This window comes from Candidatus Hydrogenedentota bacterium, from assembly GCA_035416745.1.
Classification (GTDB): domain Bacteria; phylum Hydrogenedentota; class Hydrogenedentia; order Hydrogenedentales; family SLHB01; genus UBA2224.
This window is the reverse complement of the sequence record DAOLNV010000004.1, coordinates 1-57,671: the sequence shown is the minus strand read 5'-3', so window position 1 is coordinate 57,671 and position 57,671 is coordinate 1. Positions and strand designations below refer to the sequence as shown.

The 57,671-nt window shown below is 60.2% G+C and carries 45 protein-coding genes and 1 pseudogene; 25 read left to right on the top strand and 21 right to left on the bottom strand.

Going from position 1 to position 57,671, the window contains the following annotated elements; genetic code table 11:
- Positions 1 to 205: 205 nt before the first annotated feature.
- Both PLJ71_02875 and PLJ71_02870 read right to left on the bottom strand, forming a co-directional pair.
- Complete coding sequence (locus PLJ71_02875; GenBank protein ID HQM47599.1) at positions 206 to 1,717, bottom strand: tripartite tricarboxylate transporter permease; 1,512 nt, start codon at positions 1,715 to 1,717, stop codon at positions 206 to 208.
- Position 1,718: 1 nt separating this feature from the next.
- Complete coding sequence (locus tag PLJ71_02870) at positions 1,719 to 3,041, bottom strand: tripartite tricarboxylate transporter substrate-binding protein (GenBank protein HQM47598.1); 1,323 nt, start codon at positions 3,039 to 3,041, stop codon at positions 1,719 to 1,721.
- Positions 3,042 to 3,720: 679 nt separating this feature from the next.
- Here PLJ71_02870 and PLJ71_02865 point away from each other — a divergent pair.
- A complete protein-coding gene (locus tag PLJ71_02865; GenBank protein HQM47597.1) occupies positions 3,721 to 5,310 on the top strand; it encodes an alginate export family protein in 1,590 nt (529 codons plus the stop codon).
- Between the two features lie 184 nt (positions 5,311 to 5,494).
- On the opposite strand, the gene PLJ71_02860 is transcribed toward PLJ71_02865, so the two are convergent.
- Both PLJ71_02860 and PLJ71_02855 read right to left on the bottom strand, forming a co-directional pair.
- On the bottom strand, positions 5,495 to 7,969 hold the full coding sequence (locus PLJ71_02860) for a DUF4838 domain-containing protein (GenBank protein HQM47596.1): 2,475 nt from the start codon (positions 7,967 to 7,969) through the stop codon (positions 5,495 to 5,497).
- Positions 7,970 to 8,159: 190 nt separating this feature from the next.
- Complete coding sequence (locus tag PLJ71_02855) at positions 8,160 to 10,616, bottom strand: bifunctional YncE family protein/alkaline phosphatase family protein (GenBank protein HQM47595.1); 2,457 nt, start codon at positions 10,614 to 10,616, stop codon at positions 8,160 to 8,162.
- 207 nt (positions 10,617 to 10,823) lie between these two features.
- Here PLJ71_02855 and PLJ71_02850 point away from each other — a divergent pair, with 207 nt between their 5' ends.
- The 3 genes and pseudogenes from PLJ71_02850 to PLJ71_02840 all read left to right on the top strand — a co-directional run bounded on the left by PLJ71_02850 (position 10,824) and on the right by PLJ71_02840 (position 11,660).
- Positions 10,824 to 11,069, top strand: coding sequence for a hypothetical protein (locus PLJ71_02850; GenBank protein ID HQM47594.1), 246 nt, complete (start codon positions 10,824 to 10,826; stop codon positions 11,067 to 11,069).
- Positions 11,070 to 11,149: 80 nt separating this feature from the next.
- A pseudogene (locus PLJ71_02845) lies at positions 11,150 to 11,445 on the top strand (DUF4258 domain-containing protein).
- On the top strand, positions 11,442 to 11,660 hold the full coding sequence (locus PLJ71_02840; protein ID HQM47593.1) for a hypothetical protein: 219 nt from the start codon (positions 11,442 to 11,444) through the stop codon (positions 11,658 to 11,660). Before PLJ71_02845 ends, PLJ71_02840 begins: the two are co-directional and overlap by 4 nt.
- A 46-nt stretch (positions 11,661 to 11,706) precedes the next feature.
- Here the strand turns inward: PLJ71_02840 and PLJ71_02835 are convergent, their stop codons facing one another.
- Positions 11,707 to 12,642: an exo-alpha-sialidase gene (locus PLJ71_02835; protein ID HQM47592.1), complete on the bottom strand. Its 936-nt coding sequence runs from the start codon at positions 12,640 to 12,642 to the stop codon at positions 11,707 to 11,709.
- Positions 12,643 to 13,076: 434 nt separating this feature from the next.
- Here PLJ71_02835 and PLJ71_02830 point away from each other — a divergent pair, with 434 nt between their 5' ends.
- Positions 13,077 to 14,663: an arylsulfatase gene (locus PLJ71_02830; GenBank protein ID HQM47591.1), complete on the top strand. Its 1,587-nt coding sequence runs from the start codon at positions 13,077 to 13,079 to the stop codon at positions 14,661 to 14,663.
- 77 nt (positions 14,664 to 14,740) lie between these two features.
- Positions 14,741 to 15,133, top strand: a complete 393-nt coding sequence (locus PLJ71_02825; GenBank protein HQM47590.1) for a VanZ family protein — start codon at positions 14,741 to 14,743, stop codon at positions 15,131 to 15,133.
- 148 nt (positions 15,134 to 15,281) lie between these two features.
- On the opposite strand, the gene PLJ71_02820 is transcribed toward PLJ71_02825, so the two are convergent.
- From PLJ71_02820 to PLJ71_02800, 5 genes are all read right to left on the bottom strand, one after another.
- Complete coding sequence (locus tag PLJ71_02820; GenBank protein ID HQM47589.1) at positions 15,282 to 16,229, bottom strand: DUF1559 domain-containing protein; 948 nt, start codon at positions 16,227 to 16,229, stop codon at positions 15,282 to 15,284.
- A 349-nt stretch (positions 16,230 to 16,578) separates the two neighbouring features.
- Positions 16,579 to 17,538 carry a DUF1559 domain-containing protein gene (locus tag PLJ71_02815; GenBank protein HQM47588.1) on the bottom strand — a complete coding sequence of 320 codons (960 nt, stop codon included), beginning with the start codon at positions 17,536 to 17,538 and terminating at the stop codon, positions 16,579 to 16,581.
- Positions 17,539 to 17,885: 347 nt separating this feature from the next.
- Positions 17,886 to 18,839, bottom strand: a complete 954-nt coding sequence (locus PLJ71_02810; protein ID HQM47587.1) for a DUF1559 domain-containing protein — start codon at positions 18,837 to 18,839, stop codon at positions 17,886 to 17,888.
- 448 nt (positions 18,840 to 19,287) lie between these two features.
- Positions 19,288 to 20,259 (bottom strand): DUF1559 domain-containing protein, encoded by a 972-nt coding sequence (locus tag PLJ71_02805; GenBank protein ID HQM47586.1) that lies wholly within the window; start codon positions 20,257 to 20,259, stop codon positions 19,288 to 19,290.
- A 384-nt stretch (positions 20,260 to 20,643) separates the two neighbouring features.
- Positions 20,644 to 21,591 (bottom strand): DUF1559 domain-containing protein, encoded by a 948-nt coding sequence (locus PLJ71_02800; GenBank protein HQM47585.1) that lies wholly within the window; start codon positions 21,589 to 21,591, stop codon positions 20,644 to 20,646.
- Between the two features lie 339 nt (positions 21,592 to 21,930).
- Here PLJ71_02800 and PLJ71_02795 point away from each other — a divergent pair, with 339 nt between their 5' ends.
- The gene (locus PLJ71_02795) at positions 21,931 to 22,692 is read left to right on the top strand and encodes a metallophosphoesterase (protein HQM47584.1); all 762 of its coding nucleotides are present in this window, start codon (positions 21,931 to 21,933) and stop codon (positions 22,690 to 22,692) included.
- A gap of 61 nt (positions 22,693 to 22,753) precedes the next feature.
- On the opposite strand, the gene PLJ71_02790 is transcribed toward PLJ71_02795, so the two are convergent.
- A complete protein-coding gene (locus PLJ71_02790; protein ID HQM47583.1) occupies positions 22,754 to 23,176 on the bottom strand; it encodes a hypothetical protein in 423 nt (140 codons plus the stop codon).
- A gap of 207 nt (positions 23,177 to 23,383) precedes the next feature.
- Between PLJ71_02790 and PLJ71_02785 the strand changes: the two genes are divergently transcribed.
- The 7 genes from PLJ71_02785 (at position 23,384) to PLJ71_02755 (ending at position 29,809) form a co-directional block, all read left to right on the top strand.
- The gene (locus tag PLJ71_02785; protein HQM47582.1) at positions 23,384 to 24,631 is read left to right on the top strand and encodes a DUF481 domain-containing protein; all 1,248 of its coding nucleotides are present in this window, start codon (positions 23,384 to 23,386) and stop codon (positions 24,629 to 24,631) included.
- A 159-nt stretch (positions 24,632 to 24,790) separates the two neighbouring features.
- Complete coding sequence (locus PLJ71_02780; protein ID HQM47581.1) at positions 24,791 to 25,273, top strand: metal-dependent transcriptional regulator; 483 nt, start codon at positions 24,791 to 24,793, stop codon at positions 25,271 to 25,273.
- A 60-nt stretch (positions 25,274 to 25,333) separates the two neighbouring features.
- Positions 25,334 to 25,579, top strand: a complete 246-nt coding sequence (locus tag PLJ71_02775; protein HQM47580.1) for a FeoA family protein — start codon at positions 25,334 to 25,336, stop codon at positions 25,577 to 25,579.
- A 105-nt stretch (positions 25,580 to 25,684) separates the two neighbouring features.
- Positions 25,685 to 25,924 (top strand): FeoA family protein, encoded by a 240-nt coding sequence (locus PLJ71_02770; GenBank protein HQM47579.1) that lies wholly within the window; start codon positions 25,685 to 25,687, stop codon positions 25,922 to 25,924.
- Between the two features lies 1 nt (position 25,925).
- Positions 25,926 to 28,088, top strand: coding sequence for a ferrous iron transport protein B (feoB, locus tag PLJ71_02765; protein HQM47578.1), 2,163 nt, complete (start codon positions 25,926 to 25,928; stop codon positions 28,086 to 28,088).
- 234 nt (positions 28,089 to 28,322) lie between these two features.
- Positions 28,323 to 28,610 (top strand): DUF4491 family protein, encoded by a 288-nt coding sequence (locus PLJ71_02760; GenBank protein HQM47577.1) that lies wholly within the window; start codon positions 28,323 to 28,325, stop codon positions 28,608 to 28,610.
- 242 nt (positions 28,611 to 28,852) lie between these two features.
- A complete protein-coding gene (locus PLJ71_02755) occupies positions 28,853 to 29,809 on the top strand; it encodes a CehA/McbA family metallohydrolase (GenBank protein ID HQM47576.1) in 957 nt (318 codons plus the stop codon).
- A 51-nt stretch (positions 29,810 to 29,860) separates the two neighbouring features.
- Here the strand turns inward: PLJ71_02755 and PLJ71_02750 are convergent, their stop codons facing one another.
- Both PLJ71_02750 and PLJ71_02745 read right to left on the bottom strand, forming a co-directional pair.
- Complete coding sequence (locus PLJ71_02750) at positions 29,861 to 30,361, bottom strand: PaaI family thioesterase (GenBank protein ID HQM47575.1); 501 nt, start codon at positions 30,359 to 30,361, stop codon at positions 29,861 to 29,863.
- Positions 30,354 to 30,776 (bottom strand): DUF393 domain-containing protein, encoded by a 423-nt coding sequence (locus tag PLJ71_02745; GenBank protein ID HQM47574.1) that lies wholly within the window; start codon positions 30,774 to 30,776, stop codon positions 30,354 to 30,356. The genes PLJ71_02750 and PLJ71_02745 overlap by 8 nt, the downstream gene beginning before the upstream one ends.
- 628 nt (positions 30,777 to 31,404) lie before the next feature.
- On the opposite strand from PLJ71_02745, the gene PLJ71_02740 reads away from it, so the two are divergent.
- From PLJ71_02740 to PLJ71_02730, 3 genes are all read left to right on the top strand, one after another.
- Positions 31,405 to 32,349, top strand: a complete 945-nt coding sequence (locus PLJ71_02740; protein HQM47573.1) for a DUF1559 domain-containing protein — start codon at positions 31,405 to 31,407, stop codon at positions 32,347 to 32,349.
- Positions 32,350 to 32,668: 319 nt separating this feature from the next.
- Positions 32,669 to 33,625, top strand: coding sequence for a DUF1559 domain-containing protein (locus tag PLJ71_02735; protein ID HQM47572.1), 957 nt, complete (start codon positions 32,669 to 32,671; stop codon positions 33,623 to 33,625).
- A gap of 254 nt (positions 33,626 to 33,879) precedes the next feature.
- Positions 33,880 to 35,220, top strand: a complete 1,341-nt coding sequence (locus PLJ71_02730; protein ID HQM47571.1) for a Gfo/Idh/MocA family oxidoreductase — start codon at positions 33,880 to 33,882, stop codon at positions 35,218 to 35,220.
- A 161-nt stretch (positions 35,221 to 35,381) separates the two neighbouring features.
- Here PLJ71_02730 and PLJ71_02725 read toward each other — a convergent pair whose 3' ends face one another.
- Together PLJ71_02725 and PLJ71_02720 are read right to left on the bottom strand one after the other, a co-directional pair.
- A complete protein-coding gene (locus PLJ71_02725; protein HQM47570.1) occupies positions 35,382 to 35,990 on the bottom strand; it encodes a hypothetical protein in 609 nt (202 codons plus the stop codon).
- 20 nt (positions 35,991 to 36,010) lie between these two features.
- Positions 36,011 to 36,895 carry a sugar phosphate isomerase/epimerase family protein gene (locus tag PLJ71_02720; protein ID HQM47569.1) on the bottom strand — a complete coding sequence of 295 codons (885 nt, stop codon included), beginning with the start codon at positions 36,893 to 36,895 and terminating at the stop codon, positions 36,011 to 36,013.
- Between the two features lie 390 nt (positions 36,896 to 37,285).
- On the opposite strand from PLJ71_02720, the gene PLJ71_02715 reads away from it, so the two are divergent.
- Positions 37,286 to 40,357, top strand: coding sequence for a LamG domain-containing protein (locus PLJ71_02715; protein HQM47568.1), 3,072 nt, complete (start codon positions 37,286 to 37,288; stop codon positions 40,355 to 40,357).
- A gap of 19 nt (positions 40,358 to 40,376) precedes the next feature.
- On the opposite strand, the gene PLJ71_02710 is transcribed toward PLJ71_02715, so the two are convergent.
- From PLJ71_02710 to PLJ71_02685, 6 genes are all read right to left on the bottom strand, one after another.
- On the bottom strand, positions 40,377 to 41,567 hold the full coding sequence (locus tag PLJ71_02710; protein ID HQM47567.1) for an AGE family epimerase/isomerase: 1,191 nt from the start codon (positions 41,565 to 41,567) through the stop codon (positions 40,377 to 40,379).
- 10 nt (positions 41,568 to 41,577) lie between these two features.
- Positions 41,578 to 42,450 (bottom strand): sugar phosphate isomerase/epimerase family protein, encoded by an 873-nt coding sequence (locus tag PLJ71_02705; GenBank protein ID HQM47566.1) that lies wholly within the window; start codon positions 42,448 to 42,450, stop codon positions 41,578 to 41,580.
- Positions 42,451 to 42,491: 41 nt separating this feature from the next.
- Positions 42,492 to 43,508, bottom strand: a complete 1,017-nt coding sequence (locus PLJ71_02700; GenBank protein HQM47565.1) for a DUF1080 domain-containing protein — start codon at positions 43,506 to 43,508, stop codon at positions 42,492 to 42,494.
- 262 nt (positions 43,509 to 43,770) lie between these two features.
- Positions 43,771 to 44,700 carry an alpha/beta fold hydrolase gene (locus PLJ71_02695; GenBank protein HQM47564.1) on the bottom strand — a complete coding sequence of 310 codons (930 nt, stop codon included), beginning with the start codon at positions 44,698 to 44,700 and terminating at the stop codon, positions 43,771 to 43,773.
- A 34-nt stretch (positions 44,701 to 44,734) separates the two neighbouring features.
- On the bottom strand, positions 44,735 to 48,196 hold the full coding sequence (locus PLJ71_02690) for an acyl-[ACP]--phospholipid O-acyltransferase (GenBank protein HQM47563.1): 3,462 nt from the start codon (positions 48,194 to 48,196) through the stop codon (positions 44,735 to 44,737).
- Between the two features lie 86 nt (positions 48,197 to 48,282).
- The gene (locus PLJ71_02685; protein HQM47562.1) at positions 48,283 to 48,789 is read right to left on the bottom strand and encodes a MarR family transcriptional regulator; all 507 of its coding nucleotides are present in this window, start codon (positions 48,787 to 48,789) and stop codon (positions 48,283 to 48,285) included.
- Positions 48,790 to 49,128: 339 nt separating this feature from the next.
- Here PLJ71_02685 and PLJ71_02680 point away from each other — a divergent pair, with 339 nt between their 5' ends.
- The 7 genes from PLJ71_02680 to fliS all read left to right on the top strand — a co-directional run bounded on the left by PLJ71_02680 (position 49,129) and on the right by fliS (position 57,593).
- Positions 49,129 to 50,031, top strand: a complete 903-nt coding sequence (locus PLJ71_02680) for a TIGR01777 family oxidoreductase (GenBank protein ID HQM47561.1) — start codon at positions 49,129 to 49,131, stop codon at positions 50,029 to 50,031.
- Between the two features lie 96 nt (positions 50,032 to 50,127).
- A complete protein-coding gene (locus PLJ71_02675; protein HQM47560.1) occupies positions 50,128 to 50,697 on the top strand; it encodes a methyltransferase domain-containing protein in 570 nt (189 codons plus the stop codon).
- Between the two features lie 140 nt (positions 50,698 to 50,837).
- Entirely contained in the window at positions 50,838 to 52,385 is a 1,548-nt protein-coding gene (locus PLJ71_02670; protein HQM47559.1) for a sulfatase, read from the top strand.
- Positions 52,386 to 52,421: 36 nt separating this feature from the next.
- Entirely contained in the window at positions 52,422 to 53,411 is a 990-nt protein-coding gene (locus PLJ71_02665; GenBank protein HQM47558.1) for a hypothetical protein, read from the top strand.
- A 465-nt stretch (positions 53,412 to 53,876) separates the two neighbouring features.
- Positions 53,877 to 55,085, top strand: a complete 1,209-nt coding sequence (locus PLJ71_02660; GenBank protein ID HQM47557.1) for a type II secretion system F family protein — start codon at positions 53,877 to 53,879, stop codon at positions 55,083 to 55,085.
- 295 nt (positions 55,086 to 55,380) lie between these two features.
- Complete coding sequence (gene fliD, locus PLJ71_02655) at positions 55,381 to 57,102, top strand: flagellar filament capping protein FliD (protein ID HQM47556.1); 1,722 nt, start codon at positions 55,381 to 55,383, stop codon at positions 57,100 to 57,102.
- Between the two features lie 38 nt (positions 57,103 to 57,140).
- Positions 57,141 to 57,593, top strand: coding sequence for a flagellar export chaperone FliS (gene fliS, locus PLJ71_02650; GenBank protein ID HQM47555.1), 453 nt, complete (start codon positions 57,141 to 57,143; stop codon positions 57,591 to 57,593).
- Positions 57,594 to 57,671: the final 78 nt, after the last annotated feature.

Genomic DNA, 57,671 nt, shown 5'->3' with positions numbered 1-57,671 from the left:
GGCCCACCCTCTGAGTCTCGCGGCGTGCATTACACACTACGACGCGCGGGGGCAGGAGTCAATGTCAGACGGGGATTTCCGGAGGCAGATTGTTCCTTGCCGGGCAAAGATGGTGTTCGGTTTTGCCTGAGAGATACGGCTCATGGGGCGTATGCGACTTTTCGTTGCGTCGCTTCACCCCTTGGCCAAAAGTCCTGGGCGTGGGCTACTCGGCGCTCTCATGCCGCCTGAGATTGACCGCCAGGAGCGCTCCCCAGATTGCCAGGCACAGGATGCCGAGTCCCGCCGCCAAAGGGCGGCCGAAGAGGGCGCTGACCACGCCATCGGAACCGCTGAGGGCCTGGACGAAACGTTCTTCGAGAGGGCCGCCCAGGATAATCCCAAGGACGACGGGCCCGATGGGCACTTCCCGGCGTTCGAGCAAGAAGCCCAGGATGCCCATGGCCAGCATGACGGCTATGTCGAAGTAGCTTCCGTTCACGGCATAAGCGCCGACAACACAGAACAGCAAAATGAGCGGCAGCAGAATGCGCCGGGGCACGCGCACCACGCAGCTGCCCGCTTTGATCGCCAACAGGCCCACCGGGATGAGCACCAGATTCGCCAGGATAAACATAAGATAGATGCTGTACACGAGGACGGCCTGTTTCTCGAAAATTTCGGGTCCTGGCCGCACATTCTTCATCAGCAACACGCCGATGACGATGGCAGTGATCGAGTCGCCGGGGATGCCGAAAACAAGCGCGGGGATCCAGGTGCCCCCTAAGGCCGCCGAGTTTGCCGTGCTGCCATCGCCAACGCCCGCGAGTGCACGCTCGCTATCATTGCCGGGTTGCCGGCCGGTGCGTTTCGATGCGGCAAACGAGACCCATGCGGCGATATCGGCCCCTGCGCCGGGCAACATGCCGACGAGCGCGCCGATGCATCCCGAGCGCGCGAACGGGAGCTTGCGGCGCCACAACAGGCGGAGCGCGGGAACGATGAGCGCCCCGGAACCCGCGGCTGGTTTGGCATGAGCGGCGCCGCCGTCCTCCGCATTGCCCAGGGTGAGCATGTTGCGCAGGATTTCGGAGAATCCGAAAAGGCCGATCATCGCGGGGATGAATGTGATGCCCTGGAACAGTTCGGGCCGCCCGAAAGTGAAGCGCGCCTGGGCGTGGGCAGCGCTTAGCCCCACCGTGGACAGCATCAGGCCCAGGAGCAGGGCGAAGGTGGCTTTTGCGATGGAACCCCGCGAGACCAGCACCGCGCAACTCAGCCCAAGAAGGTACAGCCAGAAATACTCGGTCACGCTGAACATCGTGGCGACCCGGGCGAGCTGGCGGCCCGACAAGATCAGCACCAGCGCTCCGAACAGGCCTCCCGCGACGCTGAACACCAGGCAGACGCCCAGCGGCCGCCCGGGCTGTCCGCGCTTCATGAACGAGTAAGCGTCATCCGCGTAGGCGGCTGACGCGGGCGTGCCCGGGATGCGAAGGAGGGTGTTGGGAATATCGCCCGCAAATATGGCGCAGGCTTCCATGGTCACGATAGCCGCCAGCGCGGGGACCGGATCGAGCCAATAAGCAATCGGGACGAACAGCGCCACGGCCATGGTCGCCGTCAAGCCCGGTACCGCCCCGACGAACACGCCGTAGCCGGCGGCGCAGAGCACCACGAACCACACGCGCGGGTTCGCGACGGTCTGCTCCAATGCCTGGATCATCGCTTCGGCCACGTCACCCTCCCCAGAATCCGCGCGGCAGCGGCACCCCGAGGTATCCGGCGAAGATTTGATACACGGCCAGCACCACAAGGGCGGAGACCAGTGCCGCGAGGGGCCAGCGCATGCGGAAACGCCACAGCAGCACAAACACAACGAGCGCCATGGCGAGCACGAAACCCAGCCGTTCGGCGAGCAGTATGTATGTCAGCACCGCGGCAACCACCAGGACGATGCGCGCGGCCCCGGCCTTTGTGACAGGCTCCTGGCCCGGGGGTCTGCGGAACTTCCCCGTTAAGGCCAACGCCAGGAAGTTGGCCAGCAGCAAGACGCCCGCCAGCCAGGGAAACGCCATCGGGCCTACGGGCGGCGATTCCACGCCTTTGAATGCCTCACTGGAGAGGATCGCCCCCATCTGGGCATCGTTTTGCGCCAGAAACTCCGTGAACGGCTCGGGACCAAGCGCTGCCGGGTTGAAGCCCGCCTGTCTCATGAACTGATGGTACTCGTCGCTCTCGACAACGGCGCGGATCGCAGCCAGCAGGGTTTCCCGCCGAGCCTCCGGCACGCCTCTCGGCAGGGCAAGTCCCCGCCACGTCCCCATGGTCCAATTAACGCCCATCTCCGGGAATGTGGGCACGCCGGGGAACGCGGGCAGGCGTTGATCGGACATCAGGCCCAGGCACCGGACCTCTCCGGCGTCGAGCAGGGCCTGGGCTTCCGGCAGGCTGCAGCAGACCGCATCGATGCCGCCTGCCATGAGCTCCTGCAGGGAAGGGGCCGAACCGTTGATCGAGATCCACGTGACCGCGCCCGGGGACAGGCCGATGGTCGTCAACCATCCCGCGAGCGCCACGTGCCAGATGCCACCGTACGCCGTCCCCGAGGCTTTCAGGGTTTCCGGCGCATCGCGAACGGCCGTCTCCAAAGCCTGCAAGGAATTCCAGGGGGCGTCTTTGCGCACGAACAGGGCCGCATCGTCGCGGTTGATGAGCATCAGGGGCGCGTAGTCCCTGCACGAGATGTTGGTGAGACCGCGCCAGTGCAGCATGTTCAACTCGGCCGTCACGAGCGTAAACGTGTACCCGTTGGGGCGGGCCAGCGCGCCGCGTGTATGACCGGTTACGCCCCCGCCGCCCGTAGCATTGACCACGTTGACCGGCACGCCCAGCCCGGTTTCCAGTTGCGCGGCCACTTGACGCGCCACCCGGTCCGTGCCGCCCCCCGCTGACCACGGACAAATCAGCACCAGCGGCTGGTTGGGATATTGCGCCGTGCGCGCGCACCCTGTAATGACTGCCAGCACTAGAGCGGCAATAATATGACCAGTATTCTTCACGAATCCCCCAGGACCGGATTTGTTGCCTGGGCATCAAGGCACCTCGCCGGCAACGGATACCCTTTGAAAGTCCAGGCCTCGGACACCAAGCATAACGGACGTTTCCCCCGGGGGTCCAGCGCCGGACACCTGATACGGAAGCCGCCAAACTGGGGGTGTGCGTTATGTTCAGCGGAATCCGGTGAGAGACCTTCCCTTTCTCCTCGTAAACCTGAACTTGAGTTCATGAACGCTGTCCATGGCATAACGCCTCCTCAGTGTCGCAAGGGGAATTCCATTAAAGCGCATAATGCACATTTTTAGCAGAAAAGGAACGTGACATTTCCGCGAATAAATCAAACGTAAAAAATGTCAATATGGTTAGTTGACGTAGCCTGACAAGTGTGATAAACTGAGACCCGGTAACTGGGGAGTTTTGCTCGTATTGGGTTGACAAACCATGTCGCCCGAGCGAGCTGTTTCCTCGAAATACGTTTAGATGATGGAAAAAACCATCATTGACGACCTCACTTGGGAGCCGAAAGGAGGGATGGACAAGTCTAGAGAAAGACTGCTCCGAGGCCGTCAAGCATCGATGTGCGTAATAGATATAGGGAGAAACGTCAGAACCCGGGCGAAGAGCATAGTGTAATCTTCGCGATGGTCTGGATATGTATAAATCTAAGGGAGAAAACGCACGATGCGTAAATCCATGTTTATTTTGCTTGCAGCCGTAGTGGTGTTGGCGGCAACGCCGGCCCTCGCCGAGCTGCAGAATGTTATCGTTGGCGGGCAAATTCGTATCCGCGGTAACTACTATACGAACTTGCAGACGGGGATCAACCGTCCGGATTTGCAGTGGCCGGCTGCTTACTTGTCTAGCCGCTCCATTGGTACGGGCGAAAACTTCAACTTCCCCGGCGTTGTCGGGCTGTTCGGTTGGGACGACAAAGAAAACTCGCTGGACTTTGTCGAGCAGCGGACCCGCTTGAACGTGAAGGCGGACTTCTCGAATGAAGTCGGCGCGTTCATCGAGTTCGACTCCTACGGCTGGTGGGGTGAATACGGCTGGTGGGGTGAAGATTTCCGCTCCAACTACATCACCGGCGGTGACTTTATCACCCCGACCGATGACGACGTCGAAGTCTACCAGTCCTACATCGAGGCGAACGAGATGTTCGGACTGCCCCTTCGGCTTCGTGTTGGCCGCCAGGAAATTGCCCTTGGCAGCGAATGGCTGGTTGGTGTGAACGACACCTCCTCGTTCTTCACGGGTCTGTCCTTTGACGCAGCCCGCCTGACGTACGCCACCGACATGTTCTCGGTGGATTTGTTCGCGGCGGAATTGGCCGAAGGCGGTCCGTTTGAAGAAGACGAAGACGTTTGGCTGTATGGCTTGTACGGCAGCTACCTGGGCCTGGAAGACATCGTGATCGATGCCTACTGGCTGTGGGTGCGCGATGCCAGGAGACTGAGCGACACGAACCTTGGGTGGTTCGGCGAGTGGATCGAAGACGTCTTCAGTCTTGACGACTACGATCCGACCAATCTGCACACCGTTGGCCTCCGCGGAGCTGGCACCATCGGCGCCTTTGATTTCGAAGCTGAATTCGCTTACCAGTTTGGCGATGCCGACCAGGTCGGCTTCCTGTTCCGCCCGTTCTTCTACGGCGATGACGACGCCGATTTCCAGGCATGGGCTGGAAACCTCGAAGTTGGGTACACCTTTGACATGGCGTGGCAACCCCGCGTCTGGCTTGGTGCCGCTTACTTCGATGGCGAAGACAACCGCGACATCTCCTTCTGGGAATGGCTCAGCCCCTTCGACAGTCCCGAAGCCAGCGTGAGCTTCAACCGCCTGTTCTCGAACTGGGAATACAGTCAGTTCCTGGACGACACCACCCTGTCGAATTCGTGGCTGGTGCGCGGCGGCGTGGAGGCAATGCCGACCGAGAGTCTCGAGCTCCGGCTTGTCGTGAGCTATTTCGACTCCCTCGAGGCGTTCGATGCCCCGGCCCATATCAACCTGTTCGGCTACCGGATTCCGATTGCTGGACCGTTCAGCTTCTGGACGATGGAGAACGACACCCCGCTCGGGATCGAGGCTGCGCTGTATGCGACCTACCACTACAGTGAAGACCTGGTTTTCGAGGCCGGTTGGGCTCACTTGTTCACCGACGACGGCGCCACGGAAGGCCAGTACGTTCTCCTTAACGGCCTGGGCTTCTCCGGCGGTACCGGCGACGAAGATGCCGATTATCTGTATGTTGAGACCCGCATCCAGTTCTAATGCGTGTCACATGACCGGATAACCGGTAAGACTAGCTTACGGCCCCCGCGGATCACGTTTCGCGGGGGCCGTTCTTGTTCGCGGGGAAAGCGAGAAGACGGATGGGTTCTCGGGAAGCGGGCGGGCATCCCCCCGGGCTGGCGGAGCAAGGGCGGTGAAGAAGTGGCGTTCCCCCGGCCGTGCGCTACTCGGATAGCTTCACGACGGCCGCATCGTCGTAGACCACGGCTTCTTCTCCGGCTTGACCTTCGGCCCCGAGCATGAGGAGCAGCCGGGCAGCCCCGTCGGGCACGGTTGCGATCAGGCTCAAACGCTCCCACCGCCCGCTCGGGATGGTCACCTCGGTCTTGGGCTCGCGCTCGCGTTCGGGATGCCAGGCGCCGTCCGCGGTTTGCCACCGGACGCTTAGCGCGGCGGCCGTGGCCGCATCCTGCATGCCGCACGAAGCCCAGACAGCACAGAGGTATTTCTCGCCGGGGTGGACCGTCACCTGCTGCATATAGCACGCGCCATCGGCATGGGCGATGACAGCGGCACTCGAACCGTTACGGCCTTTTTCAACGCCTTTGGCAAACCGGGCCGATTCGGTTCTGCTCCACGTCGACCAATGCCGAGGAGACTCGGCCCATTCCTCGAAACCGCCGTTCTTGAGGAGATTCGGCGCCTCGCCGCGAAGCTCGATGAGCCACCCGGCGGCCTGTTCCGCCAAAGGACCGGGCCCGTTCGCCGTGAGCCGTTCCACCGCAGCCGCCGCGGCTTCGGGAGAGTCTTCGTAAAGAGTGGAGATTGCCTTTCCGAGCGAGACCCTGGCGGGGGCTTCCACCTGGTCTATCTGGTTAATGACGAAATAGCCACGCTGTTTCAGGCCGCGGAGGCTTTCCCCGAGTATGTCGTCGCGTTGGAGGGCGGCGGCCCCAAACGCCTCGCGTTCACGGCTGAGTGCCATGAGACGGTCGAGCCGGTCCAACACGGCCTGCGCTTGCACGGCATTCCCGACTTCCGTGCCGGCCATCTCTCTGGCCCATGCGCCGGCGCGGACGATGTAGCCGGCGTATTGAAGGGACGCGCCCACAATGTCGATCCTCGAACGTGCCGAGGGGTCGCTGGTTTCGGCGACAGCTTGTTGAATGAGCGATTCGGCCTGCCCTAGGGCGTCTTCGGAAATGGCCAGCGAATGCGTAACAAGGTGGCGGTGTCCCCACCGGGCGAGCTCGAGACGTTCGGGCCGCGCTTCCATGTACGACTGTTCGAGGGCGCCGTAGCAGGTTTTCATGGTGGCGGCGGCGTCCCCGAACATGCGGTTGTAGAACTCGTCGAGCAGGGCGTCGGGGTCCTGCTCGGTATCCCACTGGAGCTTGGCCATCATCCACATCATGGGCGCCACGTTGGGCAGGATCGTGTAGCACTCGTTATAGACGGCTTCGAACCCGAGGCTATGGTCGAGCTTCATTCCCTCGGCCATCGCATGGGGAAAGACGCGCGGGGTCAGGAATCCCAAGCCGATGTAGCCATAGCGGCTCATGTGCTGGCACCGTTCGCGCCATGCCCGCGTGAGGGCCATGTCGTCCTCGCGCTGACCGGGCCGCCACCATTCGCCCACGCGCTGGGTCATGCTGATAAAGACGTTGGGTTCGAGCTGTTCGACGGTTTCCGGAAGCTCGCGCGCGATGTGGTAACAAAGCGTGCCGATATACTTGTCTGGATGCGTCTTGGCAAGTTCCCGGGCAACGGCATTGACGAACTTGTAGTGACGGTCAGAGAAGCGCTGGTTTTCGTAGTCATCGGGACGCGCGTCCATGGCCCGGCAGTTCTCGCATCCGCACAGCCGGTAGATGTCGTCCATGGCGAGCGAGAACGCGTTGTGCTCGGGATGGGCATCGAGGAATTCCCGGGCGGCCTCGACGGTGAGCCGGACCACCTCGGGATTGCTCTCGCACGGACGCCAGTTCCGGTAATCTTCGGGCGGAATCCAGCGCTTTCCGTCAATCAGAGGGTAGTATTCGGGGTGCGTTTCGGCGTATTTCCTGGGGTCAAAAACGGTGTGAAGGTAGTTCTGCATGTTGCGGAACGGCACGGGGGGCGCACAAATAGTCTTGTTGCGCCGGTTCCAGAGGCTCCAAGATGCGGCGCAGTCGTGGCCGGACCACACGCGGCACGACCAATCGGGTACGACAACACGGCTCTCAACCTCGATGGTCAGTTCCCCCTCGCGGCCCTCCGGCACATATTCCCAGAGAGGGCCGGGGGCATACCACCGGACCCCGAGGTTGTCCTCGATGAATGACGATACGGCAAAGCTCGTGGCGGGAGGGTAATTACCGGTCAGAAAGAGATTCCCGTCACGCGCGAATATGGCGTACGTCTCGGGATTCGCGTCTTTCGGCGGATACGCTTCGGGAGGCGTCGCCGCGCATGCGCCGATATAGACCGCCTTACCCTCAACGGCCGCGCCGCTGGCCGTGAGCGGCACTTCTACCCCGCAGATGGCCTTCACGTAGTATTGCAGGTCGTTTGCCGCGCCGGAAACGAGCTCGCCGGCGTCGGGCTCGACAACGATAGTGACGGCGGATTCCTGCCCCTCGGCGAACCGGACCGGCTCGGCGAACGACGGCAACACGAACACTAGTGTGAAAAGAGGCAGACAGGCGGAGATGCGCATGGATGGCTCCCTTCCGATTTGAACCGGCCCGTATTCATCGTAGCACTCAGACGCCGGTCCCGTCGACCGGGAGGGAACCGTGAGAGGACGCGGGGTGAAGGAAATCCTGGACTGCACGAATGCACAGCGACGTACAGGAAGAGCCCTTCAACGTCCGTGTCAGCCGGTTCTGCCGCCGATTGCCGCGGCCTCATTCCCGAATGCTTGCCGTGTTGAACCGGTGCACGGGCACAGGCATCTCCGAGTCGGGCCCCTTCACGCTTTTCCACACGATCTCGTTAAGCGCAAACATCGGCGTGCGGTCGTAATCGGAGAAATCCATCTTCATGGAATCCTCCGCGCCCCACGCGGTCTGCGTGTTACGCTCCTGGATGTCGATCCTGGGTTCGATGTGGTCGAACGGCGTCAGTTCGGGCGTGTCGGCGAAACACGCGAACATGGCGTTCGTCGCGGCATCGTACTGGCTCATGGGTTGCAGTCCGAGGATCAGTTCCATGGTGCGCAACATGGAACAGGTGGTATAGAAGGTGCTGTCGACACTGCCGCGCCGCACGTAGGGGCTGATAACGTATCCGGTGGTGCGCCGCGCGTCGACGTGGTCGGCGCCGTCCTGCGCGTCGTCCTCGATCACGAAGAAAGCGATTTCCGGCCAGTACTTGCTATGGCTGACGCGCTCGACGACAAGGCCGAGGCCGTAATCGTTGCTCGCGACGGCCGCGCGCGGCGTCGGTTCGCCCGGCCGCGTACCCTTGGTGTGATCTTCCGGAAGGCCCATCACGATGTAGTTGGGCAGACGCTTTTCGGGGTCGGCGCTATCGTAGTTCTTCTCGTATTCGTCGAACTCGCGGATGAATTCGGCCGCGTTCTCGTAGTCGCGTGCGCCCCAGTTAAGGTAGTTGGGGGCGACGTGGCCGCGGAGCGCGGTGAGTTGCGGATCGTTGGGTTCCATGGGGCCGCCATCGCTGACGCGGCGGGCGAACTCGCCGTAACTCCGGTAGGTCAACCCTTTGCGGGCGCATTGGTCCCATAGGTAACCGGCGCCGGGGATGAACGCGGCCGAACGCGGGGAATCGCTCTTGCCGCCGTAGCTCGCGGGCCAGGATTTCTCGGTGTAATCGGTGGCATAGGCCGCATTGGACCACTGGTGCCCGTCTACGCTGACCTCGGCCTCGCAGTAAATGTTGTCGAGCAAGACGAACGTCTCGGCGATGGCGTGCAGGTTGGGCGTGACCTCGCGGCCGAAGATGGCGAGGCGCGGATCGCCGTTGCCTTGGGGCAGGTCGCCCAGGACCTGGTCGTAGGTCCGGTTCTCTTTGATGATGTAGATCACGTGCTTGATTTGCTTTGAGCCCTTGCCGACCTCGCGGGGAATAACGGTTTGCTCGCTCTCGGGCCGCGCCGTGGCCAGCAGCTCGTCGTTATAGGGGCAATTGGCGTAGGCCTTCTGGGTGAGCTCTCGCAGGTTCCCGCGGTGTTCTGGTACGTTGATGATGCTGATCGCGCCGCGCATGAGGGTTTTGGTGGTGCCTTGAGCGCCTTCGCCATCCGGAAGAGGGCTGTGGGGACCGCGTGGATTCGCCGACGAATGCCCCACGCCCTTGCCATTGCCGACATAGAGGGTCTCGCCGTTCGCGCTGACCCCCACGCTGGACGGATACCATCCGACGGGAAGAAACCCGAGCACGGTGGATTCGCCGGGTTCTTCCACACTTACGACGCAGACGTTGTTGTTGTCGGCGTTGGCGATGTACAGGATGTTCCGGCTGTTGTCGATGGCCAGCGCGTTGGGGGTCGAGCCTTCAGGCGCCTGAGGATACAGCGACGTAACGATGGTCTCGGTCGGGCGGCCCTTCCCGGGATCGATGACGAGCACCGCGTTGTCGTTCGCGCAACAGACGAACAGACGGCCGTCCTTGGCCAGGGCGAGATCGTTGGGATTGTCGCCTACGGCGATGGTTCTCCGGACCGCATACGTTTCCGTATCAATGACCGAGACGCTGTCGCTGCCCCAGTTGGAGACGTAGAGAGTAGCCCCGTCCGGCGTGATGGCCAGCTCATAGGGGGTCTGTTCGGTCGGAATGCGCGTGACGATGCCGCCCGTGGCGGTGTCGAACACGACGATGTAGTTGTTGGTGCGGTTCGCAGCGAAGAGGATGCCTTTGGCGGGGTGGTGGGCCAGACCTGACCAGAAGACGCGTTTCGGCTCGATTTCCTCGACGAGCGTCGCCACGGGCTCCCCTGTAAGCCGCCCATTCTCGTAGCCGAACACGTAAACCGGCGCGCGTACGCCTTCCGAGGACTTGTTGTTGCCGCCGGACACATACAGGTTCGCGCCGTTGGGGCTCCAGGCGAGGCCCAGCCATGCCGTGGGCAGGGCGATGTTCTGGACTGCCTCGCCCGTGGCCGTGTCGATCACTACGAGGCCGTGGGCGTTGTAACCGCCGTGAACCGCGACCGCCGCCTTGCCGTCGGGCGCCATCTCGATGTTCAGCAGAAGGTCATTGGTCCAGATGGTTTTGCCCACCGGAGTGATGCGCCAGCGGTTGGGCAGGATGTAGCCCTCCTCGGCCGGTCCCGGCAACTCGCCGGCGGCCGCCAGACAGGCTAGCGCAAGCAGCACAGTCAGGATAGTGACAACATTCTTCATGGGTGCACCTCGATTGTATTCGCCCGGAGTTCTATTTGTGTTTATCATAATCGCTGAGATAGTGTGTGACGTCAAGTTTTGGCAGAGAGATAAGGCTGCTTTGAAGGCCATATGGGAGCTATGATACCCGGCGTGAAACGGCATAAGTGAGAGCAATCAGTGTACTGCAAATGCGGATATGCCTTCTCCAAAGAAGCGTTGCGCGCCATGCAAGCTGGCGAGAAGAGCCCTTATCAATCGTATCTTGTCGTGCGCGATGAAGAATACCGATCCTTTCTTCGCTCGGAAGTGGAGGCGCAAAAGGTGAAGGACAAAGAATCGGAGGAATGGCTGGCGGCCATCTGGCGCTCCTCGCAAATGGCCGGAAGCCTGATGAGTTGCCCGAAGTGCGCCAGACTTTTGTTCCTTCTCCCCGGCGGCAGCGGAGTCGAGTCTTACGTACCCGAGGAATAGGCCGCCAGCCAAAGCGCGTATGGCACACTTCCTGCACGGAACGAAGTAGTGTGCCAAGTTTGCTTGAACGGATACGCCGCATGGTCATCAGTGGCGCAGTTCGCGTTTCGGAACACGGCTACGACGAGTTGGTGGAAGACAAACTCACGTCCGAGAGCTACTCGACGGTATTGAACATGCAGTGATGGTAGAGGAATACCCGGAATTCCCGAAGGGCCTTTGTGTATTGGTTCTTCAGAGTGACCATTCAGGTGAGCCCGTTCACGTTGTTTGGGGTATTCCAAAGGGTCATGATGGGCCTGCGGTCTTGGTTACGGCATATAGACCCGACCCACACCGCTGGGATGATGAGTTTCTTAGGAGGTCCTCACTATGAAACGGCGCAAGAAAACGAAGTTCGTCCATGAGGCGGGTTATGTGGCTGAAGTCGAGGTCGAAGTGGTGGAAGACGAGACCGGTTGGTCACCCTGCCTCAGTGTGAATGACGCGTCCAGACTCGATGATGTGAGGGATGCCCTCCGCCGCGGCGACCTCAAGTCGGCGCTGGGATACGGGCGGATCTACAAATCTCACCCTGTCTCGCATCCATGAACGAGGCGTCGGATACCACGTCAGTTCTCCAAGAGCGTTCTGCCCGCTACTTCACGATCCGGAGCTTCGCCAGGTAGATGCTCGTTTTGCCTTCGTGGGAGGAGTAATAGCTCATCCATAGCAGGCCGTCGTGCCACACAAAGCCGGGATACGAGTTGTCGCCCCCGCTCGGAAGCGTGAGTACCGGTTCGTAGGTCTGGGGACCGAATTTCGCCAACACAGTCTTGGCGCCGCCGGGGTGATAGCGTCCGCCAGCCCACATCGAACCGTCGGGCAGAATGATGAAATTGGGTCCTCCGATGCGGTAGCCGGTTTCGTGCCACGACCAGCCGGTGTACGGGGGTTTGGCGGTGCCGATCCAGCAGAAGGTGTTGCCGCCTTCCCGGCGGACGAGGGCGATCATGGTGTCGTCTTCCATGAACCGGACCGTGGCTTCATTAGGTTTGCCGGGCACGCTGGGATTGCACACGGGCGTATAGTGGATGCCGTCATCCGCGGTGTACAGGGTGAACTTCCATTCCTCGCTGGTGGCTTCCGCGCCCTCTTGGGGAATCGGCGCGCGCGAGAAACCGTAAGCCTTGCCCTTGTGCCAGGTGACGCGCCAGAGCCAGTCGCCGTCTTCGCAGACCGGAATAAGGGAACCCCAGTTGGCGCCGTCTTCGGAAAAGGCCACGCGCGGCCGCCGCGTGATGAATTCCTTGCCTTTGTAGACGGAGCCCCCGGCGAGCACCATGAGACGTCCATCCGGCGTGACGGACAGCTTGGGATCGCGCAGATCAATGCCTTCCTCGGCCATCAACGCCGCGGACTCCCATTTCTCCCCGTCGTTCGAGGCAATGATGCGGATCTTGCCGTCTTCTCCGTAGACATGGGCCTCGCCTTCGCGAAACGACACGAACCATTTGTCGTGGAACCGGATGATGTCCGTGAACGCGTTGTGCTGGCCCTGGTCCCATATTTTCGTGACTGACACGAGTTCCACGGGTGATGCCTCCTCGGCTGCCAAGGCCGTAGAGGCGCACAGCACAACAGAACACACGGCTGTGAGAGCGATAAGACCGGTGTGAACGCATTCTTGCATAACCATTCCCCCTGCGATGACGCGGCTTGCTCTTCCCTCTGCATAATAGCGAAAAACCGGGACCGGCCCAAGGTTCTACACAGCCAAACCCCGTGCTCTGTTCCGACTGCGTTTGAACGGTCCCAGCCCAAGGAGGGACAGACCCGTACTGGCCGTTCGATGCTCGCCCGCGTCAGTCCCTCCAATCACGGGGCCGCCTGTGATAAGATGAGCCCGAGGGGAACGGTGAAACCAATGAAGAAACCAGGAAATATCGCGACGGACCTAACGTCTTGTGCGGCAAGACGGCGTGGCCTGTCCCGAACGTTCTTCCCCAGTATTGATGGAGAATGACCATGCACCGACGGGATTTCATGCGGGTAATGGGGAGCGGGTTGGCTGCCGCGGCGATGAGCGCGAACGCTGCCGGGGCGGCCCCCAAGCGCCCCGAGCGCCCGAATTTCCTGATCATTCTGGCCGACGACATGGGGTTCAGCGACCTCGGATGCTATGGCTCTGAGATTGCTACGCCCAACCTGGACGGTCTCGCCCGCGACGGCGTACGGTTCACTCATTTCTATTCCGCGGCGCGGTGTTGCCCCTCCCGGGCTTCGTTGTTGACCGGGCTTTATCCGCACCAGGCGGGCATGGGCGGCATGGTGACCCGAAGCGATAACGACCAGCGGCAGGGACCCTACCAGGGATACCTGAACCAGTCCTGCGTGACCATTGCGGAGGTTCTCAAAACGGCCGGGTACCGGACCTACATGTCCGGCAAGTGGCACGTGGGCGAGCGGCCCGAACACTGGCCCCGGAAACGCGGCTTCGATCGGTATTACGGGCTCATCAGCGGCGCGAGCAGCTATTGGGGTATCTTGGAGGAGGAGCGCGACCGGCGGGCGTTTGCGCGCGACGACGAACGCATCTTCCCCGAAGGCGAGAATTTCTACATGACCGACGCGTTCTCCGACTACGCCGTGAAATGGCTCGAGGAGCAGAAGGGACGCGAAGAGCCGTTCTTGCTGTACCTCGCCTACACCGCTCCGCACTGGCCCTTGCATGCGTGGCCCGAGGACATCGCCAAATACCAGGGCAAGTACACCAAGGGATGGGACCAGCTTCGCCAGGAACGTTACGAGCGTCTTGTGAACATGGGGATCATCGAGGCCAAATGGAAACTCTCGCCGCGCGACCCCGACGTGCCCGCATGGGAAGACGCCAAGGATAAGGAAGACTGGGATCTGCGCATGGCGGTGTACGCGGCCATGGTGGACCGCATGGACCAGGGCATCGGGCGCGTGCTCGACGCGCTGCGGCGCATCGGCGAGCACGAGAATACCGTGGTGATGTTTCTATCGGATAATGGCGGCTGTCACGAAGGCCTCGAAGACCGGAAACTCGACAAGCCCGGCGCCAAACCCGGCGAGCGGGGCTCGTTCGTGGCGTACCGGCGTCCTTGGGCCAATGCGAGCAACACGCCCTTCCGCCTGTTCAAGCACTGGGTGCACGAGGGGGGCATCGCGACGCCGTTCATCGTGCGCTGGCCCGCGGGCATGACGCGCAAAGGCGAACTCGAGCGCCAGGTCGGACACATCAACGACATCATGGCCACCTGCGTGGACCTCGCGGGCGCCAAGTACCCCGAAACGTTCAACGGGCAGGCTATTACGCCATGCGAAGGGAAGTCGCTGGCGCCCGTTCTTGGCGGCGGGCGGCGCGAACCCCACGAGCGGCTGTACTGGGAGCACATGGGCAACCGGGCGGTACTGGAAGGCGACTGGAAGTTCGTGGCGGCCAAGGACACGGAATGGGCGTTGTACAACCTCGCCGAGGACCGTACCGAGCTGAACGATTTGTCCGACGCCATGCCGGAGCGCGCGAAAGCCCTGTTAGATGAATGGAACGCCTGGGCGGACCGCGTGGGAGCGCGCAAACCGGCATAGGGGGCATTCAGGAAACGGGAGCGGCGCGCACAGCCAATGTGCAAACACTGCGCGCCGCGCCAGGGAGCACGCGTCGAGTGAAAACCCGCTACATTATCGCCACGGCCCTCTATTGTGCGGGGATTTTCTGGATTTCATCGCAGCCGCGCCCGCTCGGGGTCGAGATACCCTCAGTATTCGGCATCGACAAGTTCGGCCATTTCGGCGTCTACGCGGGACTGGCCGGGCTGGTGTCGGTGGGGTTGCAACGTTCGGGTTCCCGGCTTTCACCGCGTTGGCAGTTCTGGTTCCCGATAGTCTTCACGGCCCTCTACGGGTTAAGCGACGAGTGCCACCAGATCTTCGTGCCCCAGCGCACGTTTGCGATTGGCGACCTCGTTGCAAACACCGCGGGCGGATTCGCCGCACCGTTTTTCCTTTGGCATTTCTGGTGGCGGCCCCGCCGGGCCGGTGAAACGCCCGCCAAGTAAGAACGTAGCTCGATACGCCCCATATTACGTTCCCTGCCCTGCGGGCCCGTTCGATTTCGGCGGGCGTCGGCCGCGGCGCAGCCGCAAAGAAACTGGGGCGCATGAGCAAACCCATGCGCCCCACATGTGAAGAACAAAAACGCTGCTATCATTGTGCAGGCATGTTGCCCCAGAATTCGGCCCAGCTGCGGGTCACCGGGAACCGCTCGTGCGGATACCTCAGGAATTCGACATGGCCGTCCATGTACAGCACATTGGAGCCGCCGGGGACGTGATTAAACGTTGAGTAGTTCTCCCAATTTGAGGAGATCATGTCCCAGGAAACCGCCAATTGGCTCTGAGCCATAGCGCTCCCGGCAGGGTTATTGATGTCGGTGATAAGAAACCGCTCGATTCCTTCGCGCAACCGGTAGATTGTCTGACTCCCGCCGTTTCCGTCGCCGGCGGCAGCAACCAAATCCTGATCCAGCGCGGCGTTATCAGCCGGATCGGTAGACAGATTCAGGAAGACCGCCATTGCTGTCGCGTTCTCGGGCAGCATCAGCGTTGTCGCGACCTGAGACGGAACCTGGACGGCGGGATTATAGGGATGCGGGACCGTGGGCTCTCCTTCATCGCAGCGGTCGAACGCATATCCCAGGTAGTGATAGCAGTCGCCCGGCTGCGAGATGAAACCAACCCACGGGCATGTGCCGCTGCCATCATCCTCGATCACCCCCACGCCAATCGCGGGGGGCATATCGTAGTTGTTCCAGGACGGGCAAACCAGCACATTAGAATCGGTCAGATAGTCAGGATATAGCGCCACCATGTCGGGGCCGAACTGGGAACCATTGTGCGCATTAAGGCAGCCAAGGGAAGCCGCAGTGGCCGGACGCCATGGCTGTACACCATGGTTGCGGGGCCATTTTTCGCCTTTGCTCTCATTGGCATACATCTTGTAGATAATGCCCAACTGCTTCAGATTGTTCGCGCAGCTGGCGCGGCGGGCGGCTTCGCGGGCGCGAGCCAGGGCCGGCAGCAGGATCGCGGCCAGAATGCCTATAATGGCAATCACCACGAGCAGTTCGATCAGGGTAAAACCATGTTTTTTCATCTCGGTAACCCTTGTTGGTTAAACGCGACCATCACTACAAAGAGAATAGTTGTCCGAAAGGTATGGAAAAGCCGCGAGCAATTGCCGCTCTACATCACCTCCCAGACTGCGAGCGTTCTCTCTGCAAGCCCTGGCACCAGCCCGTCATGTCGTGGAATTCCCCCGCTCCAATATCCACCGACCTGCCAAGATTGTAATCTGCTGGCGGCGGGGCGTCAAGCTTCTTGACGTTTCGTTGACGTTCCGTCGGACCGGGAACCAGCGGTTCGCGATAGACGGCTGGGCACACACAAAAAGGGCATGGGAGATCCCCACGCCCTTAGATTGCGCTATGCGATGGTCTCGCGAATTATCCGACGACACCCGCCAGCGCGTTCATCATAGCCACATATGCTTTGCAGACCGGCCACTCGCCCGGGTAACGTAAAAACTCGACGTGGCCGTCCATATAGAGGACATTGCTGCCGCCGGGGATGTGGTTGAAGTAGCTCCAACCATTGACAGGGTCAATCGGACCCCATGCCCAGTCCCACATCACCGGGATCTCTGTCTGGGCCTTGGAACTTCCCGCAGGGTTATTGATGTCGGTGATGAAGAACCGCTCGATGCCTTCGCGGAGCCGGTAAATGGTCGTTTCATTGGTGTCTGAGTCGGGAGGGTTCATGGTCATATCGTTCTCATGAACCGAGCCGGGGGACGACGCAAACAGGGCTGCCTGTGCTGCGCCGGCATCAAGCACGCCGAACTGTTCCATAACCGCATTGAGGAAACCCGCCTCGAAATCGCCGCCCATTACGTCGTACGAAGATTTGTTCAGGGTCGCGTCGCTGACAGGGCCTACGATTACCTGCTGGGGCATCAGGGCCCAGCCATAGTACTCGTACGAGATCTCCCAGAAATGGCAGGGGTTGATGCCGCCGCCCGGGAACAGGGCAACCGGGTTCCGCCAGCCGTCGGTCTCGACACGGGTCTGACCATCGCCGTCGGACGGGCAAAGCAAAATATTGTCATCCGTCAAGTATTCGGGATACACCGACGGACCGTTAAAGAAACGATTGGTCAAGTTCACTTGAGCGCATCCGAGGTCATAGCGTGGAAACGCCTTCGCCATGCTCGGCCACTTCTCGCCTTTGGACTCGTTGGAGTACATCTTGAATACCAACCCCAATTGTTTAAGGTTGTTGGCGCAACTGGCGCGGCGGGCGGCTTCGCGGGCGCGAGCCAGGGCCGGCAGCAGGATCGCGGCCAGAATGCCTATAATGGCAATCACCACGAGCAGTTCGATCAAGGTAAAACCGAGCTTTCTCATCTAGGCCATCCTTCTGGTTTGAGGAGAATTATTACGACACACAAACGGGTTTGCCGCAAAATGCGGGAGAAGCGGAGTATTAGCGCCGTCCTTACTAGCCTCCATAGTACGCGCGTTCAGGTTGCGCAGCACCGTATCCGCGCACAGTACCTCGAACGCATCCAATCCAGTCTTTATCGATCCAGCCTGATTTTATCAGGCAGTCGACGCTGCGTCAAGTTTTCTTGACGTTTCGTCAAAGCGCGGATTCCCATCCCGGAACCGCCGGCCGCACAGACAGAAGAAGGGCGTGGGTAGTGCCCACGCCCCGGGAGCTTTCTCAGCTGTGAGTTGGTTCAGTGCCGCTGCTAGATAAAGGCGTTCATGAGGTCCATCATCTGCGGGTACGCACGGCAGATGGGCCATTCGCTCGGATACCGGAGGAACTCGACATGGCCGTCCATATACAGCACATTGCCGCCGCCCGGCACGTGATTGAAATAGCTCCAGCCATCCGATGCCAGAGGCGTCCAGGCCATGTCCCACATCACTGAGATCTCGCTCTGGGCCTTTGCGCTGCCGGCCGGGTTGTTGATGTCGGTGATCATGAACCGCTCGATGCCTTCGCGAAGACGATAGATGGTCACGCCAACGCCGGCGTCGCTCGTGTAACTGATATCGCCTTCAAAGGAATTCCAGGGTGTGCCGTTCGCGAAGTTAACGACGGCGGAGACGGCTGCGACGGAGGGATCGGTCGAGCCCAGGGGGTTGGTGCCCAGGAAAACGGTTGCCATAGCGCCGAGCATGCCGTAATCGAACGTAGCAGGCATGGCGTTGATATCGGTTCCCGCCGCAATGACATGCTCGGGCTTTATCGCCCATCCGTAGTATTCGTACGAGATTTCCCAGAAATGGCAGGGGTTAATGCCGCCACTCGGAGTCATCACGGAAGGGTTCCGCCAGCCATCTTCCACCACGCGGGTCCAGCCGTCACCGTCGGAAGGGCAAATCAGGATGTTGTCGTCCGTCAGGTATTCGGGGTATACCGCCGGGCCGTCAAAGAAACGGTTAATCTGGTTGGGCTGGTCGCAATTCTGGGTGTAGTTCGGAAACGCCTTGATCATGCTGGGCCACTTCTCGCCCGTGGCCTCGTTGGCGTACATCTTGAATACCAACCCCATCTGTTTGAGGTTGTTGGCGCAGCTCGCGCGGCGGGCTGCCTCGCGAGCGCGAGCCAGGGCCGGCAGTAAAATCGCGGCCAAAATGCCGATTATGGCAATTACGACGAGCAATTCGATCAGGGTAAAGCCATGCTTCTTCATGTGAGATATCCTTCTAGGTTCTAGATTTGGAGAGAATTATTACGAAATATGCACAGATCTCCTCTCCATATGCGGGCTTAGCAGAGTATCAGCGCTGTCCTTGATAACCTCCCTAGTACGCGCGTTCACGGTGCGCGAAACCGTATCCGCGCAAAGTACCTGGAACGCATCCGGTCCGACTTCCAGCAATCCACCGAGATTTTATCACGCCGTCGACGCCGCGTCAACCTTTCTGACGTTTCGTCAGAGACGCGGGCCAGGGGAGATTGCGGGGGCGGGCAAAACCGCCCGAGCATTAAAGAGAGGACGTGGAAGACACCCACGCCCTCGAGTTGCGCGAATTGCCCCGCTAAAGGACCTTACTCGGATACATCGCAGTTTTTCAGGTGTTTGGGGGCTACGGATATTTCCGGGGTCCCCTGCTTCTTGCGGCGAGGAGCTGAGCCGGTCAACTGATCACGGTGGCCAGCGCATTCATCATGTCTACATACGCTTTGCACACGGGCCATTCGCTCGGGTAGCGAATGAATTCGACATGTCCGTCCATGTAAAGGACATTGCTGCCGCCGGGGATGTGGTTGAAATAGCTCCATTTGTTCTGAGGGTCCGAGGTTGTCCACGCCATATCCCACATGACTGGAATTTCGCTCTGGGCCAAGGCGCTGCCCGCGGGATTGTTGATGTCGGTGATGAAGAACCGCTCAATGCCCTCACGAAGGCGATAAACGGTCGTTGCGCCTGTATCCGTTTCCGGAGGATTCAGCGTCAAGTCGCGCTCGTGAACTTGTCCGCGGCTGGTGGCCCACGTGTCGTCAAGATAGGTGCCGGCTACGCCGAACTCTTCCAGCATCGCGGCGAGGAAACCAGGCTCGAAATCGCCGCCCATTACGTCGTAGGAATCCCTGTTCAGGGTAGTTGTGTTGACGGGGCCCACCAGCAGCAGCTCGGGCATCACGGCCCACCCGTAGTACTCGTACGAGATTTCCCAGAAATGGCAGGGGTTAATGCCTCCATTGGGAAACATCGCATCAGGATGCCGCCAGCCGTCGACCTCCACGCGGGTCCAGCCGTCCGCGTCCGATGGGCAAATGAGGACGTTGTCGTCCGTCAAATACTCGGGATACACGGACGGACCATCAAAGAACCTGTTGACGTGGTTGGGCTGGGCGGCAGGGTCATCCAGGTCGCAGGGGAGGGAGTATTTGGGAAACGCCTTGCACAGGCTCGGCCATTTCTCGCCTTTGGACTCGTTGGCGTACATCTTGAAGACCACCCCCAACTGTTTGAGGTTGTTGGCGCAGCTGGCGCGGCGGGCGGCCTCGCGGGCACGGGCCAGCGCCGGCAGCAGGATCGCGGCCAGAATGCCGATGATGGCAATCACCACGAGCAATTCAATCAAGGTAAATCCATGTTTTTTCATCGCAGTTATCCTTCCAGATTTGAGGGGACAAATATGTCAGATGAACTGATTTCCCGCGGATTGCGGAGAAGCCGGGTACTGTTTCTCGCCAGCCATCACCTCCCTTATCGCCCGCATTGAGGCGGTCAAGCGGATGGCCCTTGCGCTCGCTCCGCCTCAAAAACGATCAAAAATTGTATTCAACTATGCAGCTAGAATAACAGAACTTTGATCATTTGGCAAGTTTTCCGACCTCGCGTCACAAACCCCTCATTCCGGGTTTGTTAACAGCTTGCGCCTTTGACGAGATGTGTCCTGCCGGCCGCACGAACAACAGCAGCGCGCGCCCCGAAGAGCGCGCGCTTTGATGAGTCTGCTAATGATGAAGAACCGAATGCGAACGGGTTACGGATTGAGCATGCTGCTGAGCAAATTCATCATCTGCACGTAGCCTTTGCAGACCGGCCACTCGCTCGGGTACCGGACGAACTCCACGTGCCCATCCATGTACAGCACGTTGCCGCCGCCGGGGATGTGGTTGAAGTAGCTTTCCCGGCCTTCTGTTGCAGACCAGACCGAGTCCCACATTACCGGGACCTCGCTTTGGGCCATGGCGCTGCCGGCCGGATTGTTGATGTCGGTGATGAAGAACCGCTCGATGCCTTCACGAAGACGGTAGCAGGTCACATCCTTGCCCGTGTCGCTCGCGTAGCTGATATCGCTTTCAAACGAGTTCCAGGGGGTGCCGTTCCCAAAGTTGAAAACAGCGGAGAGACTGACAAGATCATCGTTCCCCGTGCCGGCACCCACGCCCGTGAAAACGGTCTGGACCGCGAAGAGGAACCCATAGTCAAACGACGCCGGCATGGCGTTGACATCCGTTCCCGGCATGATGACGTACTCGTCCTTCAATGCCCAGCCATAGTACGTGTAAGACACTTCCCAGAAATCGCAGGGCTGGACGCTGCCGTCGGTATTGCGCCAATACTCGTCTGCCCGCTGTTCACCATCGGCGTCGGACGGGCAAATGATGATCTTGTCATCGGTCATATACTCGGGGTAAACCGCCGGGCCGTTGAAGAACTGGTTGAACGTGTTTGGTATTGAACACGGCAAGGGGCTTGTCTCGCTCTGAAAAGGGAAGGCCTTCAACATGCTCGGCCACTTCTCGCCCTTGCTTTCGTTCGCATACATCTTGAAGATCAGGCCCAATTGTTTGAGGTTGTTGGCGCAGCTGGCGCGGCGCGCGGCTTCGCGAGCACGGGCCAGCGCCGGCAGGAGGATCGCGGCCAGAATGCCGATAATGGCGATTACCACCAACAATTCAATCAAAGTGAAACCATGCTTTTTCATCGCAGTCATCCTTCCAGATTTGAAGAAATTGATATGCCAGACAGACTGATTTTCCGCGGATTACAGAGCAGCCCGATGCGATTCTTCGCCAGCCATCACCTCCTTTATTGCGCGCATTGAGGTGGCCAAGCGTATTACCCTCGCGCCATGTCTGAAGACATTCATATTTGGGTTCAAACCCACGACTAGTCTAACAGATTGCTGACAATTTGGCAAGTTTTCTGACCTCGCGTCGGAAAATCCTGGTTTTAGAGGTATTCGCTGTACACGGGGTGCAACTGCGCCATTTGTTCGTCTTACCATTCAACGCGTTGGGAGGCCAGGGAGCTCCGGGGGCGCATGCCCCCTGCCGCGCGTGGTTCCGCCGTTGCCGGGTCCGTCCGTCTGGCGGAAGGGTTCGGCTTCGTGTACCATAGCGCCGCAATGCTGATACTTACTCTCTCGGACATTCATGGGAACATGCGTGCCATGGCGCGCACATCTGGGCGGTTTGCCGCTGCCGATGTTGTATTGCTTGCCGGTGACATCACGCATTTCGGCGGCTCGAACGTTGCCCGCGGCATCATCGCCGCGATCCGCGCGGAAACAGATGCGTTCGTGTTGGGCGTGACCGGCAATTGCGATCTTCCCGAGGTGGCCCAATACCTGGCCGAAGAAGACATATTGTGCGAGCAAACGTGTCGTGTTCTAGACTCGGTTGCGTTCGCTGGTTTTGGCGGGTCGCTGCCTTGTCCCGGCGGTACGCCGAATGAGAAGAGTGAAACGGATTTCTGGAAGGAATTGAGCACGGCCACAGGTCAAATCCCCCGGGAACACCCCCTGATTCTTCTCGGTCACCAGCCGCCGTTTGGCACGGTCGCGGACTGCACGACGGACGGGCGGCACGTCGGAAGCCGGAGCGTGAGGCAGTTCATCGAGGAGACACGCCCGCTGGTTTGTTTTTGCGGGCATATTCATGAAGGACGCGGGACGGATGTGGTCGGGGCCGCCGAACTTGTGAATCCAGGACCTTTCCGTGACGGCTTTTATGCGCTCACGGAACTCTCGGATGATTGGTCAACGGTGAAGGTCCGATTGTGCGGCCCGGACACCCCGGCCTAGCGCTGGTCTTCTTGTTTTTCCCCGCAATGCGCCGAGACGAGGCTGAAACGGTCTCCGGGGCTCACTGCATGTTGGCATATTCAGGATAGGCAATATCTTCGGGGGCGCCCGAAGGTCTTTCCTGCCTGTTCATGTACTTACGCACCCGCACGGATACCACAACGTTGTTGGACGTGTTGATAAGCAGCGTCCAGTTGTTTTTGCCGTACGAGATGGGGGGCGTGACTTCAAAGGCGGCGTTCTTTCCCGCGACCATCTGCAGATGCTGGAACTGCTGTTCCTTGAAGACGGCCTGAACCTGATCGGCCGGCATGCCGAGCTGGACAAGGCTTCGAAACTTCTTGAGTTCTTTTGTGTATGCGCGGCCGCGTGTGGCTTGTTTGATCATGCTCTCTTTGCTTGTGAGGTCTACCGCAATCACGAGAACCAGCGCGCACGCCACTACACCAAGCAGGATGAAGAAGAAGTTTTTGTTCTCAAACATAACCGCCTCCCCCTCCACAGTGTTTCATACCCCGCATAAAAATGGTACGCCGATATGCGCCGGAGTGTCAAGGCGGCGGCCGGGGCGGCAATGCTCGCGCTTTTGAAAAAGAGGCCCGAAATAGGCGATGATGAGGTTCTTTCCGGGCGCGTGCGGGCAGAATAGTCCGCGTTCCACCATCGCAAAATCACGTTCGAGGGCATGGAAATGGCACTGTTTCAGCGTTTGGTCCTGGCGTGGGCCGTTGCCGCTCATGCGGGAGATGCGTGCGCGGACGCCGTATACCTGCAGAACGGCGACCGGATCAGCGGCTCGCTCGTGGGTCTCAGCGGGGAGGTGCTGCGGTTCCGCGGGGTCTACACCAATCTGCTCGAGATCCCGTGGCGAGACGTCCTTGCCGTCACGACCGAGGAAGCCGTCGAGGTTGCAGTTCGCGGCAGTGGACCCGTAACGGGCAGACTCATTCTTCTCGACGGCGAGCAGGCCATCACCGTGAACGGCGCGGTAAGTCACGTCGCGCCCGGGGAGATTATTGCCATAGCCGTGCCGGGCGCCGCAGCCGCTGAGGCAGCGGGCATCCCCGCTGCCCCGGACGAGAGGAAATCCGCGGAGGAGGCGGCGTCCGGGCAAGCCGCCCCGAAGAAGTGGGCGGGGGACGTGACCATGGGCGCTTCCTGGCGCAAGGGCGCTACCGACACGTTTGATGCCGCAACAACGCTCACTGTGGTGCGCCAATGGCCGGGCGACACCCTGACATTCAAGTCTGAGGCTGGCTACGGGGAGGTTGAGTCTCAGAAGAACACCCAGCGTATCCTTGGCGAGTTGAAGTGGCAGCATTTCTGGAACGAACGATTCTACGGCTACTGGCTGGGCGGGGCCGAACATGATGCAGGACGCCAGCTGGATTTGCGTTTGCGCACCGGCGCCGGGCTCGGGAAAGAGTTCATCAATAATGAGCAACGTAAGCTGTCTCTCGAGGGCGGCGCCGGCTACCGGCGCGAGTATTGGCTCGAATACGGCCTGCTCGCGGAAGACGCCGCCAGAGATGCCAGCAAGAACGCCCGGCTCGCGCGGCTCAACCAGTTCCTGAACCAGGTCGGCACACTGAACGGCCTGGAACTGATTGCCGCGAGCTTGCGCTACTATTACGATGCGGAAAGTCTCAAGTTCCATAACGACACCGTCACGGAAGACAGCATCACTGTTCATGCTTCGAGCCATTATGAGCAGAAAGTGTTTGCCAGGAGCCTTTTTTCATCGGACCTGACGGTGGAGCCGGACATTGATGACTTTTCACAATACAGGATTTTATCAGATCTAGCATTTCTGACCCCGCTCTCTGAGAAGATGAGCCTGAAAATACGGCTCTATTCGGAATACGACAGTCATCCCGGGGATGTGGACGCTGAGAACTGGGAACATAAGTTCTTGACGGGTTTGGATTACAAGTTTTAGGCGTGAATCCCAGACGACGATGTGCAGCATAGCGTTAAGGGGGATAGGTTTCTATCCTGCTTGGTCATCCTGAGGTCACTCAGGGGATTTTCTTGACACGGTGCGATTGGGGGCTCTACAATTGTTAGAGGCTTCTAACTTTTGATGAGGGGCAAAAGGATGGTTGACGAACGTCTTAGCGCCAGCCTGGAGGACTATCTCGAGGCGATCTTCCACGTCGTCGAGGCCAAACAGGCAGCGCGGGTCAAAGATATTGCGGACCGCCTGAATGTCAATAGCTCGTCGGTGACCAGTGCGCTGCACGCACTCAAAGAGCGAAACCTTGTCAACTATGAGCCATACGACATTGTGACGCTCACGTTGCGGGGCCTGCAGGTGGCCGCGGAAGTCGTGCGGGGACACGAGGCCCTGCGGCGTTTCTTTGTTGACGTATTGGGCATTGGCAACGAAGAGGCTGAAGCAGCCGCGTGCGGCATGGAACATGCGATGCCGCCCCTTGTGTTGGAGCGGCTTATCGATTTCGTCGAGTTTGTTGGAAGAAATCCCGGTGCGCGGATGCACTGGGACGAGGACAATGGCAGGTTTCGAGGTGGCGCGCGGTTTTCCGAGGAAATAGAAGACAGCTCGCAAACCGGCGCTTAGCCCTGCCTGGAATGGCGCCGCCCCGTGCGGCGTTCCGTGATGAACACGAATACGACAGATATGACACAGGCGAGGATGTTGAGCGAAGCACGCAGCAATGAGACCGTGCGTGTGGTGAAATGCCACGGCGGGCGCGGGTTCAAGGAGAACCTTGCGCGGCTGGGCGTGCTGCCGGGCGTGTTGCTGCAGGTGATTGCGAAGGGCCGATCGGGCCCGGTGATCATCTCATGCCGGGGCTGCCGTATCGCCATCGGGCAGGGCATGGCCGAGCGCATAGAGGTCATCCGGGAAAACGCGGCCACGTGAGTTGAGAGTACCGGCAGGCATCTTTCACTCAGCGTCTCAGCGCTGCTGGATGTGGCTCGTGTCTCCATGCGCCCGCAAGGTGAGCGCCGTTATAGCAGGTAATGCATGAAAGCCAAAACGTTGTTTGACCTCGTCAGCGGCGACCGCGCACGCGTTGTGCGGGTGCGGGGCGAGCGGTGTCCCGAGCTCCGGCAGCGTCTGCTCGATATGGGCATTATGCGGGGGACCGAGCTGTACGTTGAGCGGCACGCGCCCTTGGGCGACCCCGTCGAGATTACCCTGAAGGGATACTCCCTGGCGTTGCGCATGAGCGAGGCCAGGCAAATCGACATCGAGGAACTCTGACGTGGCGGGCATAGCGATTGCAGGCAATCCGAATGCCGGCAAAACGTCTCTTTTCAATCACCTCACGGGAACGTTCCAAAGCGTGGGGAACTATCCCGGCGTCACGGTGGAATGCAAAGAGGGCGTGGCACGGCTGGATGGCCGCCGGATTCGTGTAGTCGACCTCCCCGGCACTTATTCCCTCACCGCATACTCCCAGGAGGAACTGGTTGCCCGGGATTTCATCATCGAGCAGGGTCCCGACCTTGTCGTGGACGTGCTCGATGCGTCGAATCTGGAACGGCATCTGTACTTGGCCATTCAGATCATGGAGATGGGTGCCCCGTTGATTCTGGCACTCAACATGGTGGACGTGGCTGCACACCGCGGAATCGCTGTTGACCACGCGAAACTGTCGGAACTTCTGGGCATTCCCGTGGTGCCTACCGTGGGCAACAAGGGCGTTGGCGTGAGAGAACTGCTGCAACAATGCCTGGATGCTCTTGACGGCAAGCTCTCCGTCGCGCCCCGCCCGGTCACCTATGGCCACGAGGTCGATGAGGAAGTCGACAAGCTGGCCGAGCTCCTGAGCAGTGTCCCGTCATTGCCCGCCAGGTACCGGCCCCGCTGGCTGGCGGTCAAACTTCTCGAACAGGACGCAGAAGTCGAGAAAAAGGTAGCGGAACTGGCGGATGCCGAGGCGGACCATATGCTGAAGGCCGCCGCCAAGGCCATCAAGGCTATCGAACAGCATTGTGGCGACGATTGCGCCACGGTGATTGCCGAACGGCGCTACGGGTATGCGTCCGGCATCATGAAAGAATGTCTAATCCTCACGGGACAAGCCCGCCAGCTTGTTACGGACCGCATTGATACGCTCGTGTGCAACCGTTTCCTGGGCCCGGTGATTCTGGTCGCGGTAGTGGCCGCCTTGTTCTTTTCCGTATTCAAGATCTCGACTGAATGGGCGTGGATTCCCTGGTTTGGGGGGTGGTATGCGCCGGTTGCGTGGGTGGAATGGTTCTTCGATCAACTTGCCGGCGCGATATCCGGCCTCGAGGCTCGGGCGCCCGTTCTCCATTCGCTGCTGAACGATGCTGTCATCGCGGGCGTGGGGGGCGTGCTTGGTTTCATGCCGCTCATTTTTACGATGTTTTTTCTGATATCCGCGCTCGAGGATTCGGGCTACATTGCGCGTGTTGCGTTCATTCTCGACCGGGTGCTGCAAACCTTCGGCCTCCAGGGGAAATCGATTCTCGCTCTGATCGTTTCCGGCGGGCTGGGCGCGGGCGGATGCGCCGTTCCCGGCGTGATGGCCACACGCACGCTGCGGGAGGACAAGGACCGCCTGATCACCATGCTGGTCGTGCCCTTCATGAATTGTGGAGCGAAACTGACGGTCTATGCCATGTTGATTGCGGCGTTCTTTCCCCGGCATCGCACCGAGATGATGTTGCTTATGTGGGCGATATCGTGGGCGGTGGCGCTTGCCGCCGCGTGGGTGCTCCGTAAATTCGTTATCCGGGGCGAGCAAACCCCCTTTGTGATGGAGTTGCCGCCGTATCACATGCCTCTGCTGCGAAGCATGTTGATTCACACATGGGACCGCACCTGGTTGTACGTGAAGAAGGCCGGAACCGTGATCCTGGCCATCAACATCTTGTTCTGGGCCCTGATGTATTTCCCCCGACCGCCCGATGGCGGAGATTCCCAGGCCCCCGGCGGCGGCCCGCGCGTCGCGGCCGTGACCGAAGAAGAACGGGCCGCTGGCGCCTTGTCGCACAGTTTTGCGGGCCGTTTCGGGCGTGCTCTGGAGCCGGTCACGCAATGGGCGGGCTTTGACTGGCGCACCAACATCTCCCTGATGGGCGGATTCATGGCCAAGGAGGTCATCGTAGGCACCATGGGCACTGCGCTGGCCATGGGAGATGTCGACCCCGACAGGCCGGAATCCCTGTCGCAGCAGCTGGCGCAGGATCCCGCGTGGAATCCGCTCAAAGGTTTTGTTTTGATGGTCTTCGTTATGATGTACGCGCCCTGTTTCGCCAGTATGGCCGTCATTCGCCGCGAAAGCGGCTCTTGGAAGTGGGCGCTCTTTTCCACGGCCTACTCGACGGGGATTGCTTTCGTCCTCGCCGTTGTTATCTACCAAAGCGGCCTGGCGCTGGGCTTGGGCACGCCATGAGGAATACCGAGAATGCTTGAAGGTGCAGTAGTTGGCGTTATCATAGGCGCTGCGGCGTTTTTCGTGGGTTGGCAGTTGCGTACACGCGCCGCGGGGCGGTCCTGTGACGAAACCTGCGGAGGCGGCGGGTGTGCCTGTGCCGCCGGGCTGAAACGGAAGCAGGGGCGGGACTGACGCAGGCGGGTCCGCCGCAGACGCGATACGTGTGTCCCGAGCGGGTTTAGGAGAACGAGCGTGAATTTTCAAGGCGTGATACTCGGGGCGGTGGCGTTCCTGGCGATAGGCATCTTCCACCCGGTGGTCATCAAGGGCGAGTACTACTTCGGGGCGCGCATCTGGCCGATCTTTCTGGTGGTTGGCATTATCTGCGTGATTCTATCTCTGTATGTCGGGAATACGTACAGTTCGGTGACCTTGGGGGTAGTGGGGTTCTCCTCGTTGTGGACGATCCACGAGATCAAGGAGCAGGAAAAGCGCGTGGCAAAGGGCTGGTTCCCCAAGAATCCCAACCGGGCGGAATAGGGCGGGCGGAGAGAGCAACAGGCCGTATCAGCGAGAAGCGGGGGATACTCATGCATCTGTTCGGCCGGCCGCCTGGATGGGACGCCGATGCTTTCACGGCCTCTTCCTCATACTGACGGTCACCGGCGGTACCGGCCCGGGAACATCATCATCGAGTAGGCAGGCCCGAGATGCTTGCGGATGAGGGCATGGTGCGTTATGCTCGTGGCACACACTCGAGCCAATCGAAAGGAAGAGGGACCATGCGACAGGTTGCACGTATTTTATGTGTTGTGGCGGCGGTTTTCGGCGTAGGCTTCGGGGCGTTCGCGGCGGACCAGGCGCCGGTGAACCCCTTCGCGTTGCCCGGGAATTGGTACAAGGCGAATTTGCACACGCATACAACGCAATCGGACGGCGACGTAGATCTGCCGGTGCGCGTGGAACAGTACCGGTCTCATGGCTACAGCATCCTCGCCGTGTCGGACCACGAGAAGACCAGCGAGGCCGCACCGTTCTGTTCCGATGCGTTTCTGCTGATCAGCGGCATGGAAACGCATCCCAAGTCGCCCAATCCGAACATGAATTACCATATCCTGTGCATCAATGTGCCCGTGGGGATGACCTTCGAGAAGGAAACGCCCATGGAGGAGCGCATGAAAGCCTTGCGTGATGCAGGGGCTTTTGTTGTCGCCGCGCACCCCTATTGGTGCGGCTTCACTCACGATGAGCTGCTGCCCTTGTTTGAAGATGGCGCGGGAGCCCTCGAGGTCTACAATTCCACCTGCCGCTTTAATGGCCGGGCCAACAGCTCGGTCCATTGGGACGATTTGCTCGCCAAAGGGTGGCGCATTCCCGCGGTGGCCGTCGACGATGTACACGGCGACAATGCCTTGCGAATGGGGTGGACCATGATTAAAGCGGCGCAATTGACGCTCGATGCGGTCATGGACGCTCTCCGCAAGGGCGCCTATTATGCATCGACGGGCCCCGAGTTCACCGATCTGCGTGTCGAGGGGGACACGGTGACCGTCGAGTGTTCTCCGGTACGGAAGATCCAGTTCTACGCCACCGCCCCCAACGGCGCACAGACCCTCGCAACGGACCAGCCGCTCACTAAGGGCGTCTTCACCATGAAACGCCCCGTGGCGTATGTGCGGGTCGAGATCACCGATGCGGATGGCAAACAGGCGTGGTCGCCCGTCCTGTATTTCGACTGACATCCGGGCTTGTGACGGACGAACAAGAACCGTTTGGCGCGAGGCCGGGCGCTACCGGGGTCTTTCCCGCAGGCAGTCAAACACACGTTCTTCGCCGCCACGGTAGACCAGGTTGTCGTCGACCTCGAGCGTGCCCTCGGCGGAAAGCGGAATAAACCGGCCTTCGGCGCGGGCGTACTCGGTTCCCTCTTGATCGACGAGCCATCCACGGGCGGTCCCCATCCGGCGGGTAGCCTTGCAGACTTCCGAACAGGCGGTCATGGGCCGGTTGGCGGGAACGGGTTTGAGGTAGCGGATGGTCAATTCGCCGGTGAAACACATGCGGTGAACTTCGCGGGCTACGGCCCAGCCCATGCACTCGTCGAGGATCGCCGCGACAATGCCGCCGTGTACAACGTTGTCGAACCCGCAATGGTGCGGCTTGCCCGTGAACGGCGCTTTGACAATGCCGTTTTCGATGTAGAATCGCGTCTGGACGCCGGCTGCGTTATCTTCACCGCAGATGAAACAAGGTTTTGAATTGGGAAGGTAGGTTATTCCGTCGTTACTCACGTTTTTCCCCTTCGTTGCAGGTCTTTTCAGCCTTGCTGTTGCAGGATTCTCTGCGCTCATGCCCCGCGATCGCGGCCAGCGCGTAGCGGCGTGTGGCGAACCAGCGATAGACCCCCGGCGATGCATGGCGGAACACCGGCCAGCGCAGAACCCGCGCGGCCCAGCGCCACCCCTGCATCCGTTCCATCAGCACAGGCAGGGCCTGGTCTCCGGCATACACCCGGCCGTCGGGCGTCACCAACTGCATGGCCGCCATGCACTGTTCGCGGGTAATTTCCGGAAAACGGCGCTCGCGCTCGGCATCCTGGCACGGCAGCGCCTCGAGCGCGTTCTCGCGGGCATGCTGCAGGGCCCATGCCGCCGCACGGCGGCAAAACGGGCATTCGCCATCATAAATGAGCGTAGCACGGTCCATGACACCGTATCTTACGGGTCGCGCCCCCGTGGCTCAACTTGACACGTTCTCGCCACCCGTATGACGAGGCTGACTTGTAGCCCCAGGTCTTGTGTCAGGCGGTCCGTGTTCACAGGCCATGGGGCTGGAGGGCTTCGCAGAATACATGTTTTGCATATATTTCATGGTATCTGCTGGGGTGGCACAGGACTCTTGCGGTCCTGTTTTTCCCTCGCACAACCTATTTCTGGGTCTGTTCTCTTTCGGGCGGCGGTCATGCGCGGAGTTTTATGACCAAAGGTCTGTAAATTGCCCATCAAGACTGATTGGCTATGTAAGCGCGACATTCCTGCCGCGTCTGAAACCGGGCTTCTTGATGGGCCGTGCGGGCCGCAATGCTGGCAATCACAACATGGAAATTTTTCCTCTACCTTTCCGCGCTGAACCGACCAATGTTCGCAAATGCAGACCGTTGCCACGCGCACTACGGGATTTCCTTTCTACAAGCCCGGTGTCTATAGGGGGAATTGCCATGACGTGAAGGAGTTGACAAGAACCCTGACCCAGAGTCATAATTATTCTGGCTGGTACGGGCATTACAGGTATCGTGGTGTCACAGGTGTTTTGAACAACGAGGAGGATTGATAACATGAGAAGACGAGGGTTCACATTGATTGAATTGCTGGTCGTTATCGCGATCATCGGCATCCTTGCGGCCATTCTTCTGCCCGCATTGGCCCGTGCGCGCGAAGCGGCCCGGCGCGCGAGCTGCGCAAACAACCTGAAGCAGATGGGCCTGATTTTCAAGATGTATGCGAACGAGGCCCAAGGCGAAAAGTGGCCGAGCTTGATTAAGGCGCATCCGTATGATGCGGGGACTGGTCCTTGCGGAGACCCCAACGACCACAACCAGTTCTTTAACGGCCCGTCGGTATACCCCGAGTACATGACCGACGACAACATCATTCTTTGCCCATCGGACGCCGATGCCCAGGCACGGGCCGACCAGTATTGGCGGAATGCCGACGGCAGCGTCCAGCCCTGCGATTTCTGGGAAGTGTCGTACACCTACTATGGCTGGGCCATGAAGGACGAGTACGTCATCATGCCGGGAACGGATGTCAACGATATGCCAGCCACGTTTGACTATGGGTTCCTCTTCGCGGTCCAGACCGTTTTCACGGGCGTGGCTGCCGGCACGGGGAACGAAGATCTTGTCAGTCTCTCCGCTGTTTTCAACTTTGGGAATGGCACCCCCTGGAACTCGTTTGAAGGCGATATCAGCTACGCGAGCGACACGGGCAAGGATGTGACCTGCTACCGTCTTCGTGAAGGCATCGAGCGGTTCTTCATCACCGACATCAACAACCCGGCGGGCAGCGCCATTGCCCAGACCGAAGTTCCGGTGATGTGGGACTCGGTGTGGACTGCTGCAAAGGGTGTCGAGAGTTACTTCAACCACATCCCCGGCGGCGGTAACGTGCTGTTCATGGACGGGCACGTCGAATTCGTCCGCTACCCGAGCGAATGGCCGGTCTGCAAGGCATACGTGCAGATGATGGATTTGATGAGCGGCGTGCTCAATCCCCCGTGACGCTAAGCGGTTCGATTTTCCAATACCAGCACCAACCCGAGCGCGCGCTCTTCGGAGCGCGCGCTTGTTGTTTGCGTGGCCGGGCCATGTCGCCAAGGTAAGAAGCTGGCACTCAGCAAGCCCGGGAGAATCGGAGTCCGTTTGAACAGGGCCTGTGCCTGTCTTTCCAGGCAGTTGTCTGTGAGAGCTACTAAAATCCCGAAAGAACAACCTTGCGGAAATGATTTTTCCAAGGTATTCTGATTGGTGGGCCTGAGTCATTGTGGAGTCAGGCGGATACCCGGCGTGATTCTCAAGTCATCGTAAAGGAGGTCATCAAATGAAGAGAAAGGGATTTACACTCATTGAATTGCTGGTCGTTATCGCGATCATCGGCATCCTTGCGGCCATTCTTCTGCCCGCATTGGCCCGTGCGCGCGAAGCGGCCCGGCGTGCCAGTTGCGCCAACAACCTGAAACAGTTCGGCCTCGTGTTCAAGATGTACGCGAACGAAAGCAAGGGCGAGAGATGGCCGACCATCATGTACCAGGGCCAGAGCAGTTGCGCACCCACCGGTTTTATTGTTACCCCGTTGTCTTCTCAGATTTATCCTGAGTACCTGACCGACCCCAACATCTACGTCTGCCCATCCAGCACACGGCTCAAGGCCGAGCAGATGTACACGGCAGCCGGGCAGTGCATTCTGGACCCGGACCTGGACGACAACGGATTGCCGGATGTGTGCGCGCATTGGTGGCCGGCGTCGTATGCTTACAACTACTATGGCTGGGCATTCGACGACAGCGACAACAACTCGCCGTACCAGATTAACGTGGGACTCGCCGCAGCGGCCGTTGGGGTATCTCTGCCTCCGAACGTTGACCCGTTGACCATGGTTCCGGTTCAGCCGCTGCTGTGGTATCAGATCGCGATAAATGCGGCCAATCCTGACTCCATCGCGTTGCTTCAGCAGTTCATGAATGTCGCGGACAACGACATGAACCTGGATTACAGCGTGGTGGGCGGACCGTCCTCGGATACGCTCTACCGGCTCCGGGAAGGCATCGAGCGGTTCTTCATCACGGACATCAACAATCCCGCCGGCAGCGCCCAGGCTCAGAGCGAGCTCGCGGTGATGTGGGACACGATTGCCACGGTGACCTGGAACTTCAACCACATTCCCGGCGGCAGCAATGTGCTTTATATGGACGGGCACGTCGAGTTCGTGCGGTATCCGAGCGAAGAAATGCCGGTGAACGTGACCTTCGCTCTGATAGGTTTGCTGACTTCTTATTAATAGATCACAGGGCCAGTTTGCGGCCAAAAACGGATGTACGACGGCGCGCGCTCTTTGGGGAGCGCGCGCTGTTTTCTCGCGGGGTCCTCTTCGGCTTACCGAGCCTTGAACCTTCGATTCGCATGTTGAACGCGCTTTTGCTATCGTAACCGCGTGTATGACGCAAGTCTTATCTGGCCGAAGTTGGGCGCAGCCCCGAAAGTCCGCACGCACTTGCGTGCCGGGATACGTGTCGGGACATGAGGAGACCGTTCATGAAATCGATGAACCGGCGTGAATTCTTCAGCAAGACCGGGAAGGTTGCGGCGGCCGCCAGCGCGGGCGTCTTTTCCATCAACGCATTGGGCGCCAACGAGAAGATCATCGCCGCCAGCATGGGCATGCTCGGGCGGGGCCGTTACCTGGGCGAATGGTTCGCGCAGCGCGACGACGTCGAATTGGCCTATATCTGTGATGTCGACAGCCGCATCTTCAAAGACCGGTCCAAGTTGATCGAAGATACCCAGGGCAAGGCGCCGAAATGCGTCCAGAACATTAAGGAAGTGCTGGACGACAAGGACGTTGACGTCATCATCAACGCGACGCCCGACCACTGGCATGCCTTGGGTACGATCTGGGCCTGCCAGGCCGGCAAAGACGTCTACGTGGAAAAACCGACCTCGCACTGCATCTGGGAGAGCCGCAAGATGGTCGAGGCGGCGCGGAAGTATGGCCGCATCGTCCAGGTCGGGGCGCAAAACCGGAGCGCTTCCTACTGCTACAAGGCCTTCGACTACATCCGCTCGGAAGCGTTTGGCACGGTTCATTTCGCGCGGGTAATCAACAGCAAGGAACGGGGTCCCATCGGGAAAAAGCCCGACGGCACCCCGCCCGAAGGCGTGGACTACGATTTGTGGCTCGGGCCGGCGCCCAACCGTCCTTTCAATCCCAACCGGTTCCACTACAACTGGCACTGGTTCTGGGATTTTTCGGGCGGGGACATCATCAACGACGGCGTGCACCAGATGGACATCGCCCGCTGGCTCATCGACAAGACCTACCCGAAATATGTCACGTCGGGCGGGGGGAAACTCTTCTTCGACGACGACCAGGAATGCCCTGACACGCATTCGGTGATCTACGATTTTGACGGGCTCACCATGGTGTTCGAGGAAGTCCTGTGGGCGCCTTACATGCGCAAGACGCCCATGGAAATCCGTGACCTGGATACCCTGCCGAACTGGCCGTTCAGCGGTACGCGTGTCGAGATCTACGGCAGCAAGCAAATCATGTATATGGGCCGTCACGGCGGGGGATGGGAAGCGTTCGATGCCGACGGGAAGTCCGTCAACGTTACTCACGGCGAATTCACCGCGGCCAACCTTGGCCACATCGCCAATTTCATTGACTGCGTGCGGTCGCGCGAACTGCCCGCCGGCGACATCGAGAAACTGCACCTCTCGACGCTGCTGTGCCACTACGGCAACATCGCCTACCGCACAGGGCGCCGTCTGCAAATCGACCCCGCTACCGAGGGTTTCGTGAACGACGACGAAGCCAACGGCCTGGTCAAACGCACGTACCGCGAACCGTACGTGGTGCCGGAACAGGTCTAGGCCGGAAGAACGGACAGGCGCGCTCAGGCAGGGGCTTGCGAGATTGCCGGCGCGAGCGAGTCACGCGAAGCGCTTGAGGAGGGGGGTATCCCGACATTGGCCACGGCAGCCGATGGCTTTGGGGGGACAGGCCGCGCGTTCTTGCTGTGCAAAACCTTGGGTCAGTTTCTTTGAATCCCCGGGATGTTGAGTTGCGGGCAGCCGTAGAACAGCACGAGCAGAGCCAGGGCGATGGCAATAGCGAGGACGATGCGCATTGTCTTGCGGCGCGCGATGTCGGGGGCCGGTTTGCCTGACGGGGGTTTCTTCCTTTGGTTCCCGTCGTCCAGTTTTCCTGTCGCTTTGAGATAATGGCGGCGCATGGCGGAGCGTCCCTTAAGCACGCACCACATGCCTGCGATGAACATTGTCAACGCAGCGACGCCGGGGAGATACGAGAGGCCCGCGGGTTGAAAGCGGCTGGGCTCCTCGGGGTCAAAGGCGATCGCGATCTCGAGTTTTCCCTGAGGCAACGGCTCCCCGCTCAGCCGGCCGGTATAGAGACGCCTGAAGATGGTGCCGTCGGGGTGTTCGTACCGGATGTTGTAGTCGTCGCCCATCGGTTCGGCGGTACCGACAGCGCGTATTCCCTTGAAGTCGAGCTCGAGGCTTTTCCCCAGCCCGGTGCGCTGGGCCAGAACACTCGCTCCCAGCGCAAGAAGCAACCCAGCGACGAGAAATGCAAATCCGCGCCAGGACGGTTTTGCAGCAGCCGGTTTTTCGTCGCCCACGGAGCCTCCTCGCGCAGTGGTCAAAGGTTAAGATCTTCGATAATTGCCCTGCAGTGCGCCACATCGCGCTCGATGACCTCGATGCGCTCGCCGGGCGTCTTGTAGTGTTCGAGCGACTCATTCTCGATGCAGATGTCGCCGTCATAACCCGCGTCCGCGAGCAAGCGGAGCACCTTGGCGTGATTGATGTCGCCCTCGTCGAGCGGACAGGCGTATGTGCCGTATTCCCAGCCCGCTTCGCGAGTGGCTTCGCGTTTGTCCGCGGGATATTTGATGTTCTTCAGATGCGTATGTTTTGCGTACGGCGCAAGAATGCGGAGGATCCCGTAGACTTCCGACAGAGGATACCCGCGCCAGTAGAAGTTTCCGGTGTCCATAGTAGCGCCCAGGCGGTCTGAGCTCACGGTCTGGTAGACATTCAGCTGGAAGGCGAGGTTATTGCCCTGGAACCCATGGTTCTCGATGCCGAGCGCGACCTTCGACCCTGCCGTGCGCTCGAGCGCTCCGCCCAAACCTTCGGCGAACAACTTCACTCGCGCCTCGAAATCCAGTTCGCGTTCCTTCGACATGGCGCTGTCGATTCGGACCGCCGCCATGCCCATGATGTCCGCCAACTCGATGGCGCGGGCTACCCAGGCGATGTTGGACTCGGTATCGCCCGCGCTGAAATCCTTGGCTGTCAGGAAACAGCATGCCGTGATACCCAGGCCTTCCAGATGTTTCTTGTAGGCCTTCGCGTCATCGTCGGAGGCCAGCGTGAGCATCTCCTTCGAATCCATCGCGTAGACCTGGAATTCCTGCGACAGCTTCACCTCGACGAATTCCACGGCCAAGTGCCGCAGCCCCGCGAGCGGACTCGGAAACTCGTCTCTCGCCACCATCATATCGCGTATGGAAAGGTACATCGCTCTAACGTCTCCGTGCTGTGTTTGGGCGGGGCCCTTTGGGACAAGCGCCTCTCGCCTCCTATATCGTTGCCAAAGCGCTAAGTGTACGGTCCCGGGGGAAGGTGTTCAAGGCAGATCACAGAGCCCCGCGCTGTCTTACTGGTCTCACATTTGAGAGGAGAAGGAAGTGTAGGCTTTTCGGCCCGCGAACTGATCCATGGACGTGCCCGTCCACCGGGGTGCAAGAAGCCCCGCTGCTTACCGGACCATGCGCAGTCTCAACGATGTGTAGAGCCCATAGGCCCCATTTGTGCCATTCGTCTCATCGTGTGCCGGGGCGATTGACGGCAGCCGCGCCGTTCGCTAGGCTCAATGCACGGGTCTGTTCTTACGATAGGAGGCGGCGCTATGACATGCATGGCGGGTTTGCTGGTGTGGGCATGCGTGGCGGGGGCAACGGACGCGGGCCTGGCGGGCCGCTGGAATTTCGACAGCGACGACGCGGCAGGGCTGCTGGTGCTGGATTCGTCGGGGAACGCCAACCACGGGCAATTGCGCGGCGCGAGGTGGGTGCCTCAGGGCGACGGACATGCCTTGCGATTCAGCGGAGGCGACCAGTACGTGGACATGGGCTCGCCCGAAGCCTTGAACATCACGGGGCCGGTCACCCTCGAAGCGTGGGTGCATCCCGAACGCATCCCGGATGCCGAACCGGGAATTCTAGGCAAGTCTTTTGGCAGCTACGGCCTGACATGGTACAAAGACGGGTCGTGTTACTGGTACGTGGGAAGCGGCGGGAACAAGTGCCACGCGCCGGTCGCCACAGGAGCCTGGTTCCACCTCGTGGGCACTTTCGACGGTGCGGCCCTTAGTCTCTACGTCAACGGGGCTCTTGCCGACACGGCCAAGTCGGAGTTCGATGCGATCCCGCCGGACACCACGTTCCAGATCGGCCGCATCCGCGCGAACACCGGCTCTGATGCGCCCACCGCGGGTTTTCCGGGTCTCGTGGACGACGTTCGGGTATACAGCCGCGCCTTGGCAGCCGGCGAAGTGCTCGATCACTACAACGCCGAAGCCGCGCAATACGGCGGGCCCAGCGCGTCCAACGAGATCGCGGTGACCGCTTATCCCTACTTCAGCGAAGAACGTATCTACGCGGACCTCGATTGCAGCCGGCTGTTCCCGCGTCCGAAAGAGTTGCGCGCCACCCTTGCCCTGAAGCGTGAGGGCGATGCCGGGCCTGTCGAAGGCCAGGAATTCGTGCTGACCCAGGACAATCTCGTTCAGCGCGACGTGGTGTTCGAAGCCGCTGAACGGGGCAGCTATACCCTCGTTGCGCGTGTAGAGGAAAAAGGTAAATTGCGTGCGGAGAAGGCTGTGGCCGTTCCGTTCCCTGGCGCATTCGAGATCCCGGAGCCGGGCCAGGAAACGAGCCGTACGCTTGAGGCGCCTCCGGCGCCGCTTGAATGCGGGGTGACGATGCACGAGCGCGGAGGCTTCTCAGTCGAGGCCGGGGGTTATTCGTATAGGGTGGCCTCCACGTATTCGTATCCCCACGGCGGCTTCAACGCGTTCTCGGCGGGAGAGGACAGCGCGCCGAATCCTGAACCCGCGTGGAGCGTTGCCGTAGATCAAGGTGGAGGGCTGGCCGCCCGCGCGGAGGGCGCATTCTACCGCGTCGAGCGCGCGATAGAGCCCAATGGGAATCGGGTGTGGATCAAGGACACCATCACCAACCTCACCGGCGCGCCTATCGGCATCATGGTGAGCAACCACATCGAGCTTGGCGGCCACGCGGCCGTCTCGTGCTCGCCCGTGCCCAATCCCTCCATTTTCGTGTCCGTGGATGGCCAGGGCATCGGGATGGTAGCCCTCGATGACGTGTATCTGGAACACTACGCCACGTTTTTCGAAGACGAAATGGCAGGCATCCGCGATCACGCGTTCGCGCTCGATGCGAACGCCTCGTACACGGTGGAGTGGGCGGTATACGTTAATGCGACCGGCGACTACTACGATTTCATCAACGACGTGCGCCGGGATCTGGGTGTCAACCGGCGGATCGAAGGCAGTTTCGCGTTTATCGACCGGCGCGAGCCTCCCACGCGCGAGTACGTGGAGCGGCGCGGCCTTGCGTACGTCAGCGTGGGTTGTCTGGGGTATCCGCCGGACAATCCGGGCCTTTCTCTCGAAGGGTTTGAGTTCGTCGAGTATCCCCAGGAGATGGCTTTGCTGAAGAAGCAATTCGCGGAGATCCGCGAGCGGTTTCCGGGCATCCAGACCATGTTCCATATCGCCCACAGCCTGTATACCACCAACAAACCGGAGGAACTTTTTCCCGATTCGCGCGTGGTGGACGCCAACGGCAGCCAGACCATGTACGGCGGCGATAATCCCGACTACTACTCGCATTACTTCAGCAAAGAGAACGTCGACGCGGGTTACCGCTGGTACATCTTCTACCCCACGATGGAGAACACGTACGGCAAGGCCATGCTCGATGCGATAGACATCATGCTCGATAAGATCGGCTGCACGAGCATGTTCGCCGATGGGTTCACCCACGGCTACGGCGGCCGGTTCACCTATAACACCTGGGATGGGCACACGGCGGAGATCGAGCCCGAGACCAAGACCATCACGCGGCAGTACGCGTCGGTGAATCTGCTCGCGCAGGAGGTCTTGGTTCGGGTGGCGCGCAAGGTTGAGGCGGCGGGCGGCGTGGTCATCTGCAACAGCTACCCCGGCACGCGCACCGTGCACAACGAGAACGTGTTGTACTGCATCGAGTCGGCCTCCGGCGACGCCCAGTTGGTCCGGCTGCATCTGGTTCCGGGTCCCACGGCCCTGGGCAATCACATCCGCCTGCAGAACGGGTCGGCGCGAGATATCTACGACGACATCCGTTCGAAACTTCATTACGGCGGGCTCTATTTTTATTACGGCGACAAAGAGGCGCCCCATCCGCTTGCAACGGTCCACATGTACCCCATCACGCCGATGGAATTGCACGAAGGCTGGGTGAAGGGGGAGGAGCGCATCATCACCACCCTGGAGGGCGTGTATGGCTGGCCCAGCGAATCGGATTTGCACCGGGTATACCGCTACGACGGCCGCGGCATCGAGGTGGAACACGGCTGGTACTCGACCGTACGCGGCGGCAAGGTGAGCACGCGCGTCGAGCCGGGGTTCAACGAGCTGGCGATCGTCGAGCGCGTGCCGATGTCCATCGAATCCGAAGCGCCCGTCAATGTGCTTATACGCCGGTACGATGGGGGAGCCGTTTTGCTCGGCCTGCGTGCGCAGGGCGAAATCCGGCTCACCGTCCGCGATGGCGCGTTCCCCGTTGCCGAGGGGAAACGGTATCTGATCAAACAGGGGGATGAGACGCAGGAAGCGCTTGCCCAGGCGGGCGGGGTCTTCACAATTAACTGCGCCGCCCGAACCAGGGAACTCGAAATCACACCCATGGGGTAGCGCAGCGGCCGGGGACTGCCTATGCGTGTTTTCCCTTCATGCGCTCGAGGAGCTGCCAGCAGTTGAGGAGGGCCCGGGGCAGGTGAAACGGACCCTTCCACATGTTGCCCTTGACGCGGCTCGAGACGGTCCCGTCGCGGCGGAGATAGCCGAACCATTCGCCGTGCCGCGTGTCGGGGAAGTGGGTAAAGCTCCAGTCATGGACCTTCTTGAACCATTCGAGCCATTCGTCTTCGCCGGTGAGGTAATAGGCGAGGAGGGTGGCGTAAAGCGCCTCGTTGTGTACCCACCATAACTTGAGTTCATGCTCGTACGGTTCCGCGGGTTTACCGTCGCAATCCACGTAATAAAGGATGCCGCCGTATTCCGGGTCCCAGCCCTTTTCGAGCGACCACTGGAGGATACGGATGGCTTCCGACATGAGGGCGGGGTCCTCGCGCTCGGCGGCCTCTTCCATGATGAACCACGCGGTCTCGATGGCGTGTCCGGGAAGGACCGTGCGCCCTTCGGGCGTATCCAGGATTTTTCCATCGGCCAGTACGGCCTCCAAGAGGCATTTTTTCTCCGGCTTGACGAGAAAGGTGAAGATCTCGTCGATGCAGCGGGAGATGGTGTCGTCGTATAGCTCACGGCACTGCGGGTCGGCCTCGCGCATGATTTGCGAGGTGACAATGAGGATCATGTTCATGCCGTGGCCCCGCATCTGCCGGGTCGACGGGATGACTTTGGGAGGCAGGAGGCCCGGGGTGCGGTGGTACATCAGGATGAGGCGGTACAGCTCGCGGGCGCGTTTGAGCATGTCCTCCGATTGAACAGCCCTTGCGTATTCCGCCAACGCGATCGCGCCAAAGGTCTCGGAATAGAGGTAACGCCGTTTGCGCAGGGGCAGGCCCTCTTTGGTGACGCTGAAAAACATGCGCCCGTCGGTATCAAAGGCATGCTCGAGGAGGAAATCCACCCCGTGGGCGCCGATGTCGAGCCATTCGGGTTTTTTCTGGACGGTGTTGTAGAGACGGCTCCACATCCACGTGATGCGGCCCATGACCCAGATGGGCTTGTCGGTGCTGAGCAGGGCGCCATCGGCATCACGATAGACCAGGAATCCGCCGTGTTCTTTGTCGACGAAGCGGGTCTCCCACCATGGCAACACGTTTTCCAGCAGGTGGCGCTTGTAGAACGCCGATAACTGTTCGAGTTTTTCCGCGTCCATAGGACCTCATTCAGGCCATCATGCCTATTGTGTCGCGCAGCCATGCCAGGCAAACGGTGCTGGCGGCCCCGCGATCGCCGCCGTACAGGTAACTTCCGTAGCGCCCCGCGAGATGCAGGGGAAACCGGTCGGGATCGACGTGAGTTTCGAGGGAAATATAGCCGTCGTAGCCGTCTTTCCTGAACGCGTTCAGTTGTTCCGGCCATTGGCAGAGCCCTTCGCCCAGAAACACGTTGGGACGGCTCCCATCCGTTTCGATGATAGCATCCTTGACATGCACGTGGACCATGTCCTTGCGAACGAGCGCATATCCATCCGGGTAGCTTGGCACGCCTTCTGATTGCGGGTCTTGCACGTGGTTGGCGGGATCCCATATGGCTTTGATCCGGCTGCAGCCGAGGCGGTCGAGAAACGTGCGCGTGTGGGCGGCCGTGCCCACGTAACAGGCTGCTTCGTTTTCCAGCCCGAGGACCACGCCCTTTTCTTCCAGGACCGCCGGCACGGGCTCGTACGCTTTCACCATGGCATCCCACGGTTTCTGGGGGATCTGGTCACGGTCCCAGAAGGCGAATCCGCGAACCAGTGCGCACTCCAGGGCATTAGCAATGTCCGCGCACCGGCGCAAGATATCGAAGTGCTGCGCGACTTCGCCAGGGTTTTCGAGCGTGCACTTGCCGAAGGGCGACGCGATGCTGCAGACCTCGAGGCCGTGCGCGGCGACGACCTGCTTGAGCTCGGCCACCTGGGCATCGGTCAGTTTCTGAACCGGGATATTCCATACGCTCCGGATTTCGACGCCCGTGCCGCCAAATTGACGCACTACTCTACAGGCATGCGCTAAATCCTGGCTGATCTCGTCGGTGAATGCGGCCAGCTTAAACATCGGTGCGATGTACTCCCGTCTCGCCCCCGCTCCGGCGGGACCTATTCGGGCAACACGACCAGAAACACGTTGCGGAACTGGACGTAGTTGCCGTGGGCCTGAATCATGATGGGCCCGGCGTCACGCGGCGGCGGCGCGAGGCGTTCGACTTCTTTCCAAGCTGTTATCTGGGGCATTTCCTGCTCGTCCTGGATAAGGAAGCCATTGTGGAGGACGGTCATGCGCGGGTAAGCGGCCAATTCGCCGTTCTCCTTGTATTTGGGGGCAATATACGTGATGTCGTAGGTCTGCCACTCGAGAGGGGGCAGGCAGGCATTCACCCGCGGCGCGGACACTTTGTAGAGCGCGCCGCACTCGTCGTAATACCCTTCAAGACCGAAGCTGTCGAGCACCTGGACCTCATACACACCCTGCACAAACACCCCGCTGTTGCCGCGGCCTTGCCCGCGGGCTTCCGGCATCGAGGGCAGGCGGAACTCAACGTGAAGCTGCACACTTTTGAACGTCTGCTTCGAGGTCAGCGTCTCGCCCTTGGGAGTGACCATCATGACCCCGCCCTCGAGCAGTTCCCAGCCCTTGGGCTCCTGCCATTGTTCGAGATTCGTGCCGTCGAACAAAACGACAGCGTTTTCCGGAGGGGCCATGCCGAGCGTGGGAGGCTGATGCAGTACCTTTTTCATTTCGAAGGTGACCTTGCCGCGCCCCCGTGAGCCAGTAAAACTATCCGGGGTGATTTCTCCCTGGATGCTCGCGTTGTCGAAGGCGATCTTGTCGCCGGAGCGCGCCGCCTCGAATACGGCGATCGGCGGACACCGCATGAACAGTTTGGATACGAGGCGGACCTGGTACTTATCGCCGCCGAGGGCGAAAACCTGCGCCGCGATGTCCGGGTCAACCTCCTCTCCGGCAGACCAGCGGCCTTTCCAGTTGCCCACAAAGGGGTCGGCTTGTGCCGGGTAACACTCCTCGAGGGACACGGCCGCCTGCGCGGCAAAACCGGCGCAGAGGCAAAACACTATCGCCACTATCGCAACGCGTGAATGAATGAACTTGCCCATAGGACGTGCCTTCCCTTCCTCTTTGGCATGCCGGCGTACCGGCGCCGCAGGTATATCGCTCCCTCAGGCCTGTTTGGCGTATTACGATTCATCTTAACAGACTGCCGCGGGCTTTGCCATGGAGCGGCGAGGCTCCAAATCGCCGGGGCCGTACTGAGCGGAAACGGGAAACACCTGAGGGGCGGGATGCCCGCGGTGGCGCCGCGAGTATTCGGTTCGTGGTTGGCGCCCGGCGCTGTCGGGCCGCGCAGCTGCGATTGGGTCACGTGTTTTGCGCCGCGGCGGCGCCGCAAATCTTTGCGGTGAAGGCGAGGGTTTCGTCGAAGACCCGGTCCTGATCGTAGTCCCAGTATATGTGGTGGTTGGAGCGTTCCAGCCAGACGAGGCGTTTGTCTTGGGATGCCATGGCCTCGAGGGCTTTCCCGGCGGCTTTGGGAGACGATGCGACATCGTCCCGGCCATGGAGGAGCAAGACGGGGCACGTCACGTTTTTCAGCGTTTCCGGCGCGCGCGCCCGTTTGCCCAGTTTCGTCAGGGTGCGGATAGCCGATGACGGGAGCCAGGCGTAGCAGAGGATGTGTTCCTTGGCTTCTTCGCGGTTGACCTGCATGAACAGCCTGCCCTTGTACACCCAGCGAACGAAGGGCGCGGTGATTTGTCCCCAGACCTCGGGCGGCAGTACGTAGTACCACTTATACGTCACGCCGTAGTATGGCGCGCCAAGGACCAATCCGTCCACGGGCATTTGCGAGGCGGCAATCGTGCTCAGTGCGCCCCCCATTGAATGGCTGATGAGAATCACCTTTTCGTGGCGCTTACGCAGGGCCGTTATCTCCGCACGGACTGCGCCGACCAGGGAATCGGGCGTCTGCCTGGCCATTTCGCGCGGGTGGGCGCCATGACCGGGCAGCAGCATGACCCGTACGCGCCATCCCGAGTCGGCCAGGCGTTCGGGGAGCTCGGCGAAATCGGCGCCCGCGCCGCCGAATCCGTGAATAAACAGCGCGGCGCACGGGCTGTTTTCTGGTCCGAGCTCGCGGGGTTCCGCGCCGATAAGGATGCCTGTCTCCGGGTGGCGCGGCTTACCGTCCTCGCCGTGAAGCGCCAGGTTGAACGCTACGCCGTTGTAAATCAGCAGGATGGCCCCTGCTCCGAAAACAATGCCTGCCATACGGCCCCATTTCCGTCGCATACGCGGCTCTTTGGGAGACCCCCCCGGCACGGTCTCAACCGCCGACGTCCAGCTCCCTCGCGAGCTTCTTGACTCGCTTGATGTCCATCTTCCCCGTGCCGAGTATCGGTATCTCGGGAATGTAGTAGAACGAGTTGTATTTCGGGAGCCAGAGTTTCGGGAGGGTGGACTGGTCCATCTTGGCGACGAGCCGCTCGACGTCGCCGTTGCTCAACGTATGCAGCACCACAAGGCGCTCGCCCTTACCGGAATCCGGCACGCCGGTCACGGCCATGGCCTGTTCGCTCAGCCCAAGGAGCCGGTGCAGTTCGTCTTCGACCTTGGTGTGCGGCACCATCTCGCCGGCGATCTTGCTGAAACGCGCGAGGCGGTCCGTAATAGTGATAAAACCATCTTCATCGAGAAACGCCACATCACCCGTGTTGTACCAGCCGTCATGCAGGACTTCGGCGGTCTTTTCGGGCATCCCGATGTAACCCGTCATGATGTTCGGACCCTTTACATGAAGGAGCCCCGCCTCTCCCTGGGGCAGCTCTTCGCCCGTATCCGGGTCGATGATCTTGACGCTGACTCCCGGAAGGGGATGGCCGACCGTGCCGTGCTTGGTACCCACCTGAAAGAACCCGGGGGCCCGGAAATCGACCACGTTGAAAGACACTCCTGGCCCGCATTCCGTGGTGCCGTATCCTTCGAGCGGCGTGATACCGAACTTGCTCTCGAAGGCCTCGCGCACCCGCGCGGGAAGTTTCTCCGCGCCGGTAATGACGTATCGCAGACAGCCCAGTTCTTCCGGCAGGCAGCGCCTTACGAACGCCTGCAGAAACGTCGGCGCCGCAACCAGGAAGTCCAGCTTGTGTTTATAAATCTGCTGTCCGATTACCTTCGCTTCGAGCGGATTGGGGTGAAACACCACCCGGAACCCTTGTGCGAGCGGCAACCACAGCGTGGCCATGTATCCAAAGCTGTGGAAAAACGGCAGCATGCCCATTATCCCGTCGCCCCGTTCATGGGGGAAGACCTGCAGGGCCGCCTCGATGTTGCTCACGATATTGAAATGCGTGAGCATCACGCCCTTGGGCTCGCCTTCGCTGCCGCTGCTGAAAATCACTGTTGCAAGGTCGTCCGGCGACCGGCGCCTCGCCCCGCCCAGTCTCCGCTCCAAGGCCCGCAACGGAAACAGCGCTGCCATGATCATCGCAACAAGCTGGTCTTTCCCGTTCATCGACTTGCGGACATCTTCGAGATAGACCGCCTTGCCCGGCACCTTGCAGCTCACTTTGCTGAGAAACGCGTGGGCGGTTATCACATGCGTGAGATTGCAGCGGCGGGCCGCGCTGTCCAGCGCGTCGTCCGAAGCCGTATAATTCAGGTTTACGACGGTCTTCCCCATGAGCGTGAGCGCAATATTCGTCAGCGCCGCCCCTACCGTCGGAGGCAGCAAGACGCCCACCATGGGCTGCTCGCCGGTCAGTTCGCGAAGTTTGCGCGCGAGCGTCACCGCGGCCACCAGCGCTTTCCAATAGGGCAGCGTATCCATGGAATGGTCCGCCATGGCCATATGAAGCGGCCGCTTCCGGGCCATACGAACAAACCCCCGGTGCAGCAGGGGCTCGTGGAGCTTGCGGTCGAGGTATGCCTCGGTGCCCAGCCGCTGAATTCGTTCTCGCACCTGGACAGCCGTGCTCTCGGCGCTCATGTGCTCGCCGTAGGTTACCATCACGCGGTAGGGAATATGCTTGGGGAGCTTCAAGAAGAACCGGCCCTTTGAGTAGCTGAAGATGCTCCCCCACAAGCGATCCAGATGCGCGGGAATGATCGGCGCGTTCATGCCCTTCATGATGCGCTCGAACCCCTTCCGAAACGGCAGCAGGTTGCCGGTCCGGGTGATTTGGCCCTCCGCAAACACGCAGACGAGTTCGCCGTTGTTGATCGCGGCGGCCGCTTCGTGCAACGAGCGTATCAAATCCTTCGGTTGCGCCATCGGCGATACCGGGATCGACCGCATGATCTTCGCAAACGGGCGAATCCACGGCACCTTGTATATTTCCTGGGATATCAGGAACCGCACCGGCCGGTCGATCGAGGCCGTGAGAATCAGCGCGTCCACGAACGACGTGTGATTGGCCACGATGAGCGCCCCCCCATTCAGCGGAATCTGTTTCTGCCCGCGCGTGTCCACCCGGTAAATCGTGTTGCCCATGAGCCATAGCGCCGTGCGCAAGATGAAGGCGGGAAGGCGGAAACACAGATACAGCCCCATCAAGAACGTCATTGCCGCGCCCGCTATGAAGATGTTGTAGGGATTCACATTCTTGCCGGACGGCATGAAGATCGGCTGAATGAGCAGCACCAGTCCCGCAATCGAGATACCGATGCACGTGACGATGTTGAAAGCCGCGATAATGCCGCCCTTCATCTCGCGCGGACTGCGGTGCTGCAACCCCGCGGCCAGAGGAACCTGGAAAAAGCCCCCGGACCATCCGAGCGCGAAGAGCAGTACCGTCAGCACAGGGAACGATGTCCAGGGGAAGTACAGCAGCGCCGCCGAGACCGTCATGCCGGTCAAGCCCAGCGGCACCAGGCCAAACTCAATCTTACGGCGCGAGAAATACCCTGCCGCCACGCTGCCGAAGCCAATTCCAAGCGCGATCGACAGCTGGAGGTAACCGGCGTACTGGTGGGACCATCCCAGCACGCTTTCGCCCAGGACGACGACGTTGCTCTGCATCAGGCCGCCGATAAACCAGAAGAATCCGCCGCCGACCATGGTCAGAAACAGCACATGATCAGCCCAGAAACACTTGAAATACTTGCCCAGACCCGACCAGGGATTGAGCGGGATGCGTTGGGCAGGGCAGGCCACGGGCACACGCGTTACATGGTAAGACGCCAACAGTCCCAGGGTCGACATCCCGATCAGAAACACTGAAAGCCAATACACCCCCAACCCCAAGTCCATCAATGGCCCGACAATGCCGACGCCCAGGATAATCGCGACGAATGTCCCCATCTGGAGAATGCCGTTGCCCCACGAAAGGCGGCTCTCGGGGAGCATCTCCGGCAGGATCCCATACTTTGCGGGGCTGAAGAATGCGCTCTGCATGTTCATCATGTAGAACATGACCGCCATGAACGCTACGCTGTCGGTCCAGAAAGCGATTAGACCGACCACCATCACGCCTACTTCCCACCACTTTGTGGCGATGGTCACGGTGCGTTTGCTGAACCGGTCGGCCAAGGCGCCGGCCAATCCCGGAAACATGAGGTATGGAAGCGCGAACATGAGCAGTCCCATGGCCGTCAGGACCGTCGTGACCCAAGTCGCCGGTCTGCCCGCCGCTGGGTCCGCATACCTGTCGCAAAGGTAGTAGATCAGTACGAATTTATACGCATTGTCGTTGAACGCTCCCTGGAACATCACCGCGATCAACGCCCAGAATCCCTTGGCGTCGTATCGCTCTTCCGCAACCGGATGTGCCGGCGCTGCAATAGCCATCACCGCTTCTCCTTCAGTCAGGCTACGCTCCCAAATGAACTGCCATAATAGCCAATTGCACCATCAATGTCAGCGTTGCAGACGTGTCAGCGACTCGCCGCCGGTTCAAGAGAGTCTTCGGTGCGCGCCAACTCGCGCATCCGCGCCCGCACGGGGTCCAGTATGCGAATCAAATGCTTGACATCGTCTTCGTCCAGATGGCCCAGGACGTAGTGAATACTGTTCCGGTAGACCGGCTCGACCTGGTCCACCAGCGCGCGCCCCGCCTCGGTCAATTCCACGTGATAGCTTCGCCGGTTGTCCGGCACGTTTTGCCGCTCGACGTACCCCTTCGATTCGAGCTTGTCAAGCACCGAGGTCACCGTTGCGCGTGTGACAACCAGCCGCCGCCCCAATTCCACCTGGGTGAGCGCGCGGGTCTTGTATCTCAGCGCAAACAGTACATTGAACTGCGCTTCGGTAAGGTCGAACCGCCGCAACATCTTTCCAGCCAGGACCGCCGCCAGGGTGGCTGTGCGCACAATCCCAAGCATGGCTTCGTGCCGGAAGTCCTCGAACGGCAGGTCGAGATCGAGTTCCTTCTGCAACGTCATCCCAAACCTCCTTTCCACGCCGGAGGGATTGTACACCATAGAACTGTTAGATGTCAAGCAAAGCGGCTGTGTTCGTTGGGCACGAGGCTGGAGGCCGCATTCGAGCGCTTGTTTCCGTCGGGGCTGGGAGAATCGGCGAGAATTGCATCAGAGGGCGTGATGCCGTAGGATTGGTTCTATCGGTGCTGGCGTATCGGGTGGTTTACGGAAACGGGAGGGTGAAACGTGCGAACCGGCGAGGGCAAGGTAGAAGGTTCACGGCGGCACGCTCCGGTGAAGTTTCGGTCATGCCCGGCGCCGCAGGCCAACGTTTTGGGATAATTTGAGGATGGGGCGGTCATGAAAGTGTTACTCAGCGGCGCTTCCGGGCTTATTGGTTCCGCCTTGTCTAAGGCCTTGAAAGAACGGGGCGACGCCGTCACCCGGCTTGTACGGAAGGAGTGGAGTTCGGAACCGGGCGAAATCCTCTGGGATCCTGGCCCGGGCTATATCGAACGCGGAAAACTCGAGGATCTTGACGCAGCCGTTCACCTTTCCGGCGAGAATGTTGGTTCAGGCCGCTGGACCGAGCGCAAGAAAGGGGAGATCATCGAAAGCCGTACCTGCACCACCAAGCTGCTGTGTAGAACGTTCAGTGAACTCGATACCCCGCCCAAGACCTGGGTGTGCGCATCAGCCACCGGCTACTACGGCAATTGCGGCGACCGAAAGCTGGACGAAGACGAGCCCTGCGGCGAGACCTTTCTCGCTGAGGTTTGCCGCCAATGGGAAGAAGCCTCTCATCCTGCCCGCAACAAGGGCATTCGCGTGCTCAATACCCGGTTCGGCGTAGTCCTGGGCGGCAAGAGGAGCGCTCTTGCCAAGATGCTGCTGCCCTTCAGACTAGGGTTGGGCGGCCCCATTGGTCCGGGTACTCAGTACATGGCCTGGCTCACTCTAGACGACGCGGTGCGCGCCATCCTCTATGCGCTGGACACCCCCTCGCTTGACGGGCCGGTGAACGTGGTTTCCCCAAATCCGGTCCGCAACCGTGAATTCGTTGCAAGTCTGGGCCGCGCCCTTAACCGTCCGGCCGTCTTGCCCTTCCCAGCGTTTGCCGCCCGGCTGCTGTTAGGAGAAATGGCCGACGACCTTCTTCTTGCCAGCCAACGGGCCGTTCCGCGGAAACTCCAGGAAGCCGGGTTCACCTTCGACCATCCCGACCTTGACGAAGCCCTGCGGCACGTTCTTGAAGGCATGTGAACGATGCCGGCAAGCTTGGACCGCTCACAAAGCCGTAAACGATCAATACGGGCTAAGAAAACATTTGCCTGGTTGCTTCACGCCGGAAACCGGCTGATGCGGGACATGTCACCCGAGCGCAAGCGTTCCTTGTTCGGAAAGCTATCCGGCCGGGTTCTCGAGATTGGCCCGGGCGCCGGCGCCAACCTCCCTCTCTATCCCGAGCGAACCACCCTGTTGGGCATTGAACCCAACCGTTTCATGTTCCGCTACCTTCGCGAAGAGTCCCACAAGTCCGGCAGAATCATGCACATGCTTAACGGGAGGGCCGAATCGCTCTGCCTGCGCGACAATTCCGTCGACGCGGTCGTCTGCACCCACGTCTTGTGTTCCGTGGATGACCCCGAAGCCGCGCTCGGGGAGATTCTGCGCGTCCTGAAACCCGGGGGGCTGTTTGTCTTTCTGGAACACGTTGCCGCTCCGCGTGCGACTATTCTTCGCCTCTTGCAGCGGGTGCTGCGGTTTACGTGGCTGTATGCCGGTGACGGCTGCCGGCTTGACCGGGAATTGTGGCGCACGCTCGAGACGGCGGGGTTCACGCACCTGAGGTACGAGCACTTTCGAGTAGCATGGGCACTGCCCGTCTCTCCCCACATCGCGGGCTGGGCCCGAAAACCAACCGAATAGCGCCAACCTATGCCTTGCCCACGCCCTTGCCGGACCGTGTTTGTGGGTGTTCGCAAGCCATTCCTTGCGGAACCCCAATCCTGCTACCATACCCACGCACAAGGCGCCGGAGTCTTCGGGGCCCGGGGGAGGCGCAGACCATGCGTTGTATTTCGCGACGTAGTTTCCTCGCAGCAACGGCGGCGCTGGCCTTGCCCGCCAGCTCGGCCGCGCGCGCGGCTGAAAAAGAGAATCGCCGCTTGAACGTGCTGTTTCTCGCGGTGGATGACTTGAAACCCAATCTCGGCTGTTACGGCGACCCAATCGCCATCACGCCCAACATCGACAAGCTGGCAGCATCCGGCGTCACTTTCCTCCGCGCGTATTGCCAGCAGGCAGTATGCAGCCCCTCGCGTACCTCGCTCCTCACCGGACTGCGCCCGGACACCACTCGCGTTTATGACCTTAATACCCATTTTCGCAAGACCATCCCCGACGTGATCACCTTGCCGCAGTGTTTCAGGCAAGAGGGCTATCACACGCAATCCTTCGGCAAGATCTATCATGGCGGGCTGGACGATCCGGCGTCGTGGAGCGTCAAATCTTTCTTTCCGGAGGGACCCCAATATCTGACGGAGGAATCCAAGAAGATCATTGAAGACATCCGAAAAGAACACGGAGATTCAAGAACGATTGTGCAGGAGCGCGACGAAAAGACGGGCATCCCCCTGAGAATCAAGCCGGTCAACCCTCCCCGCGGGCCGTCGTGGGAAGCGCCGGATTGCGCCGATGATGAGCTGCGCGACGGGCAGGTAGCCGCCGCCGCGATCGCGGCCATGCGCCAATTGAAGGACCGGCCGTTCTTTCTCGCGGCAGGGTTCTTCAAACCCCACTTGCCGTTCGTCGCTCCGAAACGCTATTTCGACGCATATGACAAAGGTTCGTTCACGCTGCCTCAATATCGCAAAGCGCCTCAGGACGCCCCGCCCTTCGCACTCACCACATGGGGCGAACTGCGGCATTACTCCGATATCCCGGACGGAAACGAGCCTCTTTCCGATGAGAAGACCCTGGAACTCATCCATGCCTACTACGCCGCCGCGAGCTATACGGACGCCCAAATTGGCCGTGTCGTCGACGAGCTCGACCGGCTCGGCATCCGCGGCAACACGGTCATTGTCTTGTGGGGCGATCACGGCTGGCACCTCGGCGATCACGGCCAATGGTGTAAACACACCAATTTCGAACAGGCGGCGCGCGCTCCTTTGCTGTTCAGCGCCCCCGGCCTGCCCAAAGCGGGCGCACGATCGCCCCGGCTGGCCGAATTCGTCGACATCTACCCAACGCTTTGCGATTTGTGCGGGGTCACGCCCCCGCCCGGATTGGAGGGCGTGAGCCTCGTGCCCGTGTTGCGCGCCCCGGACCGTTCCTGGAAGAAGGCCGCCTTCAGCCAATACCCGCGGAACATCCCCGGGCACGGTGACGGCATGGGGTATTCCCTGCGCACGGAACGGTACCGGTATACGGAATGGCGCATTCCTGCTGACGACGGTTTCCGCGTCCGGGAACTGTACGACTACGACGAAGACCCTCTGGAAACCCGGAATCTTGCCGAAGTCCCCGAATACGCCGGGACCGCGCAAGGGTTGCATGCGCTGTTAGCGGAAGGGTGGCGCGGCGCGCTTCCCGATGGCTATACACCGGAGTGACAGGCAATTTCCTATTGGCTTCAGGGAGTGGAAGACATGAAAACGAGTTGTATTGTTGCGGTGCTCCTGGCGTTGGCGCTGGCATCTCCATGCATCTCGGCACAGAACAGTGAAGACCCGAAACCTGCGCCGCCCCGCATCACGAAGCTGGGCACCATTGATTGCGATATGGTCGAAACTACGCCGGTCGTGTTCCACGGCAGACTCTATCGGTTCGAGTACGTCCGCGACTCGTATTACAAGCCCAATACCACGGGACGCGCCTACTTCCGATTCATGGATGTGGCCGGTGGGAAACCGACCTCGCCTTTTGCTTGGGACCACCATCTCGGCAGCGCGTTCGTAAACGACGGCACGATGTACGTGTTCGGCGTCGACAAATGGGGCGGCGAATGCGTCCAGGTCTATTGGTCAGAAGATCTTGAAACATGGGATACGCAACCCGGAATCCAGCTTAGCGGCTGGGAACTGTTTAACAACAGCGTCTGCAAGGCAGACAACCGCTACGTCATGGCTTTGGAGATTGGCGCCCCGCCTCAAGAAGCCGGCCAGCCATTCACGATGCGGTTCCTTGAATCCGATAATCTCCGCGACTGGCGATTGACCCCGTCCGAGTGCGTCTACACCAAGGAACGCTACTCCGCATGCCCATCGCTCGCCTATCTTGACGGCTTTTTTTATATGTTCTATCTCGAGAGCTACCCGGGCTATTATGCCGAGGCCCTCGTGCGCAGCAAGGACCTCATCCATTGGGAACCCAGCCCGTTCAATCCTGTTCTGAAACACTCGGATGACGACCGCAAGGTCGCGAACCAGGCTCTTTCCGAGGACCAGCGCGAACGCATCAGGACGGCCACGAACATCAACAATTCCGACTTCGATTGCTGCGAGTTCGAGGGCAAAACCGTGATCTTGTACTCTTGGGGAAACCAACAGGGCATCGAGCATCTCGCCGAAGCCGTCTACGACGGAACAAAAGCCAAGTTCTTGCGCGCATTCTTCCCCGCAAAGCCCTCTGGCCGGTGACGATGTCTCAACGAAATGACGAAGAACTGCCGGGAACCAGCCCTCTGGCGCCGCCACAAACCAAGGAGGGGAACACGGCAAAGACCTTGGAAACAAAAGGGTTTGCGCTCGTGAATGCTCCAAGATACCCGGTCAGCGAAAGTGGCCTGCAACTTGCACGTCTCGCAAAGCGCACAGCGGATATCGTGGCGCTGCGTGCGGGCTTGCTTCCTTACGGAAGCAGGCCTGCCCCTGTTTGCCGAGAGAGGACCCTGTTTGTGAAGCCATATCGCAAGGACAACGCAATAGTGGTATTATGAAAGGCGGGAAACCACCCCGACGGGGATGCAGCTCCGGCAACAATGCGTCGCGCCGTCTGGCGGGGTGCATGGGCGGCATCCGCAAGCGAAGGGGTTAAATTAGGTCTCGACCACAGGATGTTGTGGTGGTATACTAAGACCCGGATGAACGGGGAGGAATTTCATTATGCCGAACTTCACGTATGTCGCGCGCTCTCGAGAGGGGAAGCGCGAGACCGGCAAGATGACGGCCGAGAACCGACAAGTAGTCATTCGGACGCTCCAAGGCAAGGGTATGGTGCCGGAACGAGTGGATGCGGTCGGAGCAGGGAAGAAAGCCCATCGAGATCCGAAGGTCAAGACCGCCGAGCTGCTTGTATTCACGCGGCAATTGTCCACAATCGTGAACGCCGGCCTCCCTCTTCTCCAGGGTCTCGATATTCTCGCCGAGCAGACCGAAGACCCGCGTTACGGAGCGGTTATCCAGGGCATCGCTGACGACGTCGAGGCGGGAGAGACATTCTCGGATGCGTTGCGTAAACACCCCCGCATCTATTCGGACCTGTTTGTCAGCATGATCCGCGCGGGCGAGGCCAGCGGCAATCTCGACGGCGTACTGATGCAATTGGCGGAGTACCTCGAGTCCATGGAAGAGCTGAAACGCCGCATCCGTTCGGCCATGACCTATCCCGTCGTAGCGTTGAGCATGATTCTCATTATCGCCGCGGGCTTGGTCATATTCGTAGTGCCGCAGTTTGCGGCGATTTTCGAAGGGTTTGGCCGGCAGCTTCCCGCCCCGACGCGGATTCTCATCGCGGCCAGCACCTTCCTCAAACAATGGTACGGGGCGCCGCTCATCGTCGCCAGTATTATCGGGTTGGTCCTGGGCATCCGGATGTACGGCTCGACTTCGGCCGGCCGCTTGCACCTCGATGCGATCAAACTGCGCATTCCCATCTTTGGAAAACTCCTCAGAAAGGTCGCCATCAGCCGGTTTGCCCGGACCCTCAGCACCCTGACCCGAAGCGGCGTCAACATTCTGGGCGCCATGGAGATCGTCGAGAGAACCGCCGGCAACGAAGTCTTTGCACGGGCCATCAGCAACGCCGCTGACTGCGTACGTAACGGCGAGACCCTGGCCGACCCCCTCGCGCGGAGCGGCCAGTTCCCCGCCATGGTTACCCGCATGATCGGCGTCGGCGAAAAGACCGGCGCCCTCGAGCAGATGCTCCAGAAGGTGTCGGATTTCTACGATTCCGAGGTTCGCGCCGCGGTGGATGCTCTGACGAGCATGATCGAGCCCATCCTGATCCTCGCGATGGGCCTCGTGGTGGGCGGCATCGTAGTAGCCTTGTTCATGCCCATCCTGCAGCTCTCGAGCCTGGTCCAACAGTAATCGGCGCCAGTATCTCTACAGGCGGACCACCCGTCGAAAGGGCGGGCCTGCATTGTGCGGCTTGGCTTGGTCTTGTCACGGAAGCCGGGGGAATGTGCAGTTGCTGTATTCGGAACCTAACCCAGTGTGTTTACATAATTTGTGTATCAAAGTCGGCGAAAATGCGGGATTTGCGGGGCTCGTCAGGCAAATGTGCTAAAGTCCGCTCTGCGGATTGTCGATATACCGGATGAAGTGGCGGCTATGCGACGCCCTTGAATTCACCACATTTGGGATATCCCAGGAGGAATGGCCCATGTCCGGAACGTTTACGGCGGGCGGGCTTATCACCGGCCTGAACACCGAGGAGATCATCTCCCAGCTCATACAGCTTGAACGGCAGCCGGTCCTCCGCATGCAGTCTCGCATCAGCTTGCTTGAACAGCAGCGCGGGGCCATCAACCAGGTACGAACCCAGCTGCAGACCCTCCGGAACCGCGCACAAGACTTCCGGTTGAATACGGTCTTCGGCCAGTTCCGGGCGACGTCGAGTGAGGAATCGGTCCTCGCCGCCACTCTCACGGGGGCGAACCCCACATCCGGCACGTACACAATCCAAGTTTTGCAGCTGGCCAGCGCGACAGTTGCCCGAAGCAGCGGGGTTCTGGGCGCGGCCATTGACCCGAACGTTTCTCTCGCCGGCAGCGGGATACGGTCTGAACTCACCGCAGGCGAATTCACCATCAACGGCACGGCTTTCACAATCGACCCGGCTACCCAGAGCCTTAACGATATTCTGGCGATGATCAACGCGAGCGGCGCCGGCGTCACGGCAACCTATGACGCCTCTGGGGACAAGGTAAGCCTTGAGAATAGTGTGGCCGGAAACACAAACATCATCAATCTCGGCGCCTCGGGAGATACCAGCAACTTCCTCACCGCCGTTGGGCTGGTTGGCGCGCTTCAGAGCACCGGCGGCAACGGTTCGACCGTCGTCACCAGCACGCGAAATCTCGGGGCCGTGGACCCCGGACAAACGCTGGAACAATCCGTTTTCCGCAACGGAGCCGTCACTGCTGGCAGCTTTCGCATCAACGGCGTCCAGATCAATGTGGATCCCGCCAGCGATACCCTCGAGGGGGTCATCGGCGCCATTAACGCCTCCGACGCTAATGTCACCGCCAGCTATGACTCCACCAACGACACGATCCGGGTCGTCTCGGACTCTCTGGGAAGCCGCACCATCGCTTTCGAATCCGGCACGAGCAATTTCCTCGACGTGGTCAATCTCGCCGGCGCGACGCAGACAACAGGAACCGACGCCCAATACACGGTCGACGGCGGCGCGGTGCAGACAAGCAATACCAACGCTGTCGCCAATGCCATTCCGGGCGCCACCCTCAACCTGCGGAGTGCCGGCACGAGCACCGTTTCCATCGAAACCGACACCGAAGCGATTGTCGAGGAGATCCGCGAATTCATCTCGGCGTTTAACGATGCGCTCACCGGGATTCGAGAGCAGACCGCGGAGGACGCTTCCCTCGAAAACGACACCACGCTCACGCTGATTTCCGGCCAGCTGCAGTTCTTCGTTTTCGGCAGTGTCCAGGGATTAAGCGGCATTTTCGATAATCTGACGGAGATTGGCATCACGACCGGCGATGCCTTCGACTCCAAGGTAGGCGCTCGGCTCGAACTGGATGAGGAAACCTTCCTCGAGGCATGGCGCGACAATCCGCGGAATGTCGAGCAACTCTTCTCCAATGCCGGCGGGACAGGCATCGCCGATATCCTCGAGAACTACCTCGAGAATGCGACGTCATCAACGGGTTTTCTCAATCAGCGCGTGCGGACAGGCGGAACAATCGATTCTCAGATTCAGGCGTATAATGATCGTATCGAGCGGTTGGAATATGCCATTACACAGCACGAGCAGCGGTACCGCCAACAGTTTGCGCGGCTCGAACAAATGGCCGCGCTGTTTCAGTCGCAAGGCTCTGCGCTGAGCAGCCTGAGCAGCGGTCTGTCGCTCATCTAGTTGTTTCGGCTTCAACGGAAAACGGAAGGGGTAGGGTTATGGCGGATGCACAAACGGCGTTGCAGCTTAGCGCGTACAAGAAGATTGATGTGGAAACGACCTCCCAAGGGAAACTGATCGTTTTGCTCTTTAATGGGGCAATTCAACGCGCCGAAGAGGCAAAGCGACACATCGCCGCCGGCAGCATCGAGAACGTCCACAACAACCTCATCCGCGCCCAGGAAATACTTGGAGAACTTCGCGGCGCTTTGGATATGAAAATGGGGGCCATCGCCCAGAATCTCGACCGCATCTACGAGTATCTGCAGCATCTTCTGATTGATGCGAACCTCCGCAAGAGCGTCCAGCCCATCGAGGAATGCCTGGCCCATCTCACGACATTGCGGGACACCTGGAAAGAAGCTTTTCAAAAGGCCGCCCAGGAGAATCACTCGGCTCACTCCCCGCTGATCAATCAGCACGGCGCCTCCCTCATGAATATCAAAGGCTAGAAAGCCAGCCTTGCCCATTGCGTCGGTCGCGTAAGATAGCGTCTGTAAATTTTGGGTAGACAAAAAGGGCCATCGTTT

Coding starts and splice junctions, on each gene's coding strand:
- PLJ71_02775 (HQM47580.1), top strand. CDS start 25,334: ATGACACAGGCGAGGATGTTGAGCGAAGCACGCAGCAATGAGACCGTG.
- PLJ71_02820 (HQM47589.1), bottom strand. CDS start 16,229: ATGAAAAAACATGGTTTTACCCTGATCGAACTGCTCGTGGTGATTGCC.
- PLJ71_02840 (HQM47593.1), top strand. CDS start 11,442: ATGAAACGGCGCAAGAAAACGAAGTTCGTCCATGAGGCGGGTTATGTG.
- PLJ71_02795 (HQM47584.1), top strand. CDS start 21,931: ATGCCCCCTGCCGCGCGTGGTTCCGCCGTTGCCGGGTCCGTCCGTCTG.
- fliS (HQM47555.1), top strand. CDS start 57,141: ATGGCGGATGCACAAACGGCGTTGCAGCTTAGCGCGTACAAGAAGATT.
- PLJ71_02770 (HQM47579.1), top strand. CDS start 25,685: ATGAAAGCCAAAACGTTGTTTGACCTCGTCAGCGGCGACCGCGCACGC.
- PLJ71_02730 (HQM47571.1), top strand. CDS start 33,880: ATGAAATCGATGAACCGGCGTGAATTCTTCAGCAAGACCGGGAAGGTT.
- PLJ71_02690 (HQM47563.1), bottom strand. CDS start 48,196: ATGGCTATTGCAGCGCCGGCACATCCGGTTGCGGAAGAGCGATACGAC.
- PLJ71_02780 (HQM47581.1), top strand. CDS start 24,791: ATGGTTGACGAACGTCTTAGCGCCAGCCTGGAGGACTATCTCGAGGCG.
- PLJ71_02745 (HQM47574.1), bottom strand. CDS start 30,776: ATGGACCGTGCTACGCTCATTTATGATGGCGAATGCCCGTTTTGCCGC.
- PLJ71_02790 (HQM47583.1), bottom strand. CDS start 23,176: ATGTTTGAGAACAAAAACTTCTTCTTCATCCTGCTTGGTGTAGTGGCG.
- PLJ71_02695 (HQM47564.1), bottom strand. CDS start 44,700: ATGCGACGGAAATGGGGCCGTATGGCAGGCATTGTTTTCGGAGCAGGG.
- PLJ71_02830 (HQM47591.1), top strand. CDS start 13,077: ATGCACCGACGGGATTTCATGCGGGTAATGGGGAGCGGGTTGGCTGCC.
- PLJ71_02710 (HQM47567.1), bottom strand. CDS start 41,567: ATGGACGCGGAAAAACTCGAACAGTTATCGGCGTTCTACAAGCGCCAC.
- PLJ71_02705 (HQM47566.1), bottom strand. CDS start 42,450: ATGTTTAAGCTGGCCGCATTCACCGACGAGATCAGCCAGGATTTAGCG.
- PLJ71_02715 (HQM47568.1), top strand. CDS start 37,286: ATGACATGCATGGCGGGTTTGCTGGTGTGGGCATGCGTGGCGGGGGCA.
- PLJ71_02865 (HQM47597.1), top strand. CDS start 3,721: ATGCGTAAATCCATGTTTATTTTGCTTGCAGCCGTAGTGGTGTTGGCG.
- PLJ71_02755 (HQM47576.1), top strand. CDS start 28,853: ATGCGACAGGTTGCACGTATTTTATGTGTTGTGGCGGCGGTTTTCGGC.
- PLJ71_02675 (HQM47560.1), top strand. CDS start 50,128: ATGCGGGACATGTCACCCGAGCGCAAGCGTTCCTTGTTCGGAAAGCTA.
- PLJ71_02720 (HQM47569.1), bottom strand. CDS start 36,895: ATGTACCTTTCCATACGCGATATGATGGTGGCGAGAGACGAGTTTCCG.
- PLJ71_02805 (HQM47586.1), bottom strand. CDS start 20,259: ATGAAAAAACATGGATTTACCTTGATTGAATTGCTCGTGGTGATTGCC.
- PLJ71_02735 (HQM47572.1), top strand. CDS start 32,669: ATGAAGAGAAAGGGATTTACACTCATTGAATTGCTGGTCGTTATCGCG.
- PLJ71_02800 (HQM47585.1), bottom strand. CDS start 21,591: ATGAAAAAGCATGGTTTCACTTTGATTGAATTGTTGGTGGTAATCGCC.
- PLJ71_02700 (HQM47565.1), bottom strand. CDS start 43,508: ATGGGCAAGTTCATTCATTCACGCGTTGCGATAGTGGCGATAGTGTTT.
- PLJ71_02665 (HQM47558.1), top strand. CDS start 52,422: ATGAAAACGAGTTGTATTGTTGCGGTGCTCCTGGCGTTGGCGCTGGCA.
- PLJ71_02670 (HQM47559.1), top strand. CDS start 50,838: ATGCGTTGTATTTCGCGACGTAGTTTCCTCGCAGCAACGGCGGCGCTG.
- PLJ71_02850 (HQM47594.1), top strand. CDS start 10,824: ATGCAAGCTGGCGAGAAGAGCCCTTATCAATCGTATCTTGTCGTGCGC.
- PLJ71_02810 (HQM47587.1), bottom strand. CDS start 18,839: ATGAAGAAGCATGGCTTTACCCTGATCGAATTGCTCGTCGTAATTGCC.
- PLJ71_02660 (HQM47557.1), top strand. CDS start 53,877: ATGCCGAACTTCACGTATGTCGCGCGCTCTCGAGAGGGGAAGCGCGAG.
- PLJ71_02785 (HQM47582.1), top strand. CDS start 23,384: ATGGCACTGTTTCAGCGTTTGGTCCTGGCGTGGGCCGTTGCCGCTCAT.
- PLJ71_02680 (HQM47561.1), top strand. CDS start 49,129: ATGAAAGTGTTACTCAGCGGCGCTTCCGGGCTTATTGGTTCCGCCTTG.
- PLJ71_02815 (HQM47588.1), bottom strand. CDS start 17,538: ATGAGAAAGCTCGGTTTTACCTTGATCGAACTGCTCGTGGTGATTGCC.
- fliD (HQM47556.1), top strand. CDS start 55,381: ATGTCCGGAACGTTTACGGCGGGCGGGCTTATCACCGGCCTGAACACC.
- PLJ71_02860 (HQM47596.1), bottom strand. CDS start 7,969: ATGCGCATCTCCGCCTGTCTGCCTCTTTTCACACTAGTGTTCGTGTTG.
- PLJ71_02740 (HQM47573.1), top strand. CDS start 31,405: ATGAGAAGACGAGGGTTCACATTGATTGAATTGCTGGTCGTTATCGCG.
- PLJ71_02855 (HQM47595.1), bottom strand. CDS start 10,616: ATGAAGAATGTTGTCACTATCCTGACTGTGCTGCTTGCGCTAGCCTGT.
- PLJ71_02685 (HQM47562.1), bottom strand. CDS start 48,789: ATGACGTTGCAGAAGGAACTCGATCTCGACCTGCCGTTCGAGGACTTC.